This window comes from Pseudomonas sp. NPDC008258 (assembly GCF_042956345.1).
Classification (GTDB): domain Bacteria; phylum Pseudomonadota; class Gammaproteobacteria; order Pseudomonadales; family Pseudomonadaceae; genus Aquipseudomonas.
The window spans coordinates 57672-113968 of the sequence record NZ_JBIBGE010000015.1; the positions used below are offsets into that span (position 1 = coordinate 57672).

Consider the following 56297-nt stretch of genomic DNA (forward strand, 5'->3'; position numbering starts at 1 on the left):
AATATTGGCTCGACTACGTCGCGGAATGTATACGGGTCAGTGGCGACCGAGTGAATGCGGACCATGGGGAATTTGCGGCTGAGCTCCACCGATCTACTGCTGGACTAAAGCGGCTCGTGATCAAGCTGCTGAAGCATGCCTACATGCAGTGCTTCATCGCCGGTAGAGATCGAATTCAGATGGTTGATTTACACGATGCCTACAGATCAAGCGAATACTCGATTAGCGCTCGCCTGGTGGAAAATCTACAGAAGCTAGCCATTGGTAAGGGAAGTATGAGGGCTCATGCTGACCTCAAGTGCCGGTTCGCTGTTCCAGAGGAATCCAAACGAAGTGTGGTGAGTTCTATCGATACAAAGCGGGCCGAGAACGTGAGGAACCAGGTCATCGATTCAGCGCTCACTCCACAAGAGGCCGAAGCGCTGGAGGGGCTTTTAAAAGATGGCGCGAGTGCTTCAAAACCACCTAAATCGCCGCGCGCAGCGTCTCCGCCCAAAGCATCTGCTAGCGACTTGGTCAAAAACTTTGGAAAGCATGTGGAGAAAGTGCGCTCACCGACCAAGCCCAAGTGATCCTCGATCAGTGGGCCCTGAGCGTAAGGGGAGCCTTATGGGTAAGCGTGCTGTCCAAACACACGGGAGGCAGGTTTGCTTCCAAATGAGCATTGATAAAGGGACCCGTTCCGGCACCTAAGGGCTTAGCGAGTTCGACGTAGATGGGCCCTATGAGGCAATCCCCTATGGGAATGCAGATCGGAATGCTATCATTTTGATCATGTGTGACTTCCCAAATTGATTGGGCCGTCTAATCGCCATCATTTTCATCCACACGTTCACCCAAGGAGGGCTGATCATGACTGACATTCAGAGCATCTATTCCGCCCTCCGCAGCTACGGCCTGTCCAAGAGAAATCTGGCCAGTCTTATGCCTGAGTGGTGGTCGGCTGAAATTGAGGCGACTCCTGGAGCAGCTCAGCGAGCCAAGATCTACTTGGCTAAGGCATTGAGCCTTCAGATCAGGGCATTCAGCGAGAATCCCCCCAGGGTGGCTTTCGATCTGCCTAACGAGAAGCGGTTCAAACTCTCCGCGAAGACCTCGGAAGACGACGTTGCGGTAGCGGTTGCGTTAGCGAAGAGTGCTTCCCGAATCGCTTTGAATGCGATGGACGGAGACTACACACCGCTTCCAGCGAGCGCAGCGCATATTCGCGCTAGCATACTCGGCGGTGGTGCCACATGGGTGGGTCTGACGCAGATCTTGGATCTGTGCTGGGCGAGTGGAATTCCTGTCCTCCATTTGGCTTCTCCGCTCCTGGGCCGAAAGATGGATGGCATCGCCATGTCGATCAAAGGCAGGCCCTCCATCGTGCTGTCGAACGTTCGAAAACAAGGCTTCCTTCTGTTTCACCTTGCTCACGAGCTCGGTCACATCGCACTGGGGCATCTCGCTGAAAATGGTGCGATCGTTGACGATGAAATCAAGAACCATGAGTCTGAGGAAGGGCGGAATTGTCAGGAAATTGAAGCTGACAGATTCGCCATCGAGTTGCTGACTGGGAATGCGGATACGCGGCTGACGCTACCTAGCCTGATGAAGGCCCGCCCGCTCGCTGATACTGCCATCCGATTTGGAAGGGAGCGTCAGATTGATCCGACCCATGCTGTATTGAATGTCGCCCACAACGCCCCCAAACTCTTCCCGCTCTGCGTGAGTGCAGTCAAAGAGATCTCGGGGCAGACCTCTGACCAGGATGTGGTACGAGGACGTGCGTTCAGCAATTTGGCTGACGGACTTGATCCGGACAGCGAGCACCTGCTTCGGAACCTTATCGCATAAATGATCGTGCTCGCTGACAATGATGTCCTGGTAGCACTGGCCCAATGCGATCTTGTCGATGAAGCGTTGACCGTTCTCGATTGCAGCTTTGCGGATTGCTATGTGCTTGGCGAGGCGCCGTTTTCCCTCTATCTGAACAACCCAGAAAAGTGTCTGGATAAGCGTCTGGGTAACCCCGCAGCGTTTGATCGACTGTGTCAGATGGTGGACTCATGTCAAAAGCTGGGCGCCGCCCAAGAAAATATCGATCTGCTTGAGCAGTTGATGGTCCTGGATGGCGTACATGACGGTGAGCTGCAGCTCACCCTTCACGCCGAAAATCTCCACTCGCAAAGCAGAAATTTCACCCTGACCACCGGGGACAAGAATTTTCTCAGCGCTATCTATGAATCTGACTGTGAGCTCGCCAAAGCCATCCTGTATCAACGGGTGGAGTGCTTGGAGTCATTGCTGGTGAAGGCAATCGGCATTTTCGGCCATGGGCACATCACATCGAAGGTTGCCTACGGCAAGGAAACAACCACGAATGCCAAGAAGTTCGATACCGTGCTAAACATGGCCTTCGGTAATGGGCGAGCTGAGCAACACACATTGGAATGCCTGAACAATTACTTGCCAGCTCGAAAATTCTTGCGCCCGTGATACCTGCAGAACTGGCCACCTAGCGGACTGCCTGGCTGCTACCCTATAAAATCTGTCGTAACCCAATCCGGACAGTTCAGAGCATCGTCCGAATTGATACGCTTGGCGGCATCTTTAGCGACCGGTGGATTCGGCGCTGATTTTAGAGGCGTCGTGAGAGGTGCTGGGGAGCAGCACCCCATCACGGGCATCCTTGGCTAAGCCGACATCCAATTTTTTGTGCCTATTTCATTCGAGATTTTCCGAATACTAAAAGGTCGTCCCGAATCATCGCCTGCCGTTGCAGCCTGTTCCTGTGAGGCATGGACGCTGACTGGTTCGCTCTCATTTTCCAGGAACAGTCCCCAGCATATTTGCCAACCAGGCGCATCAAGGCTTGGAGCGAATACCTGAATCTCGTGACAACGGCCCAGATCCACGGCAAAACCTGTGCCGCCGAGGCCCGCTTCGGCTCGAATCGATCTGCTGACGATACCAACGACCTCGCCTGCCTGATTGAAGACTGGCCCTCCGCTCATGCCTCCAGGCCAGTCGGTCTCCACCTCAAAAACAGGGCTTGGGTTAGATCTACCGACTCCACATGGATGCACACCAACGATTCTGCCGTACGCTCCGTACATCCCCTCTGATAGCAGCATATTTTGCGAGTCGGCAGACAGCTTCGAAAGATCCAACTCCGGATATCCGACTGCAAATACGATCTCGCCTACACGTGGTTTCCAGTCATTCACACGCACCTTTAGTGTGTGAGGAGGGCGGACCCCTTTGCCGAGTGGAGATGCCTGCATGATCGCAATGTCCATAGCGATCTGTCGTTGCGAATCGCCCCGCAATGCGGCCATGGGATTTTCAGAGTCCATATCGGGTGCCTGCGCGCTCATGATTGGAACGAAGCAGTCGTCCGGAATGCCGACTCTTCCAAAAACTATGGCCTGCATGCTCAGGAAAAGGAGTGGTCTGCTAGACGCGCTCTGCTCGCCGAAGTCGATGACATGATGAGCGGTTAGGAACGTGCCAAATTCGTTGATGTTGAATGCTGTACCCATCCCGAAGATCTGTCCTTGCGTGTCCTGCCTAAATACAGGTACTACGGCATTTCTAAGTCCGAAGGGATCTCGAATTTTGAAAGGGTGGAAAGGTCTGTCGGGGTCGGGGATAAGCGGGTATGCCTTCCGATCTGCTTTTCCGGTTTTCTCACAGATGGCTATTTCAAACGGTACGAAATGTTCCATGGTGCTCCTCTAGGGGCTCCTGCCTACGCGTCCGAGCTCCGTGTTGGACTCTCGGTGAGTGGCCCAAGGCTAAGCGGCGTCTGCCCCACAGAGCAAGAGCAGAGGGGGGGGGGGCACATGCTGGGTTTTCAGGCGGTGTTTGCCATTGCTCGTGCCGATTTCTTTGTAGTGCATTCGAGATTCCGCTAGCGTAAGAGGTACTGGTAACAAGATCTGACTGAGATATGACCATGTCCCTCGCAGCCCAAAAGCGCGATTCATTTCCAGGATCACTTACCCGCACCGCCGATAATTCTGCGCTCTACGCAGCTCTGACGACGGCTAGAGAGGTAAGCGACATCGGTGAGCCTGCTGATTTCAGCGGTGAATCTGACTACCGGTTGATCCGCGTCGACCGCCAGCTGGACTCAGTTAGCGTGAATGAGTTTGAGATCGCCTTGGTGAACGATGTTGAGCTTTCCGTCATCTATTACGCGAAGATCGAGCTGCTTCAGGTTCCGGAAGTCAGTAGCCGGGATATTGCTAAACATCAGGTCTGGCGCTCGGCATGCATGTGTCATACAGAAGCGCTTCGCGATGTTTCTCAAAGAGTACTTCTCGGCTATATCGCGCAACGGTATGAACTCCTACTCGCTGAAGATGCGGTCTTCGGTGATGGCAAATTCTATTGGCATCGGCAGGTCTCCCTTGCGTTGGAGCTCGGCTTTCACGTTTTCAGCTACGATGAGGGATCACGAGCGCTACGACCAATACCAACGCAGCGCGCGCTGAGTGATCTGCAGGACCAGGCTTGGTCGAGCACTCGCCCGCAGACCCAGCGGGCAATAATCTCGATCTTCCCTTTGCCCAGATAGAATGCTCGCCAAGACTTCGGTCCTTTTGCTCGAGTCGAGCGAACAACCGACGAACCAGAGCGGCGAGCACGCTTAGAGGGTGTTACCGACTTTATTACTTAGCTGCACCGCGTATCACCCTTTTTACGTGGGTGTTACCGACTTGTGAGAGACGGAAAATGTGGCTCAAGGCTGCATGAATCGGGATGGCACCAATACCGACTTTATTCCTGCGTTTCAAAAGCCCTCCACATGGAGGGCTTTCTTCTTTCTGCTATCTACAGAAGAACCGCTCCGGTCAGATTTGCATCGCCATCCCGTCCACATTCATCGCTGCCTGGCGCAGGGCCTCGGAGCGGGTCGGGTGCGGGTGGCAGGTGAGGGCGATGTCTTCTGCCGAGGCCGAGAACTCCATGGCCACGCAGAACTCGCCGATCATCTCGCTGACGCTTGGGCCAACCAGATGCACGCCGAGGACTTCATCGGTTTCGGCATCGGCGATGACCTTGGCGAAGCCTTCGGTCTCATGGTTGATCTTGGCGCGGCTGTTGGCGGTGAAGGGGAACTTGCCTACTTTATAGGCACGCCCTTCGGCTTTGAGTTGCTCTTCGGTCTTGCCCACGGTGGCCAGCTCCGGGCGGGTATAGATTACCCCAGGGATGAGGTTGTAGTTGACCTCGTGCGGCTTGCCGGCGATGCGCTCGATGCAGGCTACCGCTTCGTCTTCTGCCTTGTGCGCCAGCATCGGGCCGGAAGTGACGTCACCAATCACCCATACACCTGGCACTGAGGTGCGGTGGTGTTGGTTGCCGAGCATGCCGCGCTTGTCGGTTTCCAGGCCCACGCTTTCAAGGTTCAGCCCTTTGGTATAAGGGCGGCGGCCGATAGCTACCAGCACGTAGTCGGCCTGCAGCGATTCTGCGCTGCCGCCGGCGGCAGGCTCCAGCGTCAGACTAACCCCATCGGCACTCGCAGTGGCTTGGGTGACTTTGCTACCCAGCTTGAACACCATGCCTTGCTTGGCCAGTGCCTTTTGCAGGGTCTTGGCGGTTTCCGTGTCGGTACCTGGGCAGATGCGGTCGAGGTACTCGATGACGGTTACCTGGCTACCCAGGCGACGCCACACCGAACCCAGCTCCAGGCCGATCACTCCGGCACCGATCACTACCAGGTGCTTGGGCACTTGCGGCAGCGACAGCGCGCCGGTCGAGTCGATGATGCGCTGGTTATCGATGGTCACGCCCGGCAGAGGGGTGGGTTCGGAACCGGTGGCAATGACCACGTCCTTGGCCTGCAGCACCGTTTCGCTGCCATCTTCAGCTTTCACCACAACCTTGCCGGCGCCATCCAGGCGGCCCCAGCCTTTGACCCAGTCGACCTTGTTCTTGCGGAACAGGTATTCGATGCCCTTGGTCAGGCCGGTCACGCTCTCGTCCTTCTGTTTCATCATCTGGGCGAGGTTGAGGGTGGGCTTTACTTCAATGCCGAGGTGGGCGAACTCTTCACCGCTGGCGGCCTCGTACAGTTCGGAGGCATGCAGCAGTGCCTTGGAGGGCATGCAGCCCACGTTCAGGCAGGTGCCGCCCAAGGTTGAGCGGCCTTCCACACAGGCCACGCTCAGGCCCAACTGGCCGGCTCGGATGGCTGCGTTGTAGCCGCCAGGGCCACCGCCGATGATCACCACGTCATAGGATTTCATGGGTTCAACTCCAGGATGAGGAAGCGAGAGGGGCACAAGGTTAAGCCGAGACGCAAGAATTGTATACAATCCACCGTATGGATAAGATCAGTTGGTTCTAGACCATGGTCTTGTTTAGAGGAAAGCTCCCACGAATGAACTACTCTGATCCGGCGACGTTCGAAATATCAGGCGTCGTGGCCAATTTCGGACAGGAGGGTCGTTCATGCTTGCGCAACTTCCACCGGCACTTCAAAGCTTGCACCTGCCGCTGCGGTTGAAACTGTGGGACGGCAACCAGTTCGATCTGGGGCCAAGCCCCCAGGTCACCATCCTGGTCAAGGAGCCACAGCTGATCGGCCAGCTGACCCACCCAAGCATGGAACAGCTGGGCACTGCATTCGTCGAAGGCAAGCTGGAGCTGGAAGGCGATATTGGTGAAGCCATCCGTGTATGCGATGAGCTGAGTGAAGCGCTGTTCAGGGAGGTAGATGAACAGCTGCCGCAACGCCTGTCTCATGACAAGCACACTGACGCCGAAGCCATTTCCTACCACTACGACGTTTCCAACGCGTTCTACCAGCTGTGGCTGGATCAGGACATGGCCTATTCGTGCGCCTACTTCCGTGAACCGGACAATACGCTCGATCAAGCGCAGCAGGATAAATTCGACCACCTTTGCCGCAAGCTGCGGCTGGACGCGGGTGACTACTTGCTCGATGTCGGTTGCGGTTGGGGTGGGCTGGCGCGTTTCGCTGCACGCGAATATGGCGCCAAAGTATTCGGCATTACCTTGAGCAAGGAGCAATTGAAGCTCGGCCGCCAGCGAGTGAAAGCCGAAGGCCTGGCCGACAAGGTGGAGCTGCAGATTCTCGACTACCGCGACCTGCCGCAGGATGGACGCTTCGACAAGGTTGTGAGTGTTGGCATGTTCGAACATGTCGGGCATGCCAACTTGTCGTTGTATTGCCAAAAGCTGTTCGGGGCAGTGAGGGAAGGGGGGCTGGTCATGAACCACGGCATCACTGCCAAGCACATCGATGGCAGGCCGGTTGGGCGCGGCGCGGGTGAATTTATCGACCGCTATGTATTCCCCCATGGCGAGCTACCCCACTTGTCGATGATCACCGCCAGCATCTGTGAAACAGGGCTGGAGGTGGTGGATGTGGAAAGCCTGCGTTTGCACTACGCCAAAACCCTGCATCACTGGAGCGAGAACCTGGAGAACCAGCTGCACAAGGCGGCGGCGCTGGTGCCGGAGAAGACCTTGCGAATCTGGCGCCTGTACTTGGCCGGGTGTGCTTATGCGTTCCAGAAGGGGTGGATCAATCTGCACCAGATCCTGGCGGTGAAGCCATACGCTGATGGCCATCACGACCTTCCCTGGACGCGCGAAGATCTGTACCGCGGGTAACGCGTCTCGTACTCTGTGGGAGCGGGCGTGCCTGCTCCCACAGGTATCTGCTTCAAACCCGAGGCGGGTCGGTACTCAAAGAATCGGCGAAATCAGCCGGGCAATCCGCATCCCCAATTGCTGTAGCCGATGAGTGTCGCGGCTATCCTCCGCAGTAATTTCTCGCGCTTGTTCAAAGTCATTGATCAACATGTGCTCAACCTGATCTGCAAAGCTGCGGTCGACGGTCAGCAGGGTGATCTCGAAATTCAGACGGAACGAGCGGTTGTCCAGGTTGGCACTGCCGATGGCGCTGACGTCATCATCCACCAGCACCACCTTCTGATGCAGGAAGCCCGGCTGATAGCGGAACATGCGCACACCCGCACGCACCGCTTCGAAGGCGAACAGGCTGGAGGCGGCATAGACAACGCGGTGGTCTGGCCGAGACGGGATCAGCACCCGCACATCAACCCCACGCAATACGGCGAGGCGCAAGGCGGCGAACACCGCCTCGTCAGGGATGAAATAGGGGCTGGTGATCCACACCCGTCGGGTAGCCGAATGGATCGCTTCGAGGAAGAACAGTGAGCAGGTTTCCTGTGGATCGGCCGGGCCGCTGGCCAAGGCCTGGCAAAGCACGCCGTTATCCGGGTAGGTATCTGGCAGGATAAGCGGTGGTAACTGGCGCGTGGCCCAGTACCAGTCTTCGGCGAATGACTCCTGCAGGCAGGCCAGCACTGGCCCGCTGATCTGCACATGGGTGTCGCGCCAAGGTGAAAGCTGGGGATGCTCGCCGAGGTATTCGTCGCCCACGTTATGGCCACCGATGAAACCGACCAGGCCGTCCACCACCACAATCTTGCGATGGTTACGGAAGTTCACCTGGAAGCGGTTGAACCAGCCGCGGCGGGTGGCGAAGGCGTGGATTTGTACACCACCTTCCCGCAGTTGCTGGCTGTAGCTAGCTGGCAATGCATGGCTGCCGACGCGGTCGTAGAGCACGAAGACTTGCACCCCTTCGGCAGCCTTGCGCAACAGCAGTTGCTGTAATGCCTTGCCGAGGTTGTCGTCATGGATGATGAAGAACTGCACCAGCACCACATCGCGGGCTTTGTCGATGGCAGCGAAGATGGCATCGAAAGTGGTTTTACCATCAATCAGCAACTTCACCTGGTTATTGGCCAGACAAGGCATGCGCCCCAGTTTGGGCATGGCGCGCAGTGCTGCGTAGCTTTCTGATTCACGGGCGGTGAGGGCTTCTTCCACCCAGGGCCGCCAGTTGAGGTTGGCCATGGCCACGTGCATTTCCTGGTTGGCCTGGCGCCTGGCCTTGATGTAGGCATAGAACGAACGGGCGCCAAAAACCAGATAAGGGATCAAGGTAAGGTAGGGGATGAAGAACAAGGGCATGGCCCAGGCGATGGCGCCTTGGGCGGTGCGCACGGTAAAGATCGCGTGCAGTGCGGCGACGATACCCAGTAGGTGAATCAAGCCGAGTAGGTAACCAAAAAAGTAGGGGCTGTGGTAATCCATATGCATCCTGCTTGCCGAGTACACTTGAGCTAACAGAACACGTTCACGGTCCGCCTTGCAACCTGAAGGTGGATTTGGCGTCCAAGGTTCAGCCCGGCCCGCTTGGCCGGTTTTTCCAGGAGCGATCGTCCATGAAGATTCGTCTGCCATTGTTGGCGTTGGCCCTAGCTGTGAGCAGCCCGCTGGTGCATGCCCAGGTGCTGCAGCCAGGTTTGTGGGAGCTGACCACCAGCAACATGCAGGTCGATGGCAAGCCGTTACCCGACATGCAGTTCATGCTCAGTCAGTTGAAAAACCTGCCACCTGAGCAGCGCGCGATGATGGAGGGGGTGTTGGCCAAACAAGGGGTGACTGTGGGTGGCAACGGCGTGCGCTCCTGCCTCACGCCTGAGCAGGTGGCGACCAACGATATCCCCTTGCAGGACCCGAAGTCAGGTTGTACCCAGAAGATCACGGACCGTACCGGTAATGTGTGGAAATTCCAGTTCAGCTGCCCCAAGGCGCAGGGTACTGGCCAGGCTACCTTTCTTAGCGACCGGGAATTCACCACTCAGGTCAGTGGTACCTTCAATGCCTCGGGTGTGCAGCAGCAAGGCAGCATGAACACCCGTGCGGTGTGGCTGGGCAATGATTGTGGCACGGTCAAACCGCGCAGCTGACGTCCCATTGCCATTGGCTGGTGGCGACGGCGTCGTGAGCATGCAGGCTTTCTGCGTGCTCAACGCGCAGCTTGAAGGCCGTGCTCCATTCAATTTGCCGTAGTGCCTTGTGCAGCCGTCGTGCGGCGTCTTCACAGAACATCAGGTTCTGCCCATTGGCCAAGGCGAAGGCTTGTTCGTCCGCTCGCTTCACCGCAGTCTGCACAGCGGTACCCAAGCTTGCCTCAATGCAATCGATCAATTCGGTGATGGGTAATGCGTGTTCACTGCTGCGCAGCCGTACCTGGATTTGCGCGGTACTCCGTTGACTGTGGGGTGTGGCCACAATACCTTCGGCGCTACCAAGCCACTGCAAAACTGCGGATTTTTCGACCTGCTCTTCGCTGAAGTTTTCGAGGAACTGCTGTTGAATCAGCTGCCGTGCGAGTGCAGCGGAGCATGGACAGGTGGAGGAATAGGGTACGGAAACAGATAGTTCCACGTGGAACATTTCATTTTCTATCCGTGCATCGACCGTTACGGCATAGCTCTTCCAGCCTGCCAGTGGGCTGATCAAGGCCGGCCTCTTCAGCAGATGCTCAAAGCGCAGGCGCAGGTAGGCTGCCGAAGAAAGGCCTTCATGACTGATCAGGAAATCGGCCAGTAGCTGCCTGATTGCCAGCGGCGTAAGGGGCTGGTTTTCCAATGACTCCAGGGCAAGGTAAAGCCGCGACATATGGATGCCGCGTGAGCTGCCGTCTACCAGACTTACCCCAGCATCGATTTTGGCAGCGGCGGTGCGCCCTTCGAATTGCACGGGCACGGCGATCCCGCACATGCCCACCCAGTCCAAAGGCAAGGTGTACTCCAGGTTTTGTGCAGCGATGTCGGGGAGCTTGAGCTGGGTCATCTGGAATTCCAAACAAAAAGAGTTATCACTGGCAACCGCCTACCAAGCTGCAATGCAGCTTGAAGCGCTGCCCGCTGGAACTGGATACGCGGTTCAGGGTGGTCCAGCCAACGCGACGGCTGTAACCCACCCAGGCTTCGCCATCGCTCGCCAGGCCGGTAAAAAAGGTCAACGTGCCATAGCGGCTGTTGGTTTGTGCCCACAGGCGCCGGCTGCCGGAGTCATAGCCGCGCAGGTAGAACGTGCTGCCTTCGCTGCGCACGCTGTAGTAGCTGCCCTTGCCGTCCTGGCAGGCAAGCAGTGTCGCGCTGCGGGTACACACCGCCAACGGGCTGCTCTTTGGCATGGCGAACAGCGAAGTGGGCATGGCGAGCAAAAACAGCACCATGGCGCGTGGCAGGTTCATTTTTCATCCCCGGTGAATACGCGTCCGTCGAGAACGGCTTGGCGAAATTGTATTGTTACTTTATAACATTGTGCAATGCATCGTTTCGAATGCGCTCGCCTGAAGAGGTTCCGCCATGTCCAACCGTCTCCCCGTCACCGTGCTGTCCGGCTTCCTAGGCGCCGGCAAGAGCACCTTGCTCAACCATGTGCTGCGTAACCGCGACAATCTGCGGGTTGCGGTCATCGTCAACGACATGAGTGAAATCAACATCGACGCCAGCGAGGTGCAGCGCAATGTCAGCCTCAACCGCGCTGAAGAGAAACTGGTCGAGATGAGCAACGGCTGCATCTGCTGCACACTGCGTGAAGACCTGCTGGAAGAGGTGGCGCGGCTGGCCGAAGAAGGCCGTTTCGATTATTTGCTCATCGAGTCCACGGGTATCTCCGAGCCACTGCCGGTTGCCGAGACATTCACCTTTCGCGACGAGCAGGGCCGCAGCTTGTCTGATATGGCGCGCCTGGACACCATGGTCACTGTGGTCGATGGCCTGAATTTCATGCGCGATTACCAGGCAGCAGACAGCCTGGCCAGCCGTGGCGAAACACTGGGTGAGGAAGACGAGCGCTCGATCAGTGACCTGCTGATCGAACAAGTCGAGTTCGCCGACGTGCTGCTGCTGAGCAAGATCGACCTGATCAGCCAGCACGAGCGCGATGAGCTCATGGCCATTTTGCGCAGCCTCAATGCCCGGGCGCAGATCGTGCCCATGGTCATGGGCCAGGTACCGTTGGCACGCATCCTGGACACTGGCCTGTTCGACTTCGACCAAGCCGCCCAGGCGCCTGGTTGGTTGCAAGAATTGCGCGGCGAGCATGTGCCGGAGACTGAAGAGTACGGCATTGCGGCCACCACCTGGCAGGCCCGGCGGCCGCTTCATCCACAGCGCTTTTTCGACTTTATCCACAAGCCCTGGAGCAATGGTCGCCTGCTGCGCTCGAAGGGCTTTTTCTGGTTGGCCAGCAAGTATCAGGAAGCCGGTAGCTGGTCGCAGGCGGGTGGCATGATGCGCCATGGCCTGGCGGGTCGCTGGTGGCGTTTTGTACCGCGAGAGCAGTGGCCCCAGGATGTGGATAACACGACCGAGATCTTGAAACACTGGACCGCTGAGACCGGTGACTGCCGGCAGGAACTGGTGTTTATCGGGCAGAGTATCGACTTCGAACAGTTATCCACAGCACTTGATGCATGCCTTTTGACGGATGAAGAAATGGGCTTGGGCCACCTGGGCTGGTTGCGCCTGGACGATCCATTCGGCCCTTGGTACCAGGAGGAAGCCGCATGAACCCGGCGCTCAAGCCTGTGGATATCTTTCAGGTGTTCGGTGAAACCCCTCAGGTGCTTACCGAAGTATTACGAGATGGCGTGAACCTGGCGGTTTGGCGCCGGCGCTTGCCGCCACAGCTGGAGGATTTTGCCGAATTGGTGGTCAGCCTTGGCCAACCGCTGGCAGATCAGCGCGTAATCGATGTGGACGAGCAACAGATGCCGGTTTTGCCAGACCTTCTGCGAGAAGCGGCCGACTTGCAAGGCTACGAAGCCTTCGTAGCCGATGTGACCTGGCTGGTGGCTGCCTACACCTGCCTGCTGGGTGCGCGGCGGGTCGGTTTGCGCTTGCGGGTACTGGCCGGCCCCATGTGCCCGCGTTTCCATGTGGATAACGTGCCTGTGCGGCTGCTCACCACCTACACAGGGCCCGGTAGCGAGTGGCTGCGAGAGCAGGAAAGCCCACGTGGTAAGTTACACACAGCACTTTCTTCTGTGGATAACATCCAGCATCTGCACGCTGGCGAGGTGGCTGTGCTTAAAGGCGAGAAGTGGCAGGGGAACGAAGGCGCGGGCCTGGTACACCGCTCACCCTCGGGCCAGCAGGGGCGCCTGCTGCTCAGCCTTGACTGGCTAGCTTGACGGCGCATAGTGAGCTACCACCCCGCCTGAAGCCATCCCATGCTGCAGAACATTCCCACCCATGTGATTGCCGGCCCACTGGGGGCCGGCAAGACCACCCTGATCCGCCACTTGCTGGCCCAGCGCCCGGACAACGAACGCTGGGCGGTATTGATCAACGAATTCGGCCTGGTTGGCCTGGATGCGGCTTTGCTCAGCCGTGACGAAGATGGCATCGCCATCGGTGAGGTTGCGGGCGGCTGCCTGTGCTGTGTCAACGGTATGCCGTTCCAGGTGGGCTTGGGCCGGTTGTTGCGCAAATCCCGGCCTGACCGGCTGTTTATCGAGCCGTCCGGTCTGGGTCACCCGTTGCAGTTGCTTGCTCAATTACAGCAGGCCCCTTGGGCTGGAGTGCTGACAATCCAGCCATTGTTGATGGTTGTCGATGCGCAATCCATTGTACGAAACGAGCCGCTTCCGGAGGCCCAGCAACAGGCTTTCAACGCGTCCGACAGCGTGGTTTTCAACAAGTCAGAGGCTGTGGATGAAATATCTAAGTTGTTGATAACTAATAAATTTCATGACAAGCACATACTCTGGTCCGTACAAGGTCAGGTGCCTTTATCAAGCCTTCCTGGCGGGGGCGCAAAGATTGTCGACAGCCCATTTGATGAAAACAGGATTGTCGACAATCTTGGGCGGTCCCCAACAATAGTGTGGACAGACCCCGGCCAGCCGATCTGTCTTGCCCAGGAGGGGGAGGGAGGTTGGAGTATTGGCTGGCGCTGGCACCCTGCGCAGCGTTTTTATCCACAGCGGCTAAAGGCGTTCTTGCGCACTTGGCCATGGCGGCGTGCGAAGGGGGTTATCCACAGCGAGGAGGGCTGGCAATCATTCAATGGGCTGAATGGAACCATGCCTGACTGGCAGCCGAGCGACTGGCGCAGGGATACGCGTATCGAGCTGATTTTCGATCAGCCGCAATCGCAACCCGCATTGCAAGCCGGGTTGAGCGAATGCCGCGTGATCTGATCAGTTGCGCCAGCGATTGTGTTCCTGGCGCCACTGCTGCATCTCGATGACGTTGTCGGTGCGTGGCGGGGTCTTGATTTCGAATGGGTAGGGCGCCAGTTCGATCTGCACGCTGTGCGCGCCGAACTGGGTCACGGTACCGGGGTGGCGTTGCTCGCCGGTGACGGTGAACTCGAAGGCATAGATGCGTGCCAGGCGCTTGCGGCCATTGGCATCACGGACAAAGCCGATGCGCTTCAGTGCGACGGCGTCGTCGAGCAGCTCAAGGTCGAGCTTGGCGCAATGCTGTTTGACCCGTTCCAGGGCTTTTTCGCGCAACCCATGGTTGTGCCACAACCAGGCGCCTGCCGTGGCTACCAGCATCAGGACGAAGAGGTTCTCCAGGGTCAACATTTGCATATGCTCCAAACAGGTAGATCCAGCTTAACTGCGTCCCTGGCCTGTCGTACAGGTGGCAATCGAGTTCATACTGCGCTGCGCACAATCCTTTGAAACAGCTTTGGAAACCTCCCGCATGAAACGTACCCCGCACCTGCTCGCCATCCAGTCCCATGTGGTGTTCGGCCACGCCGGAAACAGCGCTGCGGTGTTTCCCATGCAGCGTATCGGGGTCAATGTCTGGCCGCTCAATACCGTGCAGTTCTCCAATCACACTCAGTATGGCCAGTGGGCGGGTGAAGTGCTTGCCCCGGCGCAAATTCCTGCGTTGGTAGAAGGTATTTCCAGCATCGGCGAGCTGGGGCACTGCGATGCGGTGCTTTCCGGTTATCTGGGCAGTGCCGAGCAGGGGCGGGCGATCCTGGCCGGGGTCGAGCGGATCAGGGCGGTGAACCCGAAGGCTTTGTACTTGTGTGACCCGGTCATGGGGCACCCGGAGAAGGGCTGCATCGTGCCACCGGAAGTCAGCGAGTTCCTGCTCGACGAGGCGGCGGCCAGGGCCGACATCCTGTGCCCCAACCAGCTGGAGCTGGACAGCTTCTGTGGGCGCCGCGCGCAGTCGCTGGAGGATTGCGTAAACATGGCGCGCAGCCTGCTGCAGCGTGGGCCGCAGGTGGTGCTGGTCAAGCACCTGGCTTACCCCGGGCGGGGCGAAGACCAGTTCGAAATGCTGCTGGTGACCGCCGAACACAGCTGGCACCTGCGCCGCCCGCTGTTGGCGTTCCCGCGTCAGCCGGTGGGGGTGGGCGACCTCACCTCGGGCCTGTTCCTGGCGCGCGTGCTGCTCGGCGACAGCTGGGTACAGGCATTCGAGTACACCGCTGCCGCAGTGCATGAGGTTTTGCTGGAAACCCAGGCCTGCGCCAGCTACGAACTGCAGCTGGTACGGGCCCAGGACCGCATCGCCCACCCACGGGTGCGCTTCGAGGCGCAGCAGCTGGCGCTTTAGATCGCGTCGGTTTTCAGGTCCTGATAGCGCTTCTCCAGCTCCTGGCGGATCTGGCGGCGCTGCTGACCTTGCAGGAAGCGGCGCTTTTCTTCACTGCTGTGCGGCTGGCGCGGCGGCACCGGTACCGGGCGGCGGTTGTCGTCGACCGCGACCATGGTGAAGAAGCAGCTGTTGGAGTGGCGAACCGAGCGCTCGCGGATGTTCTCGGTCACCACCTTGATGCCGACCTCCATCGAGGTGTTGCCGGTGTAGTTGACCGATGCAAGGAAGGTCACCAGTTCACCCACGTGCACGGGCTCGCGGAAGATTACCTGGTCAACCGACAAGGTCACCACATAGCTGCCGGCATAGCGGCTGGCGCACGCGTAGGCCACTTCGTCGAGGTATTTGAGCAGGGTGCCGCCATGTACGTTGCCAGAAAAGTTGGCCATGTCCGGGGTCATCAGGACGGTCATGCTCAGCTGGGCGTTTCCAGGTTCCATAGTGTGCTCACGGTGAGGTTGCGCTGAATCGGGCGAATGGAGGGCGTTATCTGCTGACACTTCTGTTCCCCTCTTTTGAATTTGCCTTGCTGATACGGGACGTTGGCTGACGCGCCATCGTCACGCTGATCATGCCATCAGCGGCGCGTTTCCAGCCGATCTGTTTCTGCATATTGCACCGGCTTTTTGCGGCGGGGTGCGATGTTAACCTGAGTACGCCCATGCAACATGGGGTTTCCTGCATTCAATACAGTATGTACTTGCTGCTCGCTCGGGTTTGCCTTGGCAGAGGAGCGGTCTGCCCAGGCATCCAGAAAAGACGAGAAAAGGAGTATCACGCCATGCATGCCATCAGCTTCATCCAGGACCTGGCAGTCATCATGCTGGTCGCTGGCGTGGTCACCATTCTCTTTCACCGGCTCAAGCAGCCCGTGGTGCTGGGTTACATCGTCGCCGGCTTCATCATTGGCCCGCACACCCCGCCGTTCGGCTTGATCCATGACGAGGACACCATCAAGACCCTCGCCGAGCTGGGGGTGATCTTCCTGATGTTCTGCCTGGGGCTGGAGTTCAGCCTGCGCAAGCTGTTCAAGGTGGGCGCTACGGCGTTTATCGCGGCGTTCCTGGAAATCGTGCTGATGATCTGGATCGGCTTCGAAATCGGCCGCTGGTTCGGCTGGAACACCATGGATTCACTGTTCCTCGGCGCCATCCTGGCCATTTCCTCGACCACCATCATCGTCAAGGCGCTGAATGACCTGAAGATGAAGAACGAGCGCTTTGCCCAGCTGATCTTTGGCGTATTGATCGTCGAGGACATCCTGGGTATCGGCATAATCGCGCTGTTGTCGGGCATCGCCGTCAGCGGCACGGTCAGCTCGGGCGAGGTGTTCTCCACCGTCGGCAAGCTCTCGCTGTTCATGATCGTTGCCTTGGTCATCGGCATCCTGCTGGTGCCGCGCCTGCTGGCCTATGTGGCCAAGTTCGAAAGCAACGAAATGCTGCTGATTACCGTGCTGGGCCTGTGCTTCGGCTTCTGCCTGCTGGTGGTGAAGCTTGAATACAGCATGGTGCTGGGCGCCTTCCTGATTGGCGCGATCATGGCCGAGTCACGCCAGCTGCTGAAAATCGAGCGCCTGATCGAGCCGGTGCGCGACATGTTCAGCGCCATCTTCTTCGTTGCCATCGGCCTTATGATCGACCCTCAAGTGCTGGTCGATTACGCCTGGCCGATCGTGGTCATCACCTTGGCGGTAGTGTTGGGCAAGATGCTGTCCTGCGGCATGGGGGCGTTCATTGCCGGCAATGATGGGCGCACGTCGTTGCGGGTTGGCATGGGGCTTTCGCAGATTGGCGAGTTCTCGTTCATCATCGCCGCGCTGGGCATGACCTTGCAGGTGACTAGCGACTTCCTTTACCCCGTGGCGGTCGCCGTATCGGCAATAACCACGCTGCTGACGCCTTACCTGATCCGCGCGGCCGACCCGTTGTCGCAAAAGCTTGGCAATATTGTGCCCAGCCGCCTGGCGCGGGTGCTCTCGTTGTATGGCGAGTGGCTGCGCAACATCCAGCCACAGGGCGAGGGCGCCATGCTGGCGGCGATGATCCGGCGCATCCTGTTGCAAGTGGGCGTGAACCTGGCGCTGGTGGTCGCCATCTTCTTCAGTGGTGGCTACTTCGCAGGGCGTATCGGCAACTGGCTCAGTGAGTGGGTCAGCGATGTCAGCCAGCAGAAGGCGATGATCTGGGGGGCGGCGCTGTTGCTGTCGCTGCCCTTCCTTATTGCCGCCTATCGCAAGCTCAAGGCACTGTCGATGCTGCTGGCAGAGATGGGCGTGAAGCCGGAAATGGCCGGGCGGCATACCCAGCGTGTGCGCCGCGTGATTGCCGAGGTCATCCCGCTATTGTCGCTGCTGGTGATTTTCCTGCTGCTTTCGGCATTGTCGGCGAGCATTCTGCCCACCAGCGAGTTGCTGCTGGTCATTGCCGTGGTGGCTGCGGTGGTGGTGGCGTTGTTGTGGCGCTGGTTCATCCGCGTGCATACGCGCATGCAGATTGCCTTGCTGGAGACACTGGAGCACAGTCGCGAGAACACGCACTGAGGGGGGCAATGCTCCCTGCGCAAGATTTCATCGTCGTCCGAGGGGATGGAGCGGTAGCAATGTCGCCAGGCGCAGAAAGCCTGGCGATTTTAACTACATTGATGGCACTAAGCCATGATTTTTCCTGCGCCTGTACTGGCCCTATCGCTGGCAAGCCAGCTCCCACAGGTTTACCACTTGCCTGAACGTTGTGGGGTTCCTGTGGGAGCCGGCTTGCCGGCGATAGGGCCAGTACAGGCAAAGGCTCAATAGAGGGTGAAGATCAGCTCTCCAGCCAAACATCCCGCGCCCAGTGCCACACCGATTCCCAGCTGTCTTCGCCAACAATTTCCTCTTCCGCTTCCCACAGCACCACGGTGCCGTCTTCCTCGACGCAGTAGTAGTTGTCGCCATCCTGGCACAGTGGAATAAGGTCACGGGGCACGCCGGCATCCCAGGCGTTGGCGGCGACATCGGGCAGGTAGGTGTGCGACTGCGGGTCGGTGACAGTTACCGGCTCCAGCGAGCCATACACCACGTCACTCACGGTCAGTAGAAACTCTTTGAACACGAACGGAATGTTGATGAACAGCTCTTCTTCGATTTCGACCAACTGGTCCTCGTCGGGAAGCTCAAGGGGCACGGGTACGGGCTGATTGGCTTCACGGAGTTGTTCGATCACTTCTTCCACGGTTCACTTCCTCTGACCTAGATGACAACGCTGCGCGTTATACCCTAGTAGGCCACTCTGGCAAAAGCAAAAACCCCGGGACAGGCCCGGGGTTTTTTGTGCAGCACGCAGCGGTTAGCCGTTTTGACGGATACCGGCCACCAGCCAAGGCTGGTTCTCGCCTGGGGCGCGAACCATGTGCCAGCTTTCGCTGAACACTTCGCCCTGGTCGAAGCGCGAGTTCTTCGACACACCACGGAAGGTCAGGGTGGCGTCGGTGCGGTCAGCGCGGTCGTCGACACCGTCGAGTTGTACTTCGAGGTTGTCGATGTAGGTGGACTGGAAGCCGTCACCCAGTTCAGCGCGCTCGCGCTTGAGGAACTCGAGCATTTGCGGGGTAACGAACTCGGCGATCTTGTCCATTTCGTTGGCATCCCAGTGCTGCTGCAGCGACTGGAAGTGGTTACGGGCGGCAGCCAGGAAGCTTTGCTCGTTGAACCATGCCGGGGCGTTGATTACCGGCGCAGCTGCGGCGGCAGGTGCGGCGGAACCACCAAAGACCGACGGCTGGGCAGGCTGCGCGTGAGCCTCACGCTGCATCGGCGCATGTCCTGGCATGGCCATTTGCGGCTGCTGCTGACGGCGGCGTGCAGCGATGAAGCGGAACACCAGGAAGGCGATGAGCGCCACGATCAGGAAGTCCATGATCTGGAAGCCTTCGAAACCGTCGCCCATGAACATGGACGCCAGCAGACCACCGGCGGCCAGGCCGGCCAGTGGGCCCAACCAGCGCGAAGCACCGCTGGCGGCCGGGGCTGCACGACCAGGTGCGGTCGGCGCGGCGGCAGGCGTGGTTGGCGTAGCCTGACGGGTCTGGTGGATAGGCGCGGAGCCCGAGCTCTTGCCGCCGCCGAAACGCTTGGCATTGGCGTCCAGGCTCAGCGTCAGGCCGACGCAGAGCGCCAGAGCGATGCTAAGAAAACGTTGCATAAGTGGGATATCCCCTGTTGTGGATTGCACGCGCGTCATGGTGCACAGGTTCCCGTGCACATGACCAGCGACAGAGTGTTTCGAGCTTTTGCCTGGGAGTTACCAAGTGGGCAGGACTGGCACTCTGAATGTTGGCGCAATCCCTGTGGGAGCGGGCAAGCCCGCGAAGCAGGCAACTCGGTGTATGGCACCGGCTTCGCCGGTGTTCGCGGTCATGCCCGCTCCCACAGAGGCCGGCGCAGGGGCTTACAGGGCTTCGAGCTTGGCATAGCCCAGCATCAGCCACTTGCTACCTTCGGCAAAATTAACCTGCACCCGCGCTTGCGCCCCGGAGCCCTCGAAGTTGAGGATCACACCCTCGCCAAACACCGCATGCTGAACACGCTGGCCAAGGTTGAAAGCCGTCTGCGGAATGCTGGCATTGGCGAACAGGTTGCTGTTGGTGGCTGCCTTGGCCCCACCGAACGGGCGACTGACACTGTTGGACAGGCGCACTTCCTGGATCAGGCCTGCCGGAATTTCACGCACGAAACGCGACACCTTGTTGTAGGTCTCGCTGCCATAGAGGCGACGTGTCTCGGCATAGGTCATGATCAGCTGACGCATGGCGCGGGTAATCCCGACATAGGCCAGGCGGCGTTCCTCTTCCAGGCGGCCGGGTTCTTCCAGGCTCATCTTGTGCGGGAACAGGCCTTCTTCCATGCCCACCAGGAACACGTAGGGGAATTCCAGGCCCTTGGCGCTGTGCAACGTCATCAGCTGGATGCTGTCTTCGTGCTCATCGGCCTGGGCGTCGCCAGCCTCCAGCGAGGCATGGCCGAGGAAGGCCGAAAGCGGCGAGAGATCGGCGTCTTCGTCGGTGGGCTCGAAGTTGCGCGCCGCGCTGACCAGTTCCTCAAGGTTTTCTACCCGTGCCTGGCCCTTTTCACCCTTTTCTTCCTGGTGATAGATGATCAGCCCGGACTGTTCGATGGTGGTCTGGGTCATGGTATGCAGAGGCATGTCCACAACCTTGGCAGCCAGCCCCTCGATCAGTTCGATGAACGCACCCAGGGCGCTGGCGGCGCGGCCCTTGAGGGCCTTGGCAGCGAGCAGCTGGCACATGGCCTCCCACATTGATGCCTGGCTGTGGCGGGCGTGCTCGCGGATGGCTTCGACGGTTTTCTCGCCAATGCCACGCGGCGGCACATTGATCACCCGCTCCAGGGCAGCATCGTTGCCACGCCCTTCGATCAGCCGCAGGTACGCCATGGCGTTCTTGATTTCGGCGCGTTCGAAGAAGCGCTGGCCACCATAGATACGGTAGGGGACACGCTCGCGCAACAGGGCTTCTTCCAGCACCCGCGACTGGGCGTTGGAGCGGTACAGGATGGCGATTTCGTTACGCGCATTGCCCTGCTTGACCAGGCTTTCGATGGTTTCCACCACGTAGCGCGCCTCGTCGTGCTCGTTGTAGGCCGCATACAGGGTCAGCGGCTCGCCTTCGCCCATGTCGGTCCACAGTTCTTTGCCCAGGCGCCCGGTGTTGTTGACGATCAGCGCGTTGGCGGCCTTGAGGATGCCGCCGGTGGAGCGGTAATTCTGCTCCAGGCGGATCATTTCGGCGTCAGGGAAGTCGGCGGTGTACTGGTGAATGTTCTCGATCTTGGCCCCGCGCCAGCCGTAGATCGACTGGTCGTCGTCACCCACCGCCATCAGGCTGCGGCCACCGCGCGCCAGCAGGCGCAGCCAGGCGTACTGCACGGCGTTGGTGTCCTGGAACTCGTCCACCAGCACGTGGCTGAAGCGGCGCTGGTAATGCTCCAGCAGGCCTGGGTGGTCGCGCCACAGGTCAAGGGCACGCAGCAGCAACTCGGAGAAGTCGATGACCCCGGCGCGCTCACAGGCCTGCTCGTAAGCGGTATAGACCTCGCGCATGGTCGCCAGGAACAGGTCGCCGCCTGCCTGGATGTGCTGCGGGCGCAGGCCTTCGTCCTTTTGCCCGTTGATGAACCACTGTGCCTGGCGTGCAGGCCACTTCTGCTCGTCCAGCCCCAGCTCGCGCATCACCCGCTTGATCAGGCGTTGCTGGTCGTCGCTGTCGAGAATCTGGAAGTTCTGCGCCAGCCGCGCTTCCTGCCAGTGTGCCCGCAGCAGGCGATGGGCCAGGCCGTGGAACGTGCCGACCCACATGCCTGCCGGGTTGATCCCCAGCAGTTGCTCGATCCGATGGCGCATTTCTGCTGCAGCCTTGTTGGTGAAGGTCACCGACAGGATCGAGTGTGGCGATGCCTGCTCCACCTGGATCAGCCAGGCAATGCGGTGCACCAGCACGCGGGTTTTTCCGGAGCCGGCGCCAGCAAGCACCAGTTGACGCCCGAGCTTGGCCGCGACGGCCTGGCGTTGAGCATCGTTGAGGGAGTTCAGCAGGAGGGAGAGGTCATCTGTGTGCATCGGGCCATTCTAGGGCGCAGCAGGGGCAGGGTAAATGGCACTGTATGAATATTCACCCTCTGATGCGGCGATAGGTAGCTCGCGCCTGGTACGAAGCGGTCACGGCAGGCTGTTCGCCTGCCGTGACCGCCAGTCGGCATCAGTGGGTTTCGATGATGTCGGTGATGGTGGCGATCACCTTACCGTCGTGGAAAATATCCACTTTCGGGACTGGGCCATGCACGCCCGGCAGTTCAATGCGCACTTCCTTGTCGCAGACAACCTGATTGAAGATGCCTTCCTCTTCTGTCAGCTCAAGCTCCAGGGCCAGTGCAAAGGATCTGTCCTGGATGGCGCGCTTGACCAGTACCGGTACTACGCCTGGGTGGCCCACGGTGATTGTGCCGTGCACCCGCAGGCGAGTGCCTGGTGGCATCTTGTCGAGCTGGGCTGTCCAGGTTTTGCATTCGATGAACATGTTGATACTCCTGTCTAGGGAAGGGCCGTATGCACCTTCCGAGCGACAGATTGCGTGCAGCGCCTACCCGCAACGCAGAGCGAAGCGCTTCAGCTGTGCCAATGCCTGCCATGCCTGGCCAGCAGGCTGACGGCCTGTTCCGGGCCATTGCTCCCGGCGGCATAGTGGCGTGGCGCCTGAAAGTGCTCCTGCCAGCCCTTTATCACCGGGTCGACCCAGTGCCAGGCCGCCTCCACTTCATCGCGGCGCATGAACAGTGTCGAATCACCCTCAACAATGTCCAGCAGCAAGCGTTCGTAAGCCTCCCAACGGCGCGTCTGGCTGAACACCTGGGCCAGGTTCAGGTCCAGGTCTACCGGTTCCAGGCGCATGCCTTTGCCCGGGCTCTTGGTCATCATGCGCAGGCTGATGCGTTCATCCGGTTGCAGCTGGATCAGCAGCTGGTTTACCTGGCCGCCGCTGAACAGCTCATGGGGTACCGGTTTGAACTGGATGACGATTTGTGAAGACCGCCGCGCCATGCGCTTGCCGGTACGCAGGTAGAAGGGCACACCTGCCCAGCGCCAGTTGTCGATGTGCGCCTCCATGGCAACGAAGGTTTCAGTGTCGCTGTCGTTGTCGACGTCCTTTTCAAAATAATAGGCCGGTACTTCCTGGCCGCCGATATGCCCGGCGCCATACTGGCCACGCACGGTCTTGTCCTGCACGTCCTGGCCAGTAATCGGCTTGAGGGCCCGCAGGATCTTCACTTTTTCGTCACGTACCGCTTCAGCCTCGAACTGCGCAGGTGGCTCCATGGCCACGAGGCACAGCAGCTGCAGCAGGTGGTTTTGCAGCATGTCGCGTGTTGCCCCGGCGCGGTCGTAGTACGCGCCGCGGTTCTCTACCCCCAGGGTCTCGCAAACGCTGATCTGCACATGGTCGACCTGGCTGTTGCGCCACACCGGTTCCAGCAGGGCGTTGGCAAAGCGCAGCGCCATCAGGTTCTGTACGGTTTCCTTGCCCAGATAGTGGTCGATGCGAAATACCTGGTTCTCGTCGAACACCGCGCCGATGGCTTCGTTGATGGCGGTGGCAGACGCCAGCGAGTGGCCGATCGGCTTTTCCAGCACGATGCGCGCTTCGGGGTCGGCCAAGCCAGCGTTACGCAGGTGGTTGGCAATTGATACGAACAGGTTGGGAGCGGTGGCCAGGTAAAAGATGCGGGTCAGCCCGCCGGGTTCGCCCAGGTAGCGTGCCAGGCGTCCAAAATCGGCGCTTTGCGAAGCATCCATGGCGAAATAGTCGACCCGGGCAGAAAACCGCTGCCACACCTCTTCATCGAAGTCGTTGCGGGCAATCTGAGCCCTGCAGTGGCGCTCGGCGAGCTTGAGATAGTCGTTGCGGGGCAGGTTGCGCCGCGCCAGCGCGATGATGCGCACGGCATTGTTCAGACGGGTCTCGCGAAACAGGTGATAGAGCGCGGGAAGCAATTTGTGCAGGGCCAGATCGCCGGTGCCACCGAACACCAGAATGTCGCAAGGAATAGTCAAACCGCCACTCTCCACGTTCGTTTAACTGGGCGGGTTGGCGTCCATGTAGTATAACTACAAGAAAGCTACAACCCGGCCAGCCGATCATAACCGAGTCCAGCCCGTGAATCTGTTGCAACATATCGCCCAATCGCGCCACCTGCTGCGCAAATCGGAACTCAAAGTGGCCGACCACGTGCTGCTCGACCCGGCTGCCGTCATGCACAGCTCCATGGCCGACCTGGCGCATAACGTGGGTATCAGTGAACCGACCATCGTGCGTTTCTGCCGGGCCATCGGTTGTTCGGGCTTCCAGGACCTCAAGCTGAAGCTGGCGCAGAGCCTGGCCGCCGGGGCCAGTTTTGGTCAGTTCGCCATCCATGAAGACGACTCGGTTGCCGACTACAGCCTGAAGATTTTCGACACCACCCTGCACACCCTGATGGAAGTGCGCGAGCACCTCGACCCGCATGCGTTGCAACAGGCAGTGAGCGCCATGGCACAGGCGCAGCGTGTGGAGTTCTATGGCTTTGGCGCATCGGGTGCGGTAGCGGCGGACGCCCAGCACAAGTTCTTCCGCCTGTTGCTCAGCGCGGCCGCGTATTCCGACCCGCACATGCAGGCGATGTCGGCGGTGACCCTGAAGCCGGGTGATGTGGCGGTGTGCATTTCCCAGTCGGGCCGCTCCAAGGACCTGCTGATTACTGCCAACCTGGTGCGTGAGAGTGGCGCCAACCTGATTACCCTGTGCCCCAGCCAGACCCCGCTGGCCGAGTTGTCGACGGTCAACCTGGCGATCGATGTGCATGAGGACACCGAAATCTACACACCGCTGACCTCACGTATCGCTCACCTGGTGGTGATCGACGTGTTGGCCATGGGCGTGGCCATGGCGCGTGGGCCAAGCCTGGTCAACCACCTTAAAAGCGTTAAACGCAGTTTGCGCAGCCTGCGTTTGTCGCCCAAGTCGATCAAGGCTACAGACGACTGAACTCTTCCTGCACCGGCCTCTTCGCGGGCTTGCTTGCTCCCACAGGTACATCACCGCCCTTGAGGGTAGTGCTATCACTGTGGGAGCGGGCGAGCCCGCGAATAGGCCGGCACAGGCAGCGAAAATTCACGATTCTGTCACCATTCCACAGCCAAACCGTAAACCGCACAGGCCAGTCTGAAACTCCCGCATCCTATCTGGGAGACAGGCAATGGCACGCGACCACGAAGGTAACTACCAACCCAACGCCAAGGCTCGCAAACAGCAGGAAAAGGATCAGCGCCGCATGGAATACCGCCGCGCGATCGAGATCTATTGCGACCAACGTCAATTGCTGCGCGACTTGGTGGATTATCCCGAGTTGCAAGCACTCACAGTGTGGCAGTCTTCAGCGTCAGCTTCCCCGAAAAACGCTCAACAAGCGCGCTGATCAACGCACGTTCACTGCGAATGAACGCCAGAAACGCCAAGGCCACCGGCGATTGCCGCTTGGCCTTGGACTGCACCACGCACCAGCTGCGGTACAGCGGCAGCTCCTCCACCGGTAGCTCCTTCAGCATCCCGGTGGCCAGCTCCAGGTTGACTGCATGGCGGGTCAGCAGGGCGATACCCAGGCCGGCGATCACGCACTCGCGTTGGGCATCGGCCGAAGCCACTTCGAGGGTTTGGGTGAAGTGCACGCGTTTGTCCTTGAAGTACTCCTCGCAGGCCTTGCGCGTGCCCGAGCCTTGTTCGCGGACCAGCAGGGTATGAGGCTCCAGGTCCTGCAGGCGCAACTGCTCAAGCTTGCACAGCGGGTGCTCCGGCGGTGCCACTGCCACGATCGGATTGTTCAGGAACGGCAGAAACTCCAGGCCCATGTCCTGCGGCACCATCGACATGATGATCAGGTCGTCACGGTTGTCGGAAAGGCGGCGGATGGCCTGGGCGCGGTTGACCACCGTCAAGGTCAGGTTGACCTCCGGGTGGCGCTGCTTGAAGGCGGCGAACAGGTGTGGCACGAAGTACTTGGCACTGGACTCGATCGCCAGCTTCAGCTGCCCCTGCAGTGAGCCCTGCATGTCAGACAGCTGCATGTCCAGGCTCTCCAGCCGCCCGAAAATGTCACGGCTTGCGCGTTGCAGGGCTTCGGCCGCTTCGGTCAGGTAAAGCTTCTTGCCCACGTACTCGAACAGCGGCTGGCCGATCAGCTCTTCAAGCTGGCGGATCTGTAGACTAACGGCGGGTTGCGTCAGCGCCATCTCCTCCGCCGCTCGGCTGTACGAGCGCAAATCGCACACCTCATTGAAGATCTGCAATTGACGCAAAGTCATACGCATCAAGGACTTACGCATTTTTATCGGCTCTTCGGCAATACCTTGTTACCTAACTATAAGCTTTTGCTAATGCTGTCCCTAACAAATATTGATTTTTGTTTATCGACCTACAGCGCTAGGGTGAATACGCGACTGGCCAGCAACGACTGGTCACGCGCCGACCGGTAGAACCGGCTCGACTGTTCCTACGGCTTTGGGAAGACTCCAGTGATAAAAAAAATCCTGATCGCCAACCGAGGTGAAATCGCAGTTCGGATCGTGCGTGCTTGCGCCGAGATGGGCATACGCTCGGTAGCGATCTATTCCGACGCCGATCGGCACGCCTTGCATGTCAAGCGCGCCGATGAAGCCCACAGCATTGGTGCCGAGCCGCTGGCCGGTTACCTGAACCCGCGCAAGCTGGTGAACCTGGCTGTGGAAACCGGCTGCGATGCGCTGCACCCGGGCTATGGCTTCCTGTCGGAAAACGCTGAACTGGCAGAGATCTGCGCCGAGCGCGGGATCAAGTTCATCGGCCCGGCCGCCGACGTGATTCGCCGCATGGGCGACAAGACCGAAGCGCGCCGCACCATGATCGCCGCCGGTGTACCGGTAACCCCCGGTACCGAAGGCAACGTTGCCGATATTCATGAAGCCCTGAGCGAAGGTGAGCGCATCGGTTACCCGGTGATGCTCAAGGCCACTTCAGGTGGTGGCGGCCGCGGTATTCGCCGTTGCAACAGCCGCGAAGAACTGGAACAGAACTTCCCACGGGTCATTTCCGAGGCCACCAAGGCCTTTGGCTCGGCCGAAGTGTTCCTGGAAAAGTGCATCGTCAACCCCAAGCACATCGAGGCGCAGATCCTCGGTGACAGCTTCGGCAACGTGGTGCACCTGTTCGAGCGCGACTGCTCGATCCAGCGCCGTAACCAGAAGCTCATCGAAATTGCGCCAAGCCCACAGCTCACCCCCGAGCAGCGCGCCTATATCGGCGACCTGGCGGTGCGTGCGGCCAAGGCCGTGAACTACGAGAACGCCGGTACCGTGGAGTTCCTGCTCGCCGATGGCGAGGTGTACTTCATGGAAATGAACACCCGGGTGCAGGTGGAACACACCATCACCGAGGAAATCACCGGTATCGACATCGTCCGTGAGCAGATCCGCATTGCCTCGGGCCTGCCGCTGTCGGTCAAGCAGGAAGACATCCAGCACCGCGGTTACGCGCTGCAGTTCCGTATCAACGCGGAGGACCCGAAGAACAACTTCCTGCCCAGCTTCGGCAAGATCACCCGTTACTACGCCCCCGGCGGCCCAGGCGTGCGCACCGACACGGCGATCTACACCGGCTACACCATTCCACCGTTCTACGACTCCATGTGCCTGAAACTGGTGGTGTGGGCGTTGACCTGGGAAGAAGCCATGGACCGCGGCCTGCGGGCCCTGGACGACATGCGCGTGCAAGGGGTCAAGACCACCGCCGCGTACTACCAGGAAATCCTGCGCAATCCGGAATTCCGTAGCGGCCAGTTCAATACCAGCTTCGTTGAAAGCCACCCTGAACTGACCAACTACTCGATCAAGCGCAAACCCGAAGAGCTGGCCCTGGCCATCGCCGCCGCCATCGCCGCCCACGCAGGCCTGTGAGGAACCCCATAATGTCCAAGAAAATTCACGTAACCGACACGATCCTGCGCGACGCCCACCAGTCCCTGCTGGCTACCCGCATGCGTACCGAAGACATGCTGCCGATCTGCGACAAGCTCGACAAGGTCGGCTACTGGTCGCTGGAAGTCTGGGGCGGCGCCACCTTCGACGCCTGTGTGCGCTTCCTGAAAGAAGACCCGTGGGAGCGCCTGCGCAAGCTGCGCGCAGCCCTGCCCAATACCCGCCTGCAAATGCTCCTGCGCGGCCAGAACCTGCTGGGCTACCGTCACTACAGTGACGACGTGGTCAAAGCCTTCGTGGCCAAGGCTGCGGTCAACGGTATCGACGTGTTCCGCATCTTCGACGCCATGAACGACGTGCGTAACCTGCGCGTGGCCATTGAAGCGGTCAAGGCCGCCGGCAAGCACGCCCAAGGCACCATCGCCTACACCGTCAGCCCCGTGCACACCATCGACGCCTTTGTAGCCCAGGCCAAACAGATGGAAGCCATGGGTTGCGACTCGATCGCGATCAAGGACATGGCCGGCCTGCTGACGCCGTTCGCTACCGGCGAGCTGGTCAGGGCGCTGAAGGCCGAGCAGTCGCTGCCGGTGTTCATCCACTCCCATGACACCGCCGGCCTGGCTGCCATGTGCCAGCTCAAGGCTGTAGAAAACGGCGCCGACCACATCGATACCGCCATCTCCAGCTTCGCCTGGGGCACCAGCCACCCGGGTACCGAGTCGATGGTTGCTGCGCTCAAGGGCAGCGAGTTCGACACCGGCCTGGACCTGGAACTGCTGCAGGAAATCGGCCTGTACTTCTACGCCGTGCGCAAGAAGTACCACCAGTTCGAAAGCGAATTCACCGCCGTGGACACCCGCGTGCAGGTCAACCAGGTGCCGGGCGGCATGATTTCCAACCTGGCCAACCAGCTCAAGGAGCAGGGCGCACTCAACCGCATGAACGAAGTGCTGGCCGAGATCCCGCGTGTGCGTGAAGACCTTGGCTTCCCGCCGCTGGTCACGCCAACCTCGCAGATTGTCGGCACCCAGGCGTTCTTCAACGTGTTGGCCGGTGAGCGTTACAAGACCATCACCAACGAAGTGAAGCTGTACCTGCAAGGTGGTTATGGCAAGGCCCCTGGCGTGGTCAACGAGCAGCTGCGCCGTCAGGCGATCGGTAGCGAAGAAGTGATCGACGTACGCCCGGCCGACCTGCTGAAGCCGGAAATGACCAAGCTGCGTGGCGACATCGGCGCCCTGGCCCGTTGCGAAGAGGACGTGCTCACCTTCGCCATGTTCCCCGACATCGGCCGCAAGTTCCTCGAAGAGCGCGAAGCCGGCACCCTGACCCCTGAAGCCCTGCTGCCGATTCCGGAAGCCGGCGCTGTGGCGGCCCCGGGCGGTGAAGGCGTACCGACCGAGTTCGTCATCGATGTGCACGGCGAAACCTACCGCGTAGACATCACGGGTGTGGGGGTGAAGGCCGAAGGCAAGCGTCACTTCTACCTGTCGATCGACGGCATGCCGGAAGAGGTGGTGTTCGAGCCGCTCAACGAGTTTGTCGGCGGTGGCGGCAGCAAGCGCAAGCAGGCCAGCGAGCCGGGCCACGTCAGCACCAACATGCCAGGCAACATCGTTGATGTGCTGGTCAAGGAAGGCGACATGGTCAAGGCCGGCCAGGCCGTGCTGATCACCGAAGCCATGAAGATGGAGACCGAAGTGCAGGCCGCCATCGCCGGCAAGGTCGTGGCCATCCACGTGGCCAAGGGCGACCGTGTAACGCCGGGTGAGATCCTGATCGAGATCGAGGGCTGATTTAAGCCCTCATCTACAAGCGGTTAACCTCTGGGGAGCGGATGCTCCCCTTTTTTATAGAGGGCTATGCATTTTAATGCAGAATTTGAAGAGGCTTTCAGCCTACATCTGCATTAAAGTGCAGAACAGGAATGGAATTCGTCAAAAATCTGCACTATGCTGCAGATTGACCGGGCCGCTCGGTCAACAGCATGCGGTAAATTGCAGGTGAACCATGTACAGACTCACGCTCCAACTCCATGATCAGGGGCAGTGGCATGATGCTGTTGCCATAGCCTTTGCCGAGCCTGAAAAGAGCCTCTCCAGCCCCTGCGAGTTCGGATATACCTCCGACTACGTCAAAACCAGTCTGGATGCATACGACAGCCTGTTCTGCCAGGCGGCAAGCGCAAGGTTGCCAGTGGATTTTGGTTCCCATCGTCTGCAGCACGCGCCCGCATTCCTTTACGACATCGCACCCGCCGGTGCCGCAAAGCGCTTCCTGCTGCGGCATATCGGCCGTGAGAAACCAGAAGGCATGGGGGATGACCTGTTTCTGCTGGGGCGTTCCACCCCGGCCCCAATCGGCAACCTGCGCATCAAGGAATCGGCCGAGCTACTGGATCTTGCCGACCCCATCGGGTTTACCCGTCAGGATGTGATCACCCGCGATCAACGGTTTCTCGAATACGCCTATGAGCAAGGTGCGGCCATTGGTGGCGCGACAGGCGCCGGTGGGGAAGCGCCAAAGCTGTTGATGACCGAGGCAGAAAACGGCCAACTGTATCCGGACGCGGTGCTTGCGGATGAACGTGCCCGTCGTCACTGGTTCATCAAGTTCGCCAGGAACCAGGCGCTAGCTGATGATCAGCAGATCCTGCGGGCCGAATGCCTCTACTACAAGGCGTTGCAGCAGCTTGGCATCGAAACGGTGGCCAGTGAATACATGGCGCTGGAAGAAGGCAACAAGCCCAGCCTGTGGATGGAACGCTTCGACCGCCAGGTTTGCGCTGAGGGTGTGCAGCGCTTTGCCGTGGAGTCGGTGTATTCCCTGTGTGGAGTGACCGAGCCTGGCAGCCGAATGGGGCACCTGGAGGTGATCGAGGCGCTCGCCGGGTTGTGGAAAGCGGCCGGGCAGGGAAAAGAGCTGCCGGACCTGATTGCCGATTATCTGCGGCGCGACCTGATCAACAAGATCCTGGGTAATGCCGATAACCACGGGCGTAACACCGCGATCATCCGTACCCGCAACACCGTGCGCCTCGCACCGATCTACGACCTTGCACCGATGGTGATGGATCAGGAAGGGATAACTCGCACGACCAAGTGGCCAGCTTCGATAGAGCGAGCAGGCGATATCGACTGGCAGGCTGCCTGCGTTCCACTGGCCAAATTTGTCGACCCGGGCGAGGCTTTTGAGCGTCTGCGGCAGGATGCCCGGCACCTGTTGGCATTGCCGGATATCTTGTCCGGCCTTGGGCTGCCTGATGCTGTGATGCATCACCCGGCAATTGCGCTGGGCAGGCTTGAGCGCCGAATGGCTGAATGGGGGTTGGCATGACGGTTTCCATCGATGCCCGCGGGCTACTGATCGACGGAGTACGCGAAGGGATTGCCAACGGCAGTCTTGAGCTGGGGGCTGCCGTGCGGCGGCTGCGCGTGGAGGTGGCGAAGATGCAGCAGACTCAGTTTGCGCGGATGTGCAAGATTTCCGTGCGTACGCTGATCCAGATCGAGCAGGGCGGTGGCAACCCCACGCTGAACTCGTTGAACGCGGTGTTCAAGCCTTTTGGCTTGCAGATGGGGGTGGTCAAGCGCGTGAGCCAGATCAGGTAAGCCACCGCATCGATCACAGGCCCGAGAGCCCGTGATCGGTTGGCAGATCAGCTCCTGCGGCAGTCCTCAAGCGTTTTTGCCTGCCCTTCCGGGCGTTGGTTCTCGGCGCTCAACCACCGCTCGAACCCCACCGCCACCTGCGGCCACTCATCATCGGTTATCGAGTACCACGCCGTATCACGGTTGTGGTCCTTCACCACCAGGTGCTTGCGGAAGACACCTTCGAAGACGAACCCGAACCGCTCTGCTGCACGCTTGGAGCGGGCATTGGCGTTATTGCACTTCCATTCCAGCCGGCGGTTTCCCAGTTCGAAGCTCAGCTTGCCCAGCAGGTAGACGGCCTCGGTACTCTTGGGTGTGCGCTGCATGGGAGCGCCGAAGGCGATGTGGCCGATCTCGATGCGGCCATGGTCGGGCACGATCGACATCAGGGTGAGGATGCCCTGAGCCTCGCCGCTGGCGCGGTCGATCACGGTGAAATACAGCGGGTCGTGGCCGGCGGCGTTACCTTGCAGCCAGCGGTCGAAGGCAGCGCGTTCGGTAAACGGGCCATAGGGCAGGTAGTCCCACAGCAGCGGGTCGGATTCCGGGCCTTGCAGGGCGGCCCAGAGGTCGTCGCCGTGGCGCGCCGGGTCGAGTTTTTCCAGGCGGATGAAGCGGCCGTCGATGGGCTCGGCCTTGGGTGATGCGGCGGGTTTCCAGTGCAGTGCGTCAGTCATGTGGCCTACAACCCTTTGCGGAATTGGATAAAGCCCGGGCGCTCGGCAACCTGTTCGTACAGGCTGATGGCGGTGGCGTTGGTTTCGTGGGTAAGCCAGTGCACCTTGATGCAGCCGTCGGCCTTGGCCGTGGCGTACACGTGCTCGATCAGCTGGCGGCCGATCCCCAGGCCACGTTGGGTGGTGTCGACGTAGAGGTCCTGCAGGTAGCAGGAGTTCTCGATGCTCCAGTTGGAACGATGGTAGATGAAGTTGACCATCCCCACTGCTTTGTCATCGACCCAAGCCAGGGTCGAGTGGGTGGGTTCGTTCGGGTCGAGCAGGCGTTGCCAGGTGCTGAGGCTGACGTCCTCGGCCAGTTCGGTCTGGTAGAAGCGCAAGTAAGCCTGCCACAGGGCGAGCCAGGCGGCGTGGTCCTGGGCGGTGACGGGGCGCAGGGTGACATTGGGCATGGGGCGTTTCCTCAGAGGTGGCGCATCTGCGCCGCCAGTTGGTTGTCCAGGTAGTCGGTGCTGGCGCCCAGCCCTTCGCGCACGCCGGCGATATCCTCGGCTGAGCGGTTCTGGCTGAGCTTGCGCGCACCTTGCAGTCGGGCGATGGGCAGGCGAATGCCGACAATGGCGCGGAGCATGCCGTCGATGTAGTCAGCCGGGGCGTCGTCCACCTCCCATTGTTCGCTGCGCCCTTGTTCATGGCGTTCGGTCAGGCGGCTGACGATAGTCAGCAGTTTTGCTGCGTCGTGGATCACCTCAGCCGTGCCATAGGCGTGCACGGCCAGGTAGTTCCAGGTTGGCACTACCTTCGGGTTATCAGCTTTGCTCGGGTAGTAGCTGGGGCTGACATAGGCGTCCGCGCCGGGGAACACCAGCAGCGCATCTGCGCCTTGCTCCAGGTCCTGCCATTGGCGGTTGGCCCGTGCCAGGTGGGCATAGACGGTGCCGAACTCGCCTTCGACAGTATCGACCAGCACTGGCAGGTGTGTGGCCAGCAGGCCCTGTTCGCCATGGCTGACCAGCACGGCCAGGCGGGTGTCGAGCATGTGCTGGTGCAGCCGGCCGAGGTCGTGTTCCTGGTGGGGTTTGCTGTTGTACATGCTCGGTATCCTTGTGCAATGGTGCCATCCTAGGCAGGCTATTGGTTCTGTGTAAGAGCCATTACAGCCAGTTTTTATAGGTCCAATACCATGAGCGAACGCCCCCTCGCCTTGCCTTTCGACCCATCCGGCATCGCCCTGGATCGCCGTCGCGGGCTCAGCCTGCAGTTGTACCAGGCGCTGCGTGCGCGAGTGCTGGATGGGCGTTTGAGCAGCGGCACCCGGTTGCCGGCCTCCCGCGAGTTGGCCGCGATGCTGGTGCTGTCACGCAACAGTGTGGTGCGGGCATATGACCAGTTGTACGCCGAGGGCTATATCGAAAGCCGGGTAGGCGATGGCACCTATGTAAGCCGGCTACCGAAATTATCCACACAAGTATCCACAGGGTTATCCCATAGGTTATCAACAGACTTATCCACATTTTCGGGAAAAGATACTGAGGATTTATCCAGCAGCCGGCGTTCCAGCGACACTTTGCAGCGTCTGAAAACTCACCACTTGCCGCCGCCAAGGAGCGGCCAGCCGCGTGCTTTTCGCGTTGGCATTCCAGCATTCGATCTGTTCCCGTTTGACGTCTGGGCCAAGCTGCAGGCGGGTTTCTGGCGTAACCCGAGCCCGGCGCAACTAGGCTATGGCGACCCGGCGGGCGAGCTGATGCTGCGCGAGCTGATCGCTGCCTACTTGCGTCGCTCGCGTGGGCTTGGTTGCTCGGCTGAACAAATTGTGATCACCAGTGGAGCGCAGCAGGCCATCAGCCTTTGTGCACAGTTGCTGTTGCAGCCGGGCGACGGTGTGGCTGTGGAAAACCCGGGCTATCGGGCGGCCGGTCATGCCTTCGCGCTGGCGGGTGGCCGGGTGCTTGGCGTACCGGTGGATGAACAGGGGATGGACTGCGATCGGCTCTCGCAACTGGAGGATTGCCGGCTGGCCTACGTGACGCCGGCTCACCAGTACCCGACCGGCGTGACCATGAGCCTGGCGCGTCGCCTGGAATTGCTGGCATGGGCTGACCGTAACGATGGCTGGATCATCGAGGACGACTATGACGGCGAGTACCGCTACAGCGGCGCGCCCTTGGCCCCGCTTGCAGCGCTCGATCAGCACGGCCGGGTGCTGTATGTAGGCACCTTTGGCAAGATCGCTTTCCCGGCGCTGCGCCTGGGTTACCTGGTGTTGCCATCGCAGCTGGCCCAGGCGTTCAGCCAGGGCAAGGCGCTGGCGGTACGGCATTCGGAGGTCAGCAGCCAGTGCGTGATGGCCGAGTTCATGGCCCGTGGGCACTTTCAGCGGCATATCCGGCGCATGCGCAAGGCGGCGTTGAGCCGGCGCAATGTGCTCAAAGCCGGCTGGCCTGTGGATATTCCAGGGCTGGGCCCCATGCCTGAAGTGGCGGCAGGGCTGCATGTGAAAGTTGATGTGGATAACTTTGCGCGGGAGCAGGAGCTGGTGGCCAGGGCCGAAGCTGTGGGGGTGGAGGTGACGCCGCTGAGCAATTTCTGGTTGCCAGATAGCGAGGTGCCTGTGGATAAGCGCGCGGGGCTGGTGCTGGGGTTTGCGGCAGTACCTGAGGGTGAGATTGCCGAGGCGGTGATGAAACTGCGCAAGGCGTGGAGAAAGTGAACGGGGCCGCTGTGCGGCCCTTCGCGGGCTTGCCCGCTCCCACAGAGTTCGGCGGTTACACGATCAATGTGGGAGCGGGCGAGCCCGCGAAGAATCCAACTCAGGTGCCGGACTTGATCCGCGTCCAGGCCCTGGTCCGCGCCCGCTCTGCATCCCGCGCCAGCGGCTTGAGCGTGTACAGCTTGGCCATCGCCTCTGCCGTCGGGTACAGGTTGGGGTTGTTGCGAATAGCCGGGTTCACCTTGTCGGTCGCGTCCTTGTTCGGGTTCGGGTAGCCGACAAAGTCGCTGATCGGTGCAATCACCTCAGGCCGCAGCAGGTAATTGATGAACGTGTGGGCATCCTCCGGGTTGGCCGCGTTCTTCGGTATCGCCAGCATGTCGAACCAGATAGGCGCACCTTCCTTGGGCAGGCGCATGTCCACCACCACCCCGTTCTTCGCATCGCGCGCGCGGTTTGCGGCCTGCGAGAAGCTGCCGCTGTAGCCCACCGCCACGCAGATATCGCCATTGGCGATGTCTGCCATGTACTTGGAGGAATGGAAGTAGGTGATGTACGGGCGAATCTTCAGCAGTAAGGCCTCGGCCTTCTTGTAGTCCTCCGGCTTGCCGCTGTTGGGGTCCAGGCCCAGGTATTTCAGGGCCAGCGGCAAGATCTCCGAAGGCGAGTCGAGCAGGGCCACGCCGCACTGCTTGAGCTTGGCGATGTTCTCTTCCTTGAAGATCAGGTCCCAGCTGTCCACCGGCGCGTTGTCGCCGAGCGCGGCCTTGACCTTGGCCGGGTTGAAGCCGATCAGTACGGTGCCGTACATGTAAGGCACGGCATACTTGTTACCCGGGTCGTTGGCCTCGATCAGTTTCATCAGCGCCGGGTCCAGGTGTTGCCAGTTCGGCAGCTTGCTGCGGTCCAGCGGCTGGAATACCCCGGCTTCGATCTGCTTGGCGAGGAACACGTTGGACGGCACGACCACGTCATAGCCGGAGTTGCCGGTGAGCAGCTTGGCTTCCAGCGCTTCGTTGGTGTCGAAGATGTCGTAGATCAGTTTTACGCTGCTGTCCTTCTGGAAGTCGGTCAAGGTCTGCGGGGTGATGTAGTCGAACCAGTTATACACACGCAGGGTGCGCTGCTCGGCTTGAGCGTGCAGGGCACCGGTGAACAGGGTGGCAGCGATGAACGGGGCGAGCAGACGCTTGAGTCGGACCATTACCTGGCTCCTGGCTGGGCGCGCTGGAAGCCTTCCAGCACATTGACCGCGTTGATACCGATTTCTTCCACAGCGTAGCCGCCTTCCATCACGAACAGGGTCGGCTTGCCGAGCTGGCCGATGCGCTCGCCCATTGCCAGGTAGTCCGGGCTGTCCAGCTTGAACTGGGAAATCGGGTCGTCCTTGAAGGTATCCACACCCAGCGAAACCACCAGCACATCGGCGTCATAGTGGGCGATGCGCTGGCAGGCGTCTTCCAGGGCGGCGCTCCAGGCGGCCCAGTCGCTGCCGGCCGGCAATGGATAGTTGATGTTGCAGCCCTCGCCAGCACCCTCGCCGGTTTCATCGGCATAGCCGAGGAAGAACGGGAATTCGTCCTGCGGGTCACCGTGGATCGAAGCGAAGAACACGTCGTTGCGGCTGTAGAAGATGTCCTGGGTGCCGTTACCGTGGTGGTAATCCACGTCGAGGATGGCGACTTTGCGCTTGCCTTGGTCCAGGAAGGCCTGGGCGGCGATGGCGGCGTTGTTCAGGTAGCAATAACCGCCCATGACTTCGCCGGCAGCGTGGTGCCCTGGCGGCCGGCACAGGGCAAAGGCCGAATGGGCGCCTTGCTGGATTGCGGCCTGGGCGGTGAGGGCAACCTGTGCGGCGCTGTAGGCGGCTTGCCAGGTACCCGCGGTAATCGGCGCACCGGCATCGAAACTGTAATAGCCCAGTTCACCGTGCAGGCCGGTCGGTTTTACCTTACGCAAGGTGCGTGCGGGCCAGGTGAACGGCAGCAGGTCGCCTTCCTGGCCCATCGCGGCCCAGCGGGCCCAGGCGCCCTCGAAGAAGGCCAGGTAGTCGGCGCTGTGGATGCGTTGCAGCGGGGCGCGGCCAAAGTCGGTGGGGCCCTGGATGTCACCGAGGTTGCGCTTCTTGACCTGGTCCAGCACGTGGTCGGCACGCGAAGGCATCTCGAAGCAGGGCATCAGCTTGCCGTCGATCAGCTCGCAGCGGCCGTGGTGCAGGCGGTGGTCATCGGAATAGATCGTCAGCATTGTTGTTCTCCGGTGGGTACTGGCGTGGGTCCATTGTCATGGGCGGCTCAGCAGGGGAGAACGACGCAAACGGCCAAAAGGGGATCGATGTGGCCAAGCTCTTTGGCCGGGTTTTCCTGTGCTGGCCTCTTCGCGGGCTCGCCCGCTCCCACAGGTACCCCACAGTATTCGGGCCTTGCGCGGTCCCTGTGGGAGAGGGCAAGCCCGCGAAAGGGCCAGAACAGGTCAACCGCGGAAGTGGCTGGGCGCCACACCACTCCAACGCTGGAAGGCATGCCGGAAGCTCGCGGTTTCGCTGAACCCCAAGGTCTCGGCAATCCGGTAGATCGGCATCTGCTCATCAGCCAGCAACTGCTTGGCCCGCTCAAACCGCAATTCGTCCAGCAACTGCTGATAACTGCTGCCAAGCGCCTGCAAATGCCGGCGCAAGGTGCGCGACGAGCAATTCATCTGCCGCGCCAGGCCTTCCAGCCCAGGTGCGGCATCCAGTTGCTGCGCCAGCAACTGGCGAATCCGCCCCAGCCAGGCCTGCCGGCCCGTAAATTCCAGGTTCAGGCGCCGGCAGCGTTCGCTCATGGCCTTGAGGGTAATGGGGTCGGCCAGTGGCAGCGGCATGTCCAGCCAGCGCCGCTCGAAAGCAAAGGCATTGTCCTGGGCATCGAAACCGACCGGGCACTGGAATGCACCGGCATAGAGCGCGTGGTAGCCGGGCCGGTTATGTTCGAAGCGCGCGCCAAGCAGCGGTAGCGGGCGACCAAGCAGGTCATCGCAGATCACTTTCAGCGAAACCATGCAGAACTCGGCATTGAAGGCGCTCAGCGCCGGGCTGTCGTGGTAATCACTGGCGCTGAACCAGACTCGCTGGCCGTCGTCGATCAAACGCAGCTTGAACACTGTTCCCAGCAGTGCCGGATACTCCAGCGCCAGGCGCAAGGCGTCACCCAAAGTGGCACTGGAGAGCAGGGCGTAACCGAGCATGCCGTAGCACGACACATGCATGCGCCGGCCCAGCTCCAGGCCAATATCCTCGCGCCGGGCCACGGCATTGGCGCACACCTGCAGTTCTTGTTGGGTAGTGATGCGTGCATCAGCATGCCCCAGGTCTGCCGGGCCAATGCCGCTGCCGGCCAGCAGGTCCGCAGCGTCACAACCGTCTGCCTGGAAGACGTTGAGAATCAGCGAAACTGCGTTGAGGGTAGTGAGGTGGCTGTGCAGCATTTGGGTAATCCCGATGGGCTGGGACGCATTATGGAGCAAGTTGTGTGCCGATATCCGGCGCCGCAGCACGGCCGCAAAAACCATCAGGCAAAAAAAGGCCCGAAGCATAGGCTCGGGCCTTGAAAGGTTGAGAGGTGTCTAGTCCCTTAACCTGGTGAGACTGTTTGCAGCGGTCGGGTTACGCCTTCAGCGGAACCAGACGGGGGGCGATCATGTTTTCCGGGCGCAGGATGTCGTTGAGCATCTCTTCGTCCAGCAGCTTCTCTTCACGCACCAGTTCCAGTACGCCGCGGCCGGTTTCCAGGGCAACGCGGGCGATACGGGTGGCGTTTTCGTAGCCAATGTACGGGTTCAGGGCGGTGACCAGGCCGATCGAGTGCTCGACCAGTTCACGGCAACGCTGTTCGTTGGCAGTAATGCCGACGATGCAGTGCTCGCGCAGCATGTCCATGGCCCGTTGCAGCAGGCGGATCGAGTCGAAGATCTTGTAGGCGATCAGCGGTTCCATCACGTTCAGCTGCAGCTGGCCACCTTCGGCGGCGACGGTCAGGGCCAGGTCGTTGCCCATGATGGCGAAGGCCACCTGGTTGACGGCTTCCGGGATAACCGGGTTGACCTTGCCTGGCATGATCGAGCTGCCTGGCTGACGCGCTGGCAGGTTGATTTCGTTGATGCCGGTGCGCGGGCCGCTGGACAGCAGGCGCAGGTCGTTGCAGATCTTCGACAGCTTGACTGCGGTACGCTTGAGCATGCCGGAGAACAGTACGAAGGCACCCATGTCGGAAGTGGCTTCGATCAGGTCGGCAGCCGGTACCAGCGGCTGGCCGCTGATAGTTGCCAGGCGCTGAACGGCCAGGGCCTGGTAGCCAGGGTCGGCGTTGATGCCGGTGCCGATGGCGGTACCGCCCAGGTTGATTTCGGTCAGCAGTTCCGGGGCCAGCGAGCGCAGGCGCTGCAGGTCTTCGGTCATGGTGGTGGCGAAGGCGCGGAATTCCTGGCCCAGGGTCATCGGCACGGCGTCCTGCAGCTGGGTACGGCCCATCTTCAGTACGTGGTCGAACTCTTTACCTTTGGCAGCGAAGGCCTGGATCAGGCTGTCGAGGCTGGCCAGCAGGGCGTCGTGACCCAGCAGCAGGCCCAGGCGGATAGCGGTCGGGTAGGCGTCGTTGGTCGACTGCGCCATGTTCACATCGTTGTTCGGGTGCAGGTACTGGTACTCACCCTTCTGGTGGCCCATGGCCTCCAGCGCGATGTTGGCGATGACTTCGTTGGCGTTCATGTTGGTGGAAGTGCCAGCACCGCCTTGAATCATGTCCACCACGAACTGCTCGTGGTAGTCGCCTTTGATCAGTCGGCCGCAAGCGGCGCTGATGGCGGCGTGCTTGGCATCGCTCAGGTGCCCCAGCTCACGGTTGGCGTCAGCAGCAGCCTGCTTGACCATCGCCAGGCCGACTACCAGTTTCGGGTAGTGCGACAGCGGAACGCCGGAGAGGTGGAAGTTGTTGGCAGCGCGCAGGGTCTGGATGCCGTAGTAGGCATCAGCAGGAACTTCAAGGGTACCCAACAGATCTTTTTCGACGCGGAACGATGCAGCGGAGGACATGATGTATATCATCTCGATTTTGACCCGGCACATGCCGGAATGGCGCCAATCCTAGGCCTGAAGGTGATTTTGCGGCCAATGCTGTTGCACGCTAACCTATGCACAAACGGCATAGTGTTTCATGTGACGCCAATTGACATTCGAGCGTGTTCCATTTTGGTGCACGCCAGGAGATGTGCTTCGTGAACCTTGAAAGCAAATGGCTGGAAGACTTCAGCGCACTGGCCTCCACCCGCAGTTTTTCCCAGGCGGCAGAGCGGCGGTTCGTTACCCAGCCGGCCTTTAGCCGGCGCATTCGCAGCCTTGAAGCAGCGTTGGGCCTGCAGCTGGTGAATCGTTCCCGCACGCCGATCGAGCTGACCGAGGCTGGCCAGCTTTTTCTTGTCACGGCGCGTACTGTTGTCGACCAGTTGAGCGAAATTCTGCGCCATTTGCATCATCTTGAAGGCGGGCAGGGCGAGGTGGTGCAGGTGGCTGCGGCGCACTCCCTGGCGTCGGGCTTTTTCCCCCGCTGGGTGGCCCAGTTGCGCAATGACGGCTTGAACATCGCCACCCGCCTGGTTGCGACTAACGTCGGAGATGCCGTGCACGCATTACGTGAAGGTGGCTGCGACCTGATGCTGGCCTTCTATGACCCGGACGCGGCCTTGCAGATGGACGCCGAGATTTTCCCGTCGCTGCACATGGGCACCACGGAAATGTTGCCGGTGTGCGCCGTGGATGCCGAAGGCAAGCCGCTGTTCGACCTGGAAGGCGAGGGCAGTGTGCCGCTGCTGGCCTATACCGCAGGCGCTTTCCTTGGGCGCTCGGTCAATTTGCTGCTGCGTCAGCGCAACCTGCGCTATACCACCGTCTATGAAACGGCCATGGCCGACAGTCTCAAGAGCATGGCGCTGGAAGGCATGGGCATCGCCTGGGTGCCGCGCCTGTCGATGCGGGGCGAACTGGAACGGGGCGAACTGGCCATCTGTGGCGGCAGCCAGTGGCACGTACCGCTGGAGATCCGCCTGTACCGTTGCGCCCTGGTACGCAAGGCCAACGTACGGCTGCTGTGGCGCAAGCTGGAAGGTGCGGTGGCGGTTGACCCAAAAGTCAGCCAAAGCCCCGAAAAATAAGGGGCGACAGTTGGTCGCCGGGGTGCCTTAAACGCACCACCTTACGGTATACTGCGCGGCCTTTCGACCGGATGCGTCCGGTCCTGATCAGCAAACAAGCCACGCCGGTCGTCCCGCGTGGCTTGTTGTTTTTTGACGCGCCCACGGGCGCACAAGCGAAGAGGCTCGACGATGAGTGCACTGGTTGGCGTGATCATGGGCTCCAAGTCCGATTGGTCCACCCTTAGCCACACCGCCGATATGCTGGAAAAACTCGGCATTCCCTACGAAGTGAAGGTGGTTTCTGCCCACCGCACCCCGGATCTGCTGTTCCAGTATGCCGAGGAGGCCGAAGGCCGTGGCATCGAGGTGATCATCGCCGGTGCCGGTGGCGCAGCCCACCTGCCAGGCATGTGCGCCGCCAAGACCCACCTGCCGGTGCTGGGCGTGCCGGTGCAGTCGTCGATGCTGTCGGGCGTCGATTCGCTGCTGTCGATCGTGCAGATGCCAGCCGGCGTGCCGGTTGCCACCCTGGCCATCGGCCGTGCCGGTGCCGTCAACGCTGCGCTGCTGTCGGCCAGTATCCTGGGCGCCAAGTACCCGCAGTTCCACGCGGCGTTGAAGCAGTTCCGCACGGAACAGACCGACACCGTGCTGGACAACCCAGACCCGCGCCAGGCTTGAGGCTCAACCCATGAAGATCGGTGTAATCGGTGGCGGCCAGCTGGGCCGCATGCTGGCTCTGGCGGGCACCCCGCTGGGCATGAACTTCGCCTTCCTCGACCCGGCGCCGGACGCCTGCGCCGCGCCATTGGGCGAGCACCTGCGTGCCGACTACGGTGACCAGGACCACCTGCGCCAGCTGGCCGACGAAGTCGACCTGGTCACCTTCGAGTTCGAAAGCGTCCCGGCCGAGACCGTGGCCTTCCTCTCGCAATTCGTGCCGGTCTACCCAAGCGCCGAAGCGCTGCGCATCGCCCGCGACCGCCTGTTCGAGAAAAGCATGTTCCGCGACCTGGGTATCCCGACCCCGGCCTTCGCCGACATCCTCTCGCAGGCAGACCTGGACGCCGCGGTAGCCAGCATCGGCCTGCCGGCCGTGCTGAAAACCCGCACCCTGGGTTACGACGGCAAAGGCCAGAAGGTGCTGCGCACGGCAGAAGACGTGGTAGATACCTTCGCCGAGCTGGGCAGCGTGCCCTGCCTGCTGGAAGGCTTCGTGCCGTTCACCGGTGAAGTGTCGCTGGTGGCCGTGCGTGCCCGTGATGGCGAAACCCGCTTCTACCCGCTGGTGCACAACACCCACGAAAGCGGCATCCTGCGCCTGTCGGTAGCCAGCCAGGCGCATCCGCTGCAGGCCCTGGCCGAAGACTATGTTGGCCGCGTGCTGCAGAAGCTGGACTATGTAGGCGTGATGGCCTTCGAGTTTTTCGAAGTCGACGGTGGCCTGAAGGCCAACGAAATCGCCCCACGTGTGCACAACTCCGGGCACTGGACCATTGAAGGCGCCGAGTGCAGCCAGTTCGAGAACCACCTGCGCGCTGTCGCCGGCCTGCCGCTGGGTTCCACGGCCAAGGTGGGTGAGAGCGCGATGCTCAACTTCATTGGTGAAGTACCGGCTGTGGACAAGGTTGTCGCCATCGATGACTGCCACCTGCACCACTACGGCAAGGCCTTCAAGGTAGGCCGCAAGGTTGGCCATGCCACCCTGCGCTGCCATGACATGGCTACCCTCGAGCGCAAGATTGCCGAAGTAGAAGCCCTGATCAGCAACTGATCGAACTTCTGCCACCGGCTTGCCCTCTGAAAATGGCAACAAGCCTGAGCGCTGTCTAGGCTTTGGCTTGTTCCATCTTCGAACTGCAGAGGGATTGCCATGGGCATCATTGGAACCATCTTCATCGGCCTCATCGTCGGCCTGCTGGCCCGCTTCATCAAGCCGGGTGACGACAGCATGGGCTGGATCATGACCATCCTGCTGGGTATTGCCGGCTCCCTGCTGGCCACCTATGGCGGCCAGGCACTGGGTATTTACCAGGCTGGGCAGGCGGCGGGCTTCTTTGGCGCGCTGGTCGGTGCCGTGGTACTTCTGGTGATCTACGGATTCATCAAGAAACGCTGAATAGTGGTTAGAATGCCCGGCAATTCATCCGAGTTGCCGAGCATTTCCATGCGTGCCTTTTTCCTTGTCCCCTTGCTGTTGGCCAGCGCCCTGGCCCATGCCGAACTGCCCGAAACCGACTGGCTGGAGCTGATGCCCAAGTCGGACCAGAAGGCGCTCGAGCAAATGCCTGAAATCGACCACAACTCGCCGGAAGCCATGGGCACCTTTACCGACAAGGGCGGCTTGAAGCAGAGCAAGGGCTTGCCGGCGGTGATGTACTCCACCAAAACCGTGGCGGCCATGAACGGCAAGGACATCCGCCTGGGCGGCTACCCGGTGCCGCTGGAAAGCGATGCCAAGGGCAACAGCACGCTGTTCTTCCTGGTGCCGTACCCGGGCGCGTGCATCCACGTACCGCCACCGCCGCCGAACCAGCTGGTGTTGGTGCGCTACCCGAAAGGCCTCAAGATCGATGACATCTACACGCCGCTGTGGGTCAGCGGCACGCTGAAGGTGGAAAAGGTCAGCAATGACCTGGCCGATGCGGCCTATGCGCTGGATGCAGGCAAGGTGAGGGTGGTGGAAGACGCGGACCTCTGATTTTTCTGTGCCGGCCTCTTCGCGGGCTTGCCCGCTCCCACAGGTACACCACAATTTTCAAGGTTTGTAGAGAACCTGTGGGAGCGGGCGAGCCCGCGAAGAGGCCGGTACAGGCGCTGCAACACTCAGATCATTTCACACCCGATCCTGACCCCCAGCGAACTGCTGGCCCCAGGCTTCAACTCCACCAGGTCATCCCACACATTCGCCGTCTCGATGCACAGCATCCGCTGCCAGCCGTCATCGGCCATGTCCGCCAGCTCCTTGGCCCGCTCGGTCCAGGGGTTCCAGATCACCGCCGAGCGTGACCCGCTGCTGGTCAAGGTAATGCGCCGCCCCCAATGCGGGTCGACAATGCTCAGGGTTTGCGGGGTGTCGAGGTAGATCCGGTCAGTCTCCCCGGCAAACTCAAGCGCCCCTTGCTGCTGGCGCTGTTCCCAGTCAGCCAGGGTTTCGATATAGCCCAGCCCCTCGACCCCTTCGACCCGCGCCTGGCGTACATCGCTGACTGCAAAGTAGCTGTGCAAGGCCTGGCTGATGGTCACCGGGGTATTACCCATGTTGCGGCTGGTCAGCTTCAGTGCCAGTGCTTCTCCCAGGTGCACCACGAGCTTCAGCTCGACGTCATGGGGCCAGTCGGGCAGGTCGCCTTGTGCTTCAGGCAGTTCGAATTCAATGCGCAGCCCGTCGCCTGCTTCTTCGATACCCAGCAACTGCCAGTCACGTGAGCGCGCCAGACCATGGGCAGGGGCCTGCTCGCCGTGGTACATGGCCTGCACGGCCTGGGGGTTGCGCTGCAAGTTGCCGAACCACGGCCAGCACACCGGTACCCCGGCACGTACCGACTTGCCCTTGCGGAAGATGGCCTGGTCGCTCAGCCACAGCAGCGGTGGCTCGTCCACCCGCTGGTAGCTGAGGATCTGCGCGCCCTGCTGGGCGATCAGGAGTTCGGCGCGGTCGCTGCTGATACGCCAGCAGTTCAGTTCGCCATGTTGCTCGGTTACGACCTGGTAGGTAGCCATTGCATTCATCTCATTGATTGCCAGTGGGCCTTGGACCCGGGCACATGCAATGAGTTTACCGCTGGCGTTGCTCAGCGACGAGGCACAGAGCGGGTGCGGCCGCTGCCGTCGATGGCGACGAAGACGAATACCGCCTCGGTCACCTTGCGCCATTCGCTGGAAAGCGGATCGTCGCTCCACACTTCGACCATCATCCGGATCGAGCTGCGGCCGATTTCCAGGGTCTGGGTGTAGAACGACAATTGCGCGCCCACCGCTACCGGTACCAGAAAGGCCATGCGATCAATGGCCACGGTTGCCACGCGGCCACCGGCGACGCGGCTGGCCATGGCGGTGCCGGCCAGGTCCATCTGGGCGACCAGCCAGCCGCCAAAGATGTCGCCAAACCCGTTGGTCTCGCGTGGGAGTGCAGTAATTTGCAAGGCCAGGTCGCCTTGCGGGATGGGATCTTCTTGTTCGAGCTCAATCATGCGATGGGGCCTCTGACCCGTGACGCTTTTCGTTGGTGTGGCGCAAAGGCCGGGTAAACGATTCAGCTGGAAACATACTACGCCGATTTCGTTTCACTGGACGGCCGTAGGGAAACTCTGCGAAACCGTCTGACATAAAGACCGGCGTTTTCGCACAACATCCCACGCGAGCAGCAACCTTTTCCTACGAACTGCCAGTATATAGAGCATAACGGCCAGCGACGACCGCGCATTCATGAATATCTGTATGGATTTTGTATCGCTTTCGGCGCAGCTCGGCAATTTGCTATCTTCGCCTGTCCCCTAATCCAGAAGCCGCGTGCCAAGCGGCCTGCATGCCCTACAAAGAGAACAACGAGCGATGACTTCCGTGCCCAGCAGTATCGAGCAGCCCTCGCGGCCGCTGACCCGCAGTGACTACAAGACCCTCTCACTGTCCGCCCTGGGCGGCGCGCTGGAGTTCTACGACTTCATCATCTTCGTGTTTTTCGCCACGGTGGTCGGCAAGCTGTTCTTCCCGGCCGACATGCCAGAGTGGCTACGCCTGATGCAAACGTTCGGCATCTTCGCCGCCGGCTACCTGGCGCGGCCGCTGGGCGGCATCGTCATGGCCCACTTCGGCGACCTGCTGGGGCGCAAGAAGATGTTCACCCTGAGCATCTTCATGATGGCCCTGCCAACCCTGATCATGGGCCTGCTGCCCACTTATGCCCAGATCGGCATGTGGGCGCCGATCCTGCTGCTGCTGATGCGGGTGATACAGGGCGCGGCAATCGGTGGCGAGGTCCCGGGCGCCTGGGTATTCGTGTCCGAACACGTGCCGGCGCGCAACACCGGCTACGCCTGCGGCACCCTGACTGCGGGGCTGACCTCGGGCATCCTGCTGGGGTCGCTGGTCGCTACGTTGATCAACACCATCTATACCCCCGAAGAAGTGGCGGATTACGCCTGGCGTGTACCGTTCCTGCTCGGTGGTGTATTCGGCCTGTTCTCGGTTTACCTGCGCCGCTGGCTGCACGAGACCCCGGTATTCGCCGAGATGCAGCAGCGCAAAGCCTTGGCAGAAGAACTTCCGCTGCGTGCGGTGCTGCGTGATCACCGTGGCGCGATTGTGCTTTCGATGCTGCTGACCTGGCTGCTTTCGGCTGGCATCGTGGTTGTCATCCTGATGACCCCTGCACTGTTGCAGACGTTCTATCACGTCAGCCCCACCGACTCGCTCAAGGCCAATAGCCTGGCAATCGTCCTGCTCAGCGTTGGTTGCATCGGCGCTGGCCGCCTGGCCGACCGTTTTGGTGCGGGGCGCGTTTTCATCGTCGGCAGCCTGTTGCTGCTGGCGAGCTCATGGACCTTCTACCATAGCCTGCCCACTCGGCCAGACCTGTTGTTCCCTCTTTATGCACTCACCGGATTGTGCGTCGGTATCGTTGGTGCAGTCCCGTATGTGATGGTAAAGGCCTTCCCGCCGGTGGTGCGTTTCAGTGGGCTGTCGTTCTCCTACAACATGGCCTACGCGATCTTTGGCGGGTTGACGCCGATGGTGGTGACTGCACTGCTGAAAGTAAGCCCGATGGCGCCTGCCTATTATGTGGCCGGGCTGTGTGCTGTTGGTCTGGCTGTGGGGCTGTACCTGCTCGCCAACAAGCGCTGATCTGCGTTCGGGCTGCTGGCCTCTTCGCGGGCATGCCCGCTCCCACAGGGACCCCATAGGCTTCGAAGCCTGTGCAATACCTGTGGGAGCGGGCGTGCCCGCGAAGGGGCAGGCCTGCCTGCAGTGATGGCCTTTCATCCAATTGTCACATTCAAGTCATATCGTGTTCATGCGGCCTACCGATACTTGGGCCCGTTCCATCCAACACCCCAATATTCCTGCTAGGAGCAAGGCATGAAACTGAAGCGTTTGATGGCGGCCCTTACCTTCGCCGCCGCGGGCGTTGCAACCGCCAACGCGGTAGCCGCCGTCGATCCGTCGATCCCGACCTACACCAAGACCACCGGTGTATCGGGCAACCTCTCCAGCGTAGGTTCCGACACCCTGGCGAACCTGATGACGCTGTGGGCCGAGGCCTACAAGAAGGAATATCCGAACGTAAACATCCAGATCCAGGCTGCCGGCTCCTCCACCGCGCCACCCGCGCTGACCGAAGGCACCGCCAACCTCGGCCCGATGAGCCGCAAGATGAAAGACGTCGAGCTGCAGGCCTTCGAGCAAAAGTACGGCTACAAGCCGACCGCCATCCCGGTTGCCGTCGACGCCCTGGCTGTGTTCGTGCACAAGGACAACCCGATCAAAGGCCTGACCATGGCTCAGGTTGACGCCATCTTCTCTTCCACCCGCCTGTGCGGTGGCAAGGCCGAGATCAAGGCCTGGGGCGACGTGGGTGTGACCGGCGACCTGGCCAACAAGCCAATCCAGCTGTTCGGCCGCAACTCGGTATCGGGCACCTACGGCTACTTCAAGGAAGAAGCCCTGTGCAAAGGCGACTTCAAGCCTAACGTCAACGAACAACCTGGCTCGGCTTCGGTCGTGCAGTCGATCAGCTCCTCGCTGAACGGCATCGGCTACTCGGGCATCGGTTACAAGACCGCCAGCGTCAAAACCGTAGCCCTGGCCAAGAAAGAAGGCGGCGAGTTCGTTGAAGACAACGAAGCCAACGCCCTGAACGGCAGCTACCCGCTGTCGCGCTTCCTGTACGTTTACGTGAACAAGGCCCCGAACAAGCCTCTGGCCCCGCTGGAAGCCGAGTTCGTCAAGCTGGTGCTGTCGCAAGCTGGCCAGCAGGTCGTGGTGAAGGATGGCTACATCCCGCTGCCGGCCAAAGTCGTCGACAAGACCCTGGCTGACCTGGGCCTGTCGCACGCCGGTAATGTTGCAAAGAAGTAAGTAACTGATGAAGAGGCCGGTGCCACTGCCCGGCCTCTTCCACGAATTCCAAGTCCGAAGCCAGGTATCCTGTGCGGCGGGCTTTCGCGCGTCACCACTTTGTAATGTTTTTGTCACACGGGACCGCTAGGGTGTGCGCATGAATGATCTGGCCAATTCCAACATGACCCAAAACTCCCAGCCCGTGCGCATTGATTTCAATACGCCCGAGTTGCAACGCAAGCGCCGCATGCGTGCGCTCAAGGACCGCCTGACCCGCTGGTATGTACTGGTGGGCGGGCTTGCCGTATTGGCGGCCATCACCCTGATCTTCTTCTACCTGGCCTATGTGGTGCTGCCACTGTTCCAGGGTGCCCACCTGACCAGCAAGCAGGCCCTGGCGCCGACCTGGCTGCAGCAGGATGCCGGCAAGCCGCTGATGATCGCGCTTGAAGAGCAGAACCTGGTGGGGATGCGGGTTTCGGACAAGGGCCAGGCATTGTTCTTCGACACCAAGACCGGTAACGAGCTCAAGCGTGTCGACCTGCCCGTGCCGGCAGACGCCCAGGTTACTTCGATCAGTGCCGATCAGCCGGGCAGCCCGCTGGTGGTACTGGGCTTGTCCAATGGCCAGGCGTTGGTGTTCCACCACACCTACAAGATCACCTACCCGGACAACAAGAAGACCATCACCCCCAACATCGACTACCCGTATGGCGAGCAGCCGTTCGTACTCGACGAACAAGGCCGTGCGCTGGATCACGTCAGCGTCAACGTCAATGGCGACACGTTGGTACTGGCCGGCTCCACCGGCGCGCAACTGCAGGTGCTGGAGCTGACCCGCAGCGAAAACATGATGACCGAAGAGGTCACCACCGAGCAGAACCGCATCGTCCTGCCGCAGATGACCGAGGTGGTGAAGAACATCTTCATCGACCCGCGTCAGCAATGGCTGTACGTGATCAACGGCCGCGCCACGGCCGATGTGTTCAGCCTGCGCGACAAGAGCCTCAATGGCCGCTACAAACTGTCCGAAAGTGCCGACACCGAAGTGACCGCCACTGGCCAGTTGGTCGGTGGCATCTCGCTGATCATCGGTGACTCCAACGGCGGCCTGGCCCAATGGTTCATGGCCCGCGACCCGGACGGCGAATCGCGCTTCAAGCAGATCCGTACCTTCCAGATGGGCAAGGCGCCTATCGTGCAGATCGACGCCGAAGAGCGCCGTAAAGGCTTTATCGCGCTGGACGCAGACGGCAAGCTGGGCGTGTTCCACAGCACCGCGCACCGTACCCTGCTGGTCGAGCCGGCTGCCGAAGGCCCTGGCATCCTGGCCCTGTCGCCACGCGCCAACCGCATCATCATTGAAGAAGGCGGCAAGCTGCTGCCGCTGAGCCTGCGCAACCCGCACCCGGAAATCTCCTTCAGCGCACTGTGGGGCAAGGTGTGGTACGAGAACTACGACGAGCCGAAATACGTCTGGCAATCGACCGCCTCGAACACTGACTTCGAGCCCAAGCTGAGCCTGTCGCCGCTCACCTTCGGTACCTTGAAGGCCGCGTTCTACGCGATGATCCTGGCCGCCCCGCTGGCCATTGCCGCGGCTATCTACACCGCCTACTTCATGGCCCCGGGCATGCGCCGCAAGGTCAAGCCGGTGATCGAGCTGATGGAGGCCATGCCGACGGTGATCCTCGGCTTCTTCGCCGGCCTGTTCCTGGCGCCGTACCTGGAAGGCCACCTGCCAGGTGTGTTCAGCCTGTTCCTGCTGATGCCGTTCGGCATCCTGCTGGCCGGTTTCACCTGGACGCGCCTGCCAGAATCGATCCGCCTGCGTGTGCCGGATGGCTGGGAAGCGGCGATCCTGATCCCGGTCATCCTGTTTACCGGCTGGTTTGCCCTGACCATGAGCCCGCACCTGGAAAGCTGGTTCTTCGGCGGTGACATGCGCCTGTGGATCACCAATGACCTTGGCATCACCTACGATCAGCGCAACGCCCTTGTCGTTGGTATCGCCATGGGCTTCGCGGTTATCCCGAACATCTACTCCATTGCCGAAGACGCCGTGTTCAGCGTGCCACGCAGCCTGACCCTGGGCTCCCTGGCCCTGGGTGCGACGCCCTGGCAGACGCTGACCCGCGTGGTCATCCTCACCGCCAGCCCGGGTATCTTCTCGGCGCTGATGATCGGCATGGGCCGTGCGGTGGGCGAAACGATGATCGTGCTGATGGCCACCGGCAACACCCCGGTGATGGAGATGAACCTGTTCGAGGGTATGCGCACCCTGGCCGCCAACGTGGCCGTGGAAATGCCGGAATCGGAAGTCGGCGGCAGCCACTATCGCGTGCTGTTCCTGGCCGCCCTGGTGCTGCTGATGTTCACGTTCGTGATGAACACCTTGGCCGAGCTGATTCGCCAGCGTCTGCGCAAGAAATACTCGTCGCTTTGATAGAAAGGTAGCGATCCGTGAAAAAGGATTCCCTCAAAGGCTGGTTCAAGAGCGGTGCCCCAGGCGTCTGGATGAGCGGCGGTGCGGTGGCCATGGCGGTGATCATGACCGTCGGCTTGCTGGCAGTGATTGCTGTGCGCGGCCTGGGCCACTTCTGGCCGGCTGATCTGGTGCAGGCCACCTACAAGGTGCCGGGCCAGGCTGACCACGTCGTCATTGGCGAAGTGGTGCAAAAGGAAGAAGTACCCCGGGCCCGCCTGAAAGGCGCCGGCCTGCCGGTACCGGACCAAGGCCCGGAGTTCATGACCCGCGAGCTGATCAAGGTCGGTAACCGCGACCTCAACGGCAGCGACTTCACCTGGGTGGTCGGCGACTGGCTGGTTGACGAAAAACGCCCGGCCGAGCTGATGGCCCTGGAGCGCCGCGAGTGGGGCAACTTCTACGGCTACCTGGTCAGCGTCAAGGAAGAAGGCCGCGTGGTTGCCGAAGGCCCGGCTGCCTGGCACGAACTTCAAGCCCGCCTCAAGCGTGCCAACCAGCTCAACGGTGAGTTGCAGCAGCTGGAGAAGAAAGACATCGGTGCCATCAACCATGGCCTTGAGCGCCTGCGCCTGCAGGCCCGCAAGCTGGAGCTGCATGGCCAGCTGGACGCCGCTGCCCAGGCCGACATGGACGCCGACCGCGCCGAACTGAACAGCCGCTACAAAGCCATTGAAGACCGGTTGAGCGGCCTGCACCAGGCCTTCGCCCGCGACAGCCTGGTGGCCCGCGATGGCAATGGCCGTGAGGTTGAAATCAACCTGAGCAAGATTGTGCACGCCATTCAGCCGAACGGCATGTCCGGCTTCACCAAGCTGGGCACCTACTTTGCCAAGGTCTGGGAGTTCCTCAGCGACGACCCGCGTGAAGCCAACACTGAAGGCGGTATCTTCCCGGCCATTTTCGGTACCGTGATGATGACCCTGATCATGGCCGTGATCGTCACCCCGTTTGGCGTGCTGGCGGCTGTCTACCTGCGTGAATACGCCAGGCAGGGCCCGGTCACACGCCTGATCCGCATTGCGGTGAACAACCTGGCTGGCGTGCCCGCGATCGTCTACGGCGTGTTCGGCCTGGGCTTCTTCGTGTACGTGCTGGGTGGCTCGATCGACCGCCTGTTCTTCCCCGAAGCATTGCCGGCACCGACGTTGGGTACCCCTGGCCTGCTGTGGGCATCGCTGACCCTGGCGCTGCTGGCCGTACCGGTGGTGATCGTGGCCACCGAAGAAGGCCTGGCGCGCATTCCGCGTACCGTGCGCGAGGGCTCGCTGGCCCTGGGCGCAACCAAGGCCGAGACGCTGTGGAAGATCGTCCTGCCCATGGCCAGCCCGGCCATGATGACCGGCATGATCCTCGCCGTGGCCCGCGCCGCCGGTGAAGTGGCGCCGCTGATGCTGGTGGGTGTAGTGAAGCTGGCGCCGTCGCTGCCGGTGGACGGCAACTACCCGTACCTGCACCTGGACCAGAAGATCATGCACCTGGGCTTCCACATCTATGACGTCGGCTTCCAGAGCCCGAACGTCGAGGCCGCACGGCCTCTGGTGTACGCGACCGCGCTGTTGCTGGTGCTGGTGATTGCCGCCCTCAACCTTTCGGCGGTGTGGATCCGTAACCACCTGCGCGAGAAGTACAAGGCGCTGGACAGCTGATTGAAGCTTTAAGCCACAAGCGGCAAGCTTCAAGCAGATTGCCGCTTTGCCCAAACTTGCAGCTTGCAGCTCGAAGCTTGCAGCTACAGACGGAGTCAACCATGCAGAACGAATCCCATACCCACGGCATCGACATGTCTGCCTTGGGCCGCAACAAGCAGAGCCTGCAACTGGCCGATGAAACCGTGGCCATCGAAGTACCGGGCCTGAGCCTGTTCTACGGCGACAAGCAAGCGCTGTTCGACGTCAGCATGAACATTCCCAAGCAGCGCGTGACCGCCTTCATCGGCCCGTCCGGCTGTGGCAAGTCGACCCTGCTGCGCACCTTCAACCGCATGAACGACCTGGTTGACGGCTGCCGCGTGGAAGGCGCCATCAACCTGTACGGCAACAACATCTACCGCAAGGGCGAAGACGTGGCCGAGCTGCGCCGCCGTGTGGGCATGGTGTTCCAGAAGCCCAACCCGTTCCCCAAGACCATTTACGAGAACGTGGTATACGGCCTGCGTATCCAGGGCATCAACAAGAAGCGCGTGCTGGACGAAGCGGTGGAGTGGGCGCTGAAGGGCGCGGCGCTGTGGGACGAGGTCAAGGACCGCCTGCACGAATCGGCGCTGGGCTTGTCCGGTGGCCAGCAGCAGCGTCTGGTCATTGCCCGCACCATCGCCGTCGAGCCGGAAGTGCTGCTGCTCGATGAACCGTGCTCGGCACTGGACCCGATCTCGACCCTGAAGGTCGAAGAACTGATCTACGAATTGAAATCCAAGTACACCATCGTCATCGTGACCCACAACATGCAACAGGCGGCCCGTGTTTCGGACTACACCGCGTTCATGTACATGGGCAAACTGGTCGAATTCGGGGATACCGACACCCTGTTCACCAACCCGGCCAAGAAGCAGACCGAAGACTACATCACCGGTCGCTACGGTTAACAGCCACAGTCTTCAGGCTGTCCCCGCCCCATGTGGGAGCGGGCATGCCCGCGAAGCAGGCGACGCCGAAAGCAGGGAATGACACGAACAATTTGAAGCTTGCAGCTTCTTCGCGGAGCGAACGATGATCAACAAAGAAAGCCTTACCCACCATATTTCCCAGCAGTTCAACGCCGAGCTCGAAGAGGTACGCAGCCACCTGCTGGCCATGGGCGGCCTGGTGGAGAAGCAGGTCAACGATGCGGTCACCGCGCTGATCGAGGCCGATTCGGGCCTGGCCCAGCAAGTGCGCGAAGTCGACGAGCAGATCAACCAGATGGAGCGCAACATCGACGAGGAATGCCTGCGCATCCTCGCCCGTCGCCAGCCGGCAGCCTCCGACCTGCGCCTGATCATCAGCATTTCCAAGTCGGTAATCGACCTGGAGCGCATCGGCGACGAGGCGACCAAGATTGCCCGCCGCGCCATCCAGTTGTGCGAAGAAGGCGAGTCGCCCCGCGGCTACGTCGAAGTGCGCCACATTGGCGACCAGGTACGCAACATGGTTCGCGATGCGCTGGACGCCTTTGCCCGCTTCGACGCCGACCTGGCATTGTCGGTGGCCCAGTACGACAAGACCATCGACCGCGAGTACAAGACCGCCCTGCGCGAGCTGGTGACTTACATGATGGAAGACCCGCGCTCAATCTCGCGGGTATTGAGCGTGATCTGGGTGCTGCGCTCGCTGGAGCGTATCGGTGACCACGCACGCAACATCTCCGAGCTGGTGATCTACCTGGTTCGCGGTACCGATGTGCGCCACATGGGCCTCAAGCGCATGACGGCAGAAGTGCAGGGTACCGCCGTCGCCGATGCCGAAAAGGCTAATGTTCCGGGCGAATCTGACGATAAATAAGGTTGCTCCCGAGCATCCACGCCCGGCCTAGGCCGGGCGTTTTCGTTTGCGGTCGAGGAGCCGGCAGGCACCCGCGAACGATGCGAAGAAGTCCCGGCGTGACCAGGTTGTAGCAAGTAGCCACTATTTGGCAGTAGGCTAGTCGGGATTAAAAGGAGTATCGATGAGTAAAGTGAATGTGCTGGTCGTGGATGACGCCCCGTTTATCCGTGACCTGGTCCGCAAGTGCCTGCGCAATGCCTTCCCGGGCATGGCCATCGACGACGCCGTCAACGGTCGCAAGGCCATGGCGATGCTGGACAAGGAAGCATTCGACCTGGTCCTGTGCGACTGGGAAATGCCGGAAATGTCTGGGCTGGAACTGCTCACCTGGTGCCGTCAGCAGCCTGCGCTGAAAAACCTGCAGTTCATCATGGTGACCAGCCGTGGCGACAAGGAAAACGTCATCCAGGCGATCCAGGCGGGCGTTTCCGACTTTGTCGGCAAGCCGTTCACCAACGAGCAGCTGCTGACCAAGGTGAAAAAGGCACTGGCCAAGATCGGCAAGCTCGAGAGCCTGACGGCCATCGGCCCGGCGCGGGCCAACTCGGCATTCGCCAACGATTCGCTCAGTGCGCTGACAGGTGGCAAGCCAGAGGCGGCCAAGGTGGCGGCACCCGTGCCCGCTGCGGCCAAGCCATTGGCCAGCGCACCCACACCGCCAGCGCCTGCACCGACCGGCCGTGGCCAAGGCCAGTTGCGCCTGGCCAGCGGCACGCAACCTTGCGTAATCAAGGCGCTGAGCCTGAAAGAAGCCCTGCTGGTAGTGCGCCGCAGCGCGGCGTTGCCGCAGGTGCTGGAAGGGGCTGTGCTGGACCTGGAACAAGGTGAGAGCGCCGAAGTCGCGCGCTTGAACGGTTACCTGCATGCCGTTGCCGCATTGGAGCCCAAACCTGACAGCGACTGGCTGCAATTGACGTTCAAGTTCGTCGATCAGGATGCCCAGAAGCTCGATTACCTGTCGCGGCTGATTGCCCGCGGGACTGCGCAGAAGCACTTCACCCCAGGCGCCTGAGTATCGGCTACTGGCCTCATCGCCGGCAAGCCAGCTCCCACAGGATGCGCACGAGGCCTGAGGCTGGCGCTGTACCTGTGGGAGCTGGCTTGCCGGCGATGAGGCCAGGCCTGCGGTCGCCATCCGACCAACTGCAATACCCACCACAGAACCCGCTGCTAGGCTTCGACAAATCAAAACTGTCAAAAAGCCACTATCATGCCCACGCGCCTGCTGCTGTTCTGTGCATTGCTCATGGTCTCGGCGTCGAGCCTGGGTGTGACCCTCTACAAGATCACTGACGATTACGGTGTGGTCTCCTATTCCGACCGCCCAGGCCCTGGCGCCAAGCCCTTGGTGCTGCGCGACCCTATGGTCGAAACGTTGGAGGGCCAGGTGTTGCTGAACGCCAAGGTCTTTGACGGTGGCGTGAGTTTTTCGGCACGCAACGAGCTGCATGTTCCCGTTGAAGTCGAGTTGCGATTAGACAACCTGGTGAACGCACAGGGCGGCGATGCCCCGCGTATCGTGCGTAGGTTGCTGCCGCCGCGTACCACGCAAATGCTCAGCGTGCTCCGGGGGCGGCCAGGGCTGCTGCTGAATTACCGTTCGACCCTGCTGCAGGCCATGGGTGACCCGGGTATGCGCCCCCAAGGCTTCCGTTATGCGTTCCCTTGGGTTGGCGGGCCGTTTCGCGTCACCCAGGGGCCTAACGGGCGGGTCAGCCACTTCGGGCCCAAAGGGCGCTACGCCATGGATATCGCCATGCCCGAAGGCACCACCATCATTGCTGCACGCGAGGGCGTGGTGGTAAAGACAGAGAACAGCCAGAGCGGGCGGGCGCCCAACCCTTCGGGCAACTTTGTCAGGATTCTGCACCCCGATGGCACCATGGGCGTGTACCTGCACCTGATGCGCGGTTCGGTGGTGGTAGCGGAGGGGCAGCGGGTGCGCCAGGGGCAGGTGCTGGCCAAGTCGGGCAATACCGGCAACAGCACCGGGCCGC

Annotated in this window: 53 protein-coding genes (2 of these 53 cut by a window edge); 31 read left to right on the top strand and 22 right to left on the bottom strand. The window is 60.9% G+C overall.

The window, feature by feature from the left end; all coding sequences use genetic code 11:
* The 3 genes from ACFY9W_RS14270 to ACFY9W_RS14280 form a co-directional block, all read left to right on the top strand.
* Nucleotides 1-572, top strand: partial view of an AAA family ATPase gene (locus tag ACFY9W_RS14270; protein ID WP_391131262.1) — the 3' end only. 778 nt of this gene lie to the left of the window's left edge; 572 of the gene's 1350 nt are visible here — the last part of the coding sequence; its start codon lies beyond the left edge, outside the window; the stop codon is at nt 570-572.
* Nucleotides 573-852: 280 nt separating this feature from the next.
* Nucleotides 853-1836 carry an ImmA/IrrE family metallo-endopeptidase gene (locus tag ACFY9W_RS14275; RefSeq protein ID WP_391131264.1) on the top strand — a complete coding sequence of 328 codons (984 nt, stop codon included), beginning with the start codon at nt 853-855 and terminating at the stop codon, nt 1834-1836.
* Nucleotides 1837-2478 carry a hypothetical protein gene (locus ACFY9W_RS14280; protein WP_391131266.1) on the top strand — a complete coding sequence of 214 codons (642 nt, stop codon included), beginning with the start codon at nt 1837-1839 and terminating at the stop codon, nt 2476-2478. It begins immediately after the preceding gene.
* A 197-nt stretch (nt 2479-2675) separates the two neighbouring features.
* Here the strand turns inward: ACFY9W_RS14280 and ACFY9W_RS14285 are convergent, their stop codons facing one another.
* A complete protein-coding gene (locus tag ACFY9W_RS14285) occupies nt 2676-3710 on the bottom strand; it encodes a trypsin-like peptidase domain-containing protein (RefSeq protein ID WP_391131268.1) in 1035 nt (344 codons plus the stop codon).
* A 230-nt stretch (nt 3711-3940) separates the two neighbouring features.
* Here ACFY9W_RS14285 and ACFY9W_RS14290 point away from each other — a divergent pair, with 230 nt between their 5' ends.
* Nucleotides 3941-4564 (top strand): hypothetical protein, encoded by a 624-nt coding sequence (locus ACFY9W_RS14290; protein WP_391131269.1) that lies wholly within the window; start codon nt 3941-3943, stop codon nt 4562-4564.
* A gap of 277 nt (nt 4565-4841) precedes the next feature.
* On the opposite strand, the gene lpdA is transcribed toward ACFY9W_RS14290, so the two are convergent.
* A complete protein-coding gene (lpdA, locus tag ACFY9W_RS14295; RefSeq protein WP_391131271.1) occupies nt 4842-6242 on the bottom strand; it encodes a dihydrolipoyl dehydrogenase in 1401 nt (466 codons plus the stop codon).
* 205 nt (nt 6243-6447) lie between these two features.
* Between lpdA and cfaB the strand changes: the two genes are divergently transcribed.
* On the top strand, nt 6448-7635 hold the full coding sequence (cfaB, locus tag ACFY9W_RS14300) for a C17 cyclopropane fatty acid synthase CfaB (RefSeq protein ID WP_391131273.1): 1188 nt from the start codon (nt 6448-6450) through the stop codon (nt 7633-7635).
* A gap of 75 nt (nt 7636-7710) precedes the next feature.
* Here cfaB and cls read toward each other — a convergent pair whose 3' ends face one another.
* Nucleotides 7711-9150, bottom strand: a complete 1440-nt coding sequence (gene cls, locus ACFY9W_RS14305) for a cardiolipin synthase (RefSeq protein WP_391131275.1) — start codon at nt 9148-9150, stop codon at nt 7711-7713.
* A 131-nt stretch (nt 9151-9281) separates the two neighbouring features.
* Between cls and ACFY9W_RS14310 the strand changes: the two genes are divergently transcribed.
* Nucleotides 9282-9809: a DUF3617 family protein gene (locus ACFY9W_RS14310; protein WP_391131277.1), complete on the top strand. Its 528-nt coding sequence runs from the start codon at nt 9282-9284 to the stop codon at nt 9807-9809.
* Here ACFY9W_RS14310 and folE2 read toward each other — a convergent pair.
* On the bottom strand, nt 9793-10698 hold the full coding sequence (gene folE2 / locus ACFY9W_RS14315) for a GTP cyclohydrolase FolE2 (RefSeq protein WP_391131278.1): 906 nt from the start codon (nt 10696-10698) through the stop codon (nt 9793-9795). The genes ACFY9W_RS14310 and folE2 overlap by 17 nt on opposite strands.
* Nucleotides 10699-10723: 25 nt before the next feature.
* Entirely contained in the window at nt 10724-11104 is a 381-nt protein-coding gene (locus ACFY9W_RS14320; RefSeq protein ID WP_391131280.1) for a glutamine synthetase, read from the bottom strand.
* Nucleotides 11105-11219: 115 nt separating this feature from the next.
* Here ACFY9W_RS14320 and zigA point away from each other — a divergent pair, with 115 nt between their 5' ends.
* Genes zigA through ACFY9W_RS14335 form a run of 3 tightly spaced genes read left to right on the top strand, consistent with a single transcriptional unit; the run spans nt 11220 to nt 14062 of the window.
* On the top strand, nt 11220-12428 hold the full coding sequence (gene zigA / locus ACFY9W_RS14325) for a zinc metallochaperone GTPase ZigA (RefSeq protein ID WP_391131282.1): 1209 nt from the start codon (nt 11220-11222) through the stop codon (nt 12426-12428).
* Complete coding sequence (locus ACFY9W_RS14330; RefSeq protein ID WP_391131284.1) at nt 12425-13051, top strand: DUF1826 domain-containing protein; 627 nt, start codon at nt 12425-12427, stop codon at nt 13049-13051. Before zigA ends, ACFY9W_RS14330 begins: the two co-directional genes overlap by 4 nt.
* A gap of 39 nt (nt 13052-13090) precedes the next feature.
* On the top strand, nt 13091-14062 hold the full coding sequence (locus ACFY9W_RS14335; RefSeq protein ID WP_391131287.1) for a GTP-binding protein: 972 nt from the start codon (nt 13091-13093) through the stop codon (nt 14060-14062).
* Here ACFY9W_RS14335 and ACFY9W_RS14340 read toward each other — a convergent pair whose 3' ends face one another.
* Nucleotides 14063-14455 carry a DUF3301 domain-containing protein gene (locus tag ACFY9W_RS14340; RefSeq protein ID WP_391131289.1) on the bottom strand — a complete coding sequence of 131 codons (393 nt, stop codon included), beginning with the start codon at nt 14453-14455 and terminating at the stop codon, nt 14063-14065.
* A 121-nt stretch (nt 14456-14576) separates the two neighbouring features.
* On the opposite strand from ACFY9W_RS14340, the gene pdxY reads away from it, so the two are divergent.
* On the top strand, nt 14577-15449 hold the full coding sequence (gene pdxY, locus ACFY9W_RS14345; protein WP_391131291.1) for a pyridoxal kinase PdxY: 873 nt from the start codon (nt 14577-14579) through the stop codon (nt 15447-15449).
* On the opposite strand, the gene ACFY9W_RS14350 is transcribed toward pdxY, so the two are convergent.
* Nucleotides 15446-15931, bottom strand: coding sequence for an acyl-CoA thioesterase (locus ACFY9W_RS14350; RefSeq protein ID WP_003253263.1), 486 nt, complete (start codon nt 15929-15931; stop codon nt 15446-15448). The genes pdxY and ACFY9W_RS14350 overlap by 4 nt on opposite strands.
* Before the next feature lie 341 nt (nt 15932-16272).
* Between ACFY9W_RS14350 and ACFY9W_RS14355 the strand changes: the two genes are divergently transcribed.
* A complete protein-coding gene (locus ACFY9W_RS14355) occupies nt 16273-18033 on the top strand; it encodes a cation:proton antiporter (protein ID WP_391131293.1) in 1761 nt (586 codons plus the stop codon).
* Nucleotides 18034-18295: 262 nt separating this feature from the next.
* Here ACFY9W_RS14355 and ACFY9W_RS14360 read toward each other — a convergent pair whose 3' ends face one another.
* The 5 genes from ACFY9W_RS14360 to zwf all read right to left on the bottom strand — a co-directional run bounded on the left by ACFY9W_RS14360 (nt 18296) and on the right by zwf (nt 24094).
* On the bottom strand, nt 18296-18703 hold the full coding sequence (locus ACFY9W_RS14360; protein WP_284357001.1) for an SMI1/KNR4 family protein: 408 nt from the start codon (nt 18701-18703) through the stop codon (nt 18296-18298).
* 114 nt (nt 18704-18817) lie between these two features.
* Complete coding sequence (locus tag ACFY9W_RS14365) at nt 18818-19672, bottom strand: TIM44-like domain-containing protein (RefSeq protein WP_391131295.1); 855 nt, start codon at nt 19670-19672, stop codon at nt 18818-18820.
* A gap of 246 nt (nt 19673-19918) precedes the next feature.
* Nucleotides 19919-22105 (bottom strand): DNA helicase II, encoded by a 2187-nt coding sequence (gene uvrD / locus ACFY9W_RS14370; RefSeq protein WP_391131297.1) that lies wholly within the window; start codon nt 22103-22105, stop codon nt 19919-19921.
* Nucleotides 22106-22244: 139 nt separating this feature from the next.
* Nucleotides 22245-22562, bottom strand: a complete 318-nt coding sequence (locus tag ACFY9W_RS14375; protein WP_391131299.1) for a hypothetical protein — start codon at nt 22560-22562, stop codon at nt 22245-22247.
* Between the two features lie 89 nt (nt 22563-22651).
* Nucleotides 22652-24094, bottom strand: a complete 1443-nt coding sequence (gene zwf, locus ACFY9W_RS14380; protein WP_391131301.1) for a glucose-6-phosphate dehydrogenase — start codon at nt 24092-24094, stop codon at nt 22652-22654.
* A 103-nt stretch (nt 24095-24197) separates the two neighbouring features.
* Here zwf and hexR point away from each other — a divergent pair, with 103 nt between their 5' ends.
* Together hexR and ACFY9W_RS14390 are read left to right on the top strand one after the other, a co-directional pair.
* Nucleotides 24198-25064 carry a transcriptional regulator HexR gene (hexR, locus tag ACFY9W_RS14385; RefSeq protein WP_391131303.1) on the top strand — a complete coding sequence of 289 codons (867 nt, stop codon included), beginning with the start codon at nt 24198-24200 and terminating at the stop codon, nt 25062-25064.
* A gap of 211 nt (nt 25065-25275) precedes the next feature.
* Nucleotides 25276-25494, top strand: coding sequence for a PA3496 family putative envelope integrity protein (locus ACFY9W_RS14390; RefSeq protein WP_391131305.1), 219 nt, complete (start codon nt 25276-25278; stop codon nt 25492-25494).
* On the opposite strand, the gene ACFY9W_RS14395 is transcribed toward ACFY9W_RS14390, so the two are convergent.
* Nucleotides 25436-26398 (bottom strand): LysR substrate-binding domain-containing protein, encoded by a 963-nt coding sequence (locus ACFY9W_RS14395; protein ID WP_391131307.1) that lies wholly within the window; start codon nt 26396-26398, stop codon nt 25436-25438. The two genes, ACFY9W_RS14390 and ACFY9W_RS14395, sit on opposite strands and share 59 nt — an antisense overlap.
* Nucleotides 26399-26587: 189 nt before the next feature.
* Between ACFY9W_RS14395 and ACFY9W_RS14400 the strand changes: the two genes are divergently transcribed.
* The 4 genes from ACFY9W_RS14400 to ACFY9W_RS14415 all read left to right on the top strand — a co-directional run bounded on the left by ACFY9W_RS14400 (nt 26588) and on the right by ACFY9W_RS14415 (nt 31638).
* Nucleotides 26588-28003, top strand: coding sequence for an acetyl-CoA carboxylase biotin carboxylase subunit (locus tag ACFY9W_RS14400; protein ID WP_016489867.1), 1416 nt, complete (start codon nt 26588-26590; stop codon nt 28001-28003).
* An 11-nt stretch (nt 28004-28014) separates the two neighbouring features.
* Nucleotides 28015-29823, top strand: a complete 1809-nt coding sequence (gene oadA, locus ACFY9W_RS14405) for a sodium-extruding oxaloacetate decarboxylase subunit alpha (protein ID WP_391131310.1) — start codon at nt 28015-28017, stop codon at nt 29821-29823.
* Nucleotides 29824-30037: 214 nt separating this feature from the next.
* Nucleotides 30038-31363: a HipA domain-containing protein gene (locus ACFY9W_RS14410; protein WP_391131312.1), complete on the top strand. Its 1326-nt coding sequence runs from the start codon at nt 30038-30040 to the stop codon at nt 31361-31363.
* On the top strand, nt 31360-31638 hold the full coding sequence (locus tag ACFY9W_RS14415) for a helix-turn-helix domain-containing protein (RefSeq protein ID WP_391131314.1): 279 nt from the start codon (nt 31360-31362) through the stop codon (nt 31636-31638). The genes ACFY9W_RS14410 and ACFY9W_RS14415 overlap by 4 nt, the downstream gene beginning before the upstream one ends.
* A 47-nt stretch (nt 31639-31685) precedes the next feature.
* Here the strand turns inward: ACFY9W_RS14415 and ACFY9W_RS14420 are convergent, their stop codons facing one another.
* From ACFY9W_RS14420 to ACFY9W_RS14430, 3 genes are read right to left on the bottom strand one after another with little or no spacing between them, the layout of a single operon-like run.
* Complete coding sequence (locus ACFY9W_RS14420; protein ID WP_391131316.1) at nt 31686-32357, bottom strand: GNAT family N-acetyltransferase; 672 nt, start codon at nt 32355-32357, stop codon at nt 31686-31688.
* A gap of 5 nt (nt 32358-32362) precedes the next feature.
* The gene (locus ACFY9W_RS14425) at nt 32363-32809 is read right to left on the bottom strand and encodes a GNAT family N-acetyltransferase (RefSeq protein ID WP_391131318.1); all 447 of its coding nucleotides are present in this window, start codon (nt 32807-32809) and stop codon (nt 32363-32365) included.
* Nucleotides 32810-32820: 11 nt separating this feature from the next.
* The gene (locus tag ACFY9W_RS14430; protein ID WP_391131320.1) at nt 32821-33450 is read right to left on the bottom strand and encodes an FMN-binding negative transcriptional regulator; all 630 of its coding nucleotides are present in this window, start codon (nt 33448-33450) and stop codon (nt 32821-32823) included.
* Between the two features lie 90 nt (nt 33451-33540).
* On the opposite strand from ACFY9W_RS14430, the gene ACFY9W_RS14435 reads away from it, so the two are divergent.
* Nucleotides 33541-35070 carry an aminotransferase class I/II-fold pyridoxal phosphate-dependent enzyme gene (locus tag ACFY9W_RS14435; protein ID WP_391131322.1) on the top strand — a complete coding sequence of 510 codons (1530 nt, stop codon included), beginning with the start codon at nt 33541-33543 and terminating at the stop codon, nt 35068-35070.
* A 100-nt stretch (nt 35071-35170) separates the two neighbouring features.
* Here ACFY9W_RS14435 and ACFY9W_RS14440 read toward each other — a convergent pair whose 3' ends face one another.
* The 4 genes from ACFY9W_RS14440 to aspA form a co-directional block, all read right to left on the bottom strand.
* Entirely contained in the window at nt 35171-36274 is a 1104-nt protein-coding gene (locus ACFY9W_RS14440; protein ID WP_391131324.1) for an extracellular solute-binding protein, read from the bottom strand.
* Nucleotides 36274-37317 (bottom strand): histone deacetylase family protein, encoded by a 1044-nt coding sequence (locus ACFY9W_RS14445; RefSeq protein ID WP_391131326.1) that lies wholly within the window; start codon nt 37315-37317, stop codon nt 36274-36276. The genes ACFY9W_RS14440 and ACFY9W_RS14445 overlap by 1 nt, the downstream gene beginning before the upstream one ends.
* 225 nt (nt 37318-37542) lie before the next feature.
* Nucleotides 37543-38535, bottom strand: a complete 993-nt coding sequence (locus ACFY9W_RS14450) for an AraC family transcriptional regulator ligand-binding domain-containing protein (protein WP_391131328.1) — start codon at nt 38533-38535, stop codon at nt 37543-37545.
* 178 nt (nt 38536-38713) lie between these two features.
* Nucleotides 38714-40138: an aspartate ammonia-lyase gene (aspA, locus tag ACFY9W_RS14455; RefSeq protein WP_346644335.1), complete on the bottom strand. Its 1425-nt coding sequence runs from the start codon at nt 40136-40138 to the stop codon at nt 38714-38716.
* 182 nt (nt 40139-40320) lie between these two features.
* Between aspA and ACFY9W_RS14460 the strand changes: the two genes are divergently transcribed.
* From ACFY9W_RS14460 to ACFY9W_RS14480, 5 genes are all read left to right on the top strand, one after another.
* Nucleotides 40321-41253, top strand: coding sequence for a LysR substrate-binding domain-containing protein (locus tag ACFY9W_RS14460; protein WP_391131330.1), 933 nt, complete (start codon nt 40321-40323; stop codon nt 41251-41253).
* A 171-nt stretch (nt 41254-41424) separates the two neighbouring features.
* Nucleotides 41425-41916: a 5-(carboxyamino)imidazole ribonucleotide mutase gene (gene purE, locus ACFY9W_RS14465; RefSeq protein ID WP_009684500.1), complete on the top strand. Its 492-nt coding sequence runs from the start codon at nt 41425-41427 to the stop codon at nt 41914-41916.
* 10 nt (nt 41917-41926) lie between these two features.
* A complete protein-coding gene (locus tag ACFY9W_RS14470; RefSeq protein WP_391131333.1) occupies nt 41927-43009 on the top strand; it encodes a 5-(carboxyamino)imidazole ribonucleotide synthase in 1083 nt (360 codons plus the stop codon).
* Nucleotides 43010-43108: 99 nt separating this feature from the next.
* Complete coding sequence (locus tag ACFY9W_RS14475; protein WP_010955824.1) at nt 43109-43354, top strand: GlsB/YeaQ/YmgE family stress response membrane protein; 246 nt, start codon at nt 43109-43111, stop codon at nt 43352-43354.
* Between the two features lie 48 nt (nt 43355-43402).
* Nucleotides 43403-43936, top strand: a complete 534-nt coding sequence (locus tag ACFY9W_RS14480; protein ID WP_161751323.1) for a DUF3299 domain-containing protein — start codon at nt 43403-43405, stop codon at nt 43934-43936.
* Between the two features lie 125 nt (nt 43937-44061).
* Here ACFY9W_RS14480 and ACFY9W_RS14485 read toward each other — a convergent pair whose 3' ends face one another.
* Both ACFY9W_RS14485 and ACFY9W_RS14490 read right to left on the bottom strand, forming a co-directional pair.
* A complete protein-coding gene (locus ACFY9W_RS14485; RefSeq protein WP_391131336.1) occupies nt 44062-44958 on the bottom strand; it encodes a D-hexose-6-phosphate mutarotase in 897 nt (298 codons plus the stop codon).
* Nucleotides 44959-45029: 71 nt separating this feature from the next.
* Nucleotides 45030-45428: an acyl-CoA thioesterase gene (locus ACFY9W_RS14490; RefSeq protein ID WP_016712731.1), complete on the bottom strand. Its 399-nt coding sequence runs from the start codon at nt 45426-45428 to the stop codon at nt 45030-45032.
* Nucleotides 45429-45789: 361 nt separating this feature from the next.
* Between ACFY9W_RS14490 and ACFY9W_RS14495 the strand changes: the two genes are divergently transcribed.
* From ACFY9W_RS14495 to ACFY9W_RS14530, 8 genes are all read left to right on the top strand, one after another.
* Nucleotides 45790-47079: an MFS transporter gene (locus ACFY9W_RS14495; protein ID WP_391131338.1), complete on the top strand. Its 1290-nt coding sequence runs from the start codon at nt 45790-45792 to the stop codon at nt 47077-47079.
* A 234-nt stretch (nt 47080-47313) separates the two neighbouring features.
* On the top strand, nt 47314-48312 hold the full coding sequence (locus ACFY9W_RS14500) for a phosphate ABC transporter substrate-binding protein PstS family protein (RefSeq protein ID WP_391131340.1): 999 nt from the start codon (nt 47314-47316) through the stop codon (nt 48310-48312).
* Nucleotides 48313-48451: 139 nt separating this feature from the next.
* Entirely contained in the window at nt 48452-50740 is a 2289-nt protein-coding gene (locus tag ACFY9W_RS14505; RefSeq protein ID WP_391131342.1) for a phosphate ABC transporter permease, read from the top strand.
* 71 nt (nt 50741-50811) lie between these two features.
* The gene (gene pstA, locus ACFY9W_RS14510; protein WP_391131413.1) at nt 50812-52428 is read left to right on the top strand and encodes a phosphate ABC transporter permease PstA; all 1617 of its coding nucleotides are present in this window, start codon (nt 50812-50814) and stop codon (nt 52426-52428) included.
* Between the two features lie 101 nt (nt 52429-52529).
* Entirely contained in the window at nt 52530-53363 is an 834-nt protein-coding gene (pstB, locus tag ACFY9W_RS14515; RefSeq protein ID WP_391131344.1) for a phosphate ABC transporter ATP-binding protein PstB, read from the top strand.
* Between the two features lie 124 nt (nt 53364-53487).
* Nucleotides 53488-54258, top strand: a complete 771-nt coding sequence (gene phoU / locus ACFY9W_RS14520; RefSeq protein ID WP_391131346.1) for a phosphate signaling complex protein PhoU — start codon at nt 53488-53490, stop codon at nt 54256-54258.
* A gap of 163 nt (nt 54259-54421) precedes the next feature.
* Nucleotides 54422-55312 (top strand): response regulator, encoded by an 891-nt coding sequence (locus tag ACFY9W_RS14525; protein ID WP_391131348.1) that lies wholly within the window; start codon nt 54422-54424, stop codon nt 55310-55312.
* Nucleotides 55313-55510: 198 nt separating this feature from the next.
* Nucleotides 55511-56297, top strand: partial view of a peptidoglycan DD-metalloendopeptidase family protein gene (locus ACFY9W_RS14530; RefSeq protein WP_391131350.1) — the 5' portion only. It continues 110 nt past the right edge of the window; only the first 787 of its 897 coding nucleotides appear in the window; the start codon lies at nt 55511-55513; its stop codon lies off the right edge, out of view.

Coding starts and splice junctions, on each gene's coding strand:
- ACFY9W_RS14475 (WP_010955824.1), top strand. CDS start 43,109: ATGGGCATCATTGGAACCATCTTCATCGGCCTCATCGTCGGCCTGCTG.
- ACFY9W_RS14335 (WP_391131287.1), top strand. CDS start 13,091: ATGCTGCAGAACATTCCCACCCATGTGATTGCCGGCCCACTGGGGGCC.
- ACFY9W_RS14420 (WP_391131316.1), bottom strand. CDS start 32,357: ATGACTGACGCACTGCACTGGAAACCCGCCGCATCACCCAAGGCCGAG.
- ACFY9W_RS14365 (WP_391131295.1), bottom strand. CDS start 19,672: ATGCAACGTTTTCTTAGCATCGCTCTGGCGCTCTGCGTCGGCCTGACG.
- ACFY9W_RS14425 (WP_391131318.1), bottom strand. CDS start 32,809: ATGCCCAATGTCACCCTGCGCCCCGTCACCGCCCAGGACCACGCCGCC.
- ACFY9W_RS14490 (WP_016712731.1), bottom strand. CDS start 45,428: ATGATTGAGCTCGAACAAGAAGATCCCATCCCGCAAGGCGACCTGGCC.
- ACFY9W_RS14470 (WP_391131333.1), top strand. CDS start 41,927: ATGAAGATCGGTGTAATCGGTGGCGGCCAGCTGGGCCGCATGCTGGCT.
- zigA (WP_391131282.1), top strand. CDS start 11,220: ATGTCCAACCGTCTCCCCGTCACCGTGCTGTCCGGCTTCCTAGGCGCC.
- folE2 (WP_391131278.1), bottom strand. CDS start 10,698: ATGACCCAGCTCAAGCTCCCCGACATCGCTGCACAAAACCTGGAGTAC.
- ACFY9W_RS14440 (WP_391131324.1), bottom strand. CDS start 36,274: ATGGTCCGACTCAAGCGTCTGCTCGCCCCGTTCATCGCTGCCACCCTG.
- ACFY9W_RS14280 (WP_391131266.1), top strand. CDS start 1,837: ATGATCGTGCTCGCTGACAATGATGTCCTGGTAGCACTGGCCCAATGC.
- purE (WP_009684500.1), top strand. CDS start 41,425: ATGAGTGCACTGGTTGGCGTGATCATGGGCTCCAAGTCCGATTGGTCC.
- ACFY9W_RS14415 (WP_391131314.1), top strand. CDS start 31,360: ATGACGGTTTCCATCGATGCCCGCGGGCTACTGATCGACGGAGTACGC.
- ACFY9W_RS14310 (WP_391131277.1), top strand. CDS start 9,282: ATGAAGATTCGTCTGCCATTGTTGGCGTTGGCCCTAGCTGTGAGCAGC.
- ACFY9W_RS14290 (WP_391131269.1), top strand. CDS start 3,941: ATGTCCCTCGCAGCCCAAAAGCGCGATTCATTTCCAGGATCACTTACC.
- uvrD (WP_391131297.1), bottom strand. CDS start 22,105: ATGCACACAGATGACCTCTCCCTCCTGCTGAACTCCCTCAACGATGCT.
- pstA (WP_391131413.1), top strand. CDS start 50,812: ATGAGCGGCGGTGCGGTGGCCATGGCGGTGATCATGACCGTCGGCTTG.
- cls (WP_391131275.1), bottom strand. CDS start 9,150: ATGGATTACCACAGCCCCTACTTTTTTGGTTACCTACTCGGCTTGATT.
- ACFY9W_RS14410 (WP_391131312.1), top strand. CDS start 30,038: ATGTACAGACTCACGCTCCAACTCCATGATCAGGGGCAGTGGCATGAT.
- ACFY9W_RS14375 (WP_391131299.1), bottom strand. CDS start 22,562: ATGTTCATCGAATGCAAAACCTGGACAGCCCAGCTCGACAAGATGCCA.
- ACFY9W_RS14525 (WP_391131348.1), top strand. CDS start 54,422: ATGAGTAAAGTGAATGTGCTGGTCGTGGATGACGCCCCGTTTATCCGT.
- lpdA (WP_391131271.1), bottom strand. CDS start 6,242: ATGAAATCCTATGACGTGGTGATCATCGGCGGTGGCCCTGGCGGCTAC.
- aspA (WP_346644335.1), bottom strand. CDS start 40,138: ATGTCCTCCGCTGCATCGTTCCGCGTCGAAAAAGATCTGTTGGGTACC.
- ACFY9W_RS14435 (WP_391131322.1), top strand. CDS start 33,541: ATGAGCGAACGCCCCCTCGCCTTGCCTTTCGACCCATCCGGCATCGCC.
- cfaB (WP_391131273.1), top strand. CDS start 6,448: ATGCTTGCGCAACTTCCACCGGCACTTCAAAGCTTGCACCTGCCGCTG.
- ACFY9W_RS14450 (WP_391131328.1), bottom strand. CDS start 38,535: ATGCTGCACAGCCACCTCACTACCCTCAACGCAGTTTCGCTGATTCTC.
- pstB (WP_391131344.1), top strand. CDS start 52,530: ATGCAGAACGAATCCCATACCCACGGCATCGACATGTCTGCCTTGGGC.
- ACFY9W_RS14495 (WP_391131338.1), top strand. CDS start 45,790: ATGACTTCCGTGCCCAGCAGTATCGAGCAGCCCTCGCGGCCGCTGACC.
- ACFY9W_RS14275 (WP_391131264.1), top strand. CDS start 853: ATGACTGACATTCAGAGCATCTATTCCGCCCTCCGCAGCTACGGCCTG.
- pdxY (WP_391131291.1), top strand. CDS start 14,577: ATGAAACGTACCCCGCACCTGCTCGCCATCCAGTCCCATGTGGTGTTC.
- ACFY9W_RS14330 (WP_391131284.1), top strand. CDS start 12,425: ATGAACCCGGCGCTCAAGCCTGTGGATATCTTTCAGGTGTTCGGTGAA.
- ACFY9W_RS14430 (WP_391131320.1), bottom strand. CDS start 33,450: ATGTACAACAGCAAACCCCACCAGGAACACGACCTCGGCCGGCTGCAC.
- phoU (WP_391131346.1), top strand. CDS start 53,488: ATGATCAACAAAGAAAGCCTTACCCACCATATTTCCCAGCAGTTCAAC.
- ACFY9W_RS14285 (WP_391131268.1), bottom strand. CDS start 3,710: ATGGAACATTTCGTACCGTTTGAAATAGCCATCTGTGAGAAAACCGGA.
- ACFY9W_RS14445 (WP_391131326.1), bottom strand. CDS start 37,317: ATGCTGACGATCTATTCCGATGACCACCGCCTGCACCACGGCCGCTGC.
- ACFY9W_RS14350 (WP_003253263.1), bottom strand. CDS start 15,931: ATGGAACCTGGAAACGCCCAGCTGAGCATGACCGTCCTGATGACCCCG.
- ACFY9W_RS14485 (WP_391131336.1), bottom strand. CDS start 44,958: ATGGCTACCTACCAGGTCGTAACCGAGCAACATGGCGAACTGAACTGC.
- ACFY9W_RS14395 (WP_391131307.1), bottom strand. CDS start 26,398: ATGCGTAAGTCCTTGATGCGTATGACTTTGCGTCAATTGCAGATCTTC.
- ACFY9W_RS14340 (WP_391131289.1), bottom strand. CDS start 14,455: ATGTTGACCCTGGAGAACCTCTTCGTCCTGATGCTGGTAGCCACGGCA.
- ACFY9W_RS14390 (WP_391131305.1), top strand. CDS start 25,276: ATGGCACGCGACCACGAAGGTAACTACCAACCCAACGCCAAGGCTCGC.
- ACFY9W_RS14355 (WP_391131293.1), top strand. CDS start 16,273: ATGCATGCCATCAGCTTCATCCAGGACCTGGCAGTCATCATGCTGGTC.
- ACFY9W_RS14320 (WP_391131280.1), bottom strand. CDS start 11,104: ATGAACCTGCCACGCGCCATGGTGCTGTTTTTGCTCGCCATGCCCACT.
- oadA (WP_391131310.1), top strand. CDS start 28,015: ATGTCCAAGAAAATTCACGTAACCGACACGATCCTGCGCGACGCCCAC.
- ACFY9W_RS14480 (WP_161751323.1), top strand. CDS start 43,403: ATGCGTGCCTTTTTCCTTGTCCCCTTGCTGTTGGCCAGCGCCCTGGCC.
- ACFY9W_RS14500 (WP_391131340.1), top strand. CDS start 47,314: ATGAAACTGAAGCGTTTGATGGCGGCCCTTACCTTCGCCGCCGCGGGC.
- ACFY9W_RS14505 (WP_391131342.1), top strand. CDS start 48,452: ATGAATGATCTGGCCAATTCCAACATGACCCAAAACTCCCAGCCCGTG.